At 70.8% G+C, this 57,301-nt stretch carries 48 protein-coding genes (2 of these 48 running past the window's edge); 24 read left to right on the top strand and 24 right to left on the bottom strand.

Annotated features, from left to right (window positions below; translation table 11 throughout):
* The 3 genes from CP970_RS13335 to CP970_RS13325 all read left to right on the top strand — a co-directional run.
* Nucleotides 1-506, top strand: partial view of a TetR/AcrR family transcriptional regulator gene (locus CP970_RS13335; RefSeq protein WP_055549085.1) — the 3' portion only. 148 nt of this gene lie to the left of the window's left edge; only the last 506 of its 654 coding nucleotides appear in the window; the start codon falls outside the window, past its left edge; its stop codon occupies nucleotides 504-506.
* Nucleotides 507-1,027: 521 nt separating this feature from the next.
* Nucleotides 1,028-2,872: a glycosyltransferase family 2 protein gene (locus tag CP970_RS13330; RefSeq protein ID WP_150493318.1), complete on the top strand. Its 1,845-nt coding sequence runs from the start codon at nucleotides 1,028-1,030 to the stop codon at nucleotides 2,870-2,872.
* Nucleotides 2,873-2,875: 3 nt separating this feature from the next.
* Nucleotides 2,876-4,840: a radical copper oxidase GlxA gene (locus CP970_RS13325; protein ID WP_055556489.1), complete on the top strand. Its 1,965-nt coding sequence runs from the start codon at nucleotides 2,876-2,878 to the stop codon at nucleotides 4,838-4,840.
* 52 nt (nucleotides 4,841-4,892) lie between these two features.
* On the opposite strand, the gene CP970_RS13320 is transcribed toward CP970_RS13325, so the two are convergent.
* The gene (locus CP970_RS13320) at nucleotides 4,893-5,918 is read right to left on the bottom strand and encodes a glycoside hydrolase family 6 protein (protein WP_055556491.1); all 1,026 of its coding nucleotides are present in this window, start codon (nucleotides 5,916-5,918) and stop codon (nucleotides 4,893-4,895) included.
* A gap of 90 nt (nucleotides 5,919-6,008) precedes the next feature.
* Nucleotides 6,009-7,022, bottom strand: a complete 1,014-nt coding sequence (locus CP970_RS13315) for an ArsR/SmtB family transcription factor (RefSeq protein WP_055556493.1) — start codon at nucleotides 7,020-7,022, stop codon at nucleotides 6,009-6,011.
* A 337-nt stretch (nucleotides 7,023-7,359) separates the two neighbouring features.
* Between CP970_RS13315 and CP970_RS13310 the strand changes: the two genes are divergently transcribed.
* From CP970_RS13310 to CP970_RS13290, 5 genes are all read left to right on the top strand, one after another.
* Entirely contained in the window at nucleotides 7,360-8,634 is a 1,275-nt protein-coding gene (locus CP970_RS13310; RefSeq protein ID WP_055556495.1) for an MFS transporter, read from the top strand.
* A gap of 10 nt (nucleotides 8,635-8,644) precedes the next feature.
* Nucleotides 8,645-9,154, top strand: a complete 510-nt coding sequence (locus CP970_RS13305; protein ID WP_055556497.1) for a MarR family winged helix-turn-helix transcriptional regulator — start codon at nucleotides 8,645-8,647, stop codon at nucleotides 9,152-9,154.
* Between the two features lie 69 nt (nucleotides 9,155-9,223).
* Nucleotides 9,224-9,556 (top strand): DUF3817 domain-containing protein, encoded by a 333-nt coding sequence (locus CP970_RS13300; protein WP_055556499.1) that lies wholly within the window; start codon nucleotides 9,224-9,226, stop codon nucleotides 9,554-9,556.
* A gap of 74 nt (nucleotides 9,557-9,630) precedes the next feature.
* Complete coding sequence (locus tag CP970_RS13295) at nucleotides 9,631-11,331, top strand: acyl-CoA mutase large subunit family protein (protein WP_055556501.1); 1,701 nt, start codon at nucleotides 9,631-9,633, stop codon at nucleotides 11,329-11,331.
* A 195-nt stretch (nucleotides 11,332-11,526) separates the two neighbouring features.
* Nucleotides 11,527-12,621, top strand: coding sequence for an alpha/beta fold hydrolase (locus tag CP970_RS13290; RefSeq protein ID WP_055544748.1), 1,095 nt, complete (start codon nucleotides 11,527-11,529; stop codon nucleotides 12,619-12,621).
* Nucleotides 12,622-12,651: 30 nt separating this feature from the next.
* Here the strand turns inward: CP970_RS13290 and CP970_RS13285 are convergent, their stop codons facing one another.
* The gene (locus CP970_RS13285; protein ID WP_055544749.1) at nucleotides 12,652-14,046 is read right to left on the bottom strand and encodes a sensor histidine kinase; all 1,395 of its coding nucleotides are present in this window, start codon (nucleotides 14,044-14,046) and stop codon (nucleotides 12,652-12,654) included.
* Nucleotides 14,043-14,786, bottom strand: coding sequence for a response regulator transcription factor (locus CP970_RS13280; protein ID WP_079043253.1), 744 nt, complete (start codon nucleotides 14,784-14,786; stop codon nucleotides 14,043-14,045). Before CP970_RS13280 ends, CP970_RS13285 begins: the two co-directional genes overlap by 4 nt.
* 64 nt (nucleotides 14,787-14,850) lie before the next feature.
* Here CP970_RS13280 and murG point away from each other — a divergent pair, with 64 nt between their 5' ends.
* On the top strand, nucleotides 14,851-16,032 hold the full coding sequence (gene murG, locus CP970_RS13275; RefSeq protein WP_055544750.1) for an undecaprenyldiphospho-muramoylpentapeptide beta-N-acetylglucosaminyltransferase: 1,182 nt from the start codon (nucleotides 14,851-14,853) through the stop codon (nucleotides 16,030-16,032).
* On the top strand, nucleotides 16,029-17,039 hold the full coding sequence (locus CP970_RS13270) for a GDP-mannose 4,6-dehydratase (RefSeq protein ID WP_055544751.1): 1,011 nt from the start codon (nucleotides 16,029-16,031) through the stop codon (nucleotides 17,037-17,039). Before murG ends, CP970_RS13270 begins: the two co-directional genes overlap by 4 nt.
* A gap of 264 nt (nucleotides 17,040-17,303) precedes the next feature.
* Here the strand turns inward: CP970_RS13270 and CP970_RS13265 are convergent, their stop codons facing one another.
* On the bottom strand, nucleotides 17,304-17,933 hold the full coding sequence (locus tag CP970_RS13265) for a TetR/AcrR family transcriptional regulator (RefSeq protein ID WP_079043254.1): 630 nt from the start codon (nucleotides 17,931-17,933) through the stop codon (nucleotides 17,304-17,306).
* A 312-nt stretch (nucleotides 17,934-18,245) separates the two neighbouring features.
* On the opposite strand from CP970_RS13265, the gene CP970_RS13260 reads away from it, so the two are divergent.
* The 4 genes from CP970_RS13260 (at nucleotide 18,246) to CP970_RS13240 (ending at nucleotide 22,639) form a co-directional block, all read left to right on the top strand.
* On the top strand, nucleotides 18,246-19,226 hold the full coding sequence (locus tag CP970_RS13260) for a tetratricopeptide repeat protein (protein WP_055544753.1): 981 nt from the start codon (nucleotides 18,246-18,248) through the stop codon (nucleotides 19,224-19,226).
* A 648-nt stretch (nucleotides 19,227-19,874) separates the two neighbouring features.
* On the top strand, nucleotides 19,875-20,495 hold the full coding sequence (locus tag CP970_RS13250) for a DUF6230 family protein (protein ID WP_055544754.1): 621 nt from the start codon (nucleotides 19,875-19,877) through the stop codon (nucleotides 20,493-20,495).
* Nucleotides 20,496-20,688: 193 nt separating this feature from the next.
* Nucleotides 20,689-21,255, top strand: coding sequence for a DUF6114 domain-containing protein (locus CP970_RS13245; RefSeq protein WP_055544755.1), 567 nt, complete (start codon nucleotides 20,689-20,691; stop codon nucleotides 21,253-21,255).
* Nucleotides 21,245-22,639 carry a hypothetical protein gene (locus CP970_RS13240; RefSeq protein WP_055544756.1) on the top strand — a complete coding sequence of 465 codons (1,395 nt, stop codon included), beginning with the start codon at nucleotides 21,245-21,247 and terminating at the stop codon, nucleotides 22,637-22,639. Before CP970_RS13245 ends, CP970_RS13240 begins: the two co-directional genes overlap by 11 nt.
* 122 nt (nucleotides 22,640-22,761) lie before the next feature.
* On the opposite strand, the gene pyk is transcribed toward CP970_RS13240, so the two are convergent.
* The 3 genes from pyk to pta form a co-directional block, all read right to left on the bottom strand.
* A complete protein-coding gene (pyk, locus tag CP970_RS13235) occupies nucleotides 22,762-24,192 on the bottom strand; it encodes a pyruvate kinase (RefSeq protein WP_055544757.1) in 1,431 nt (476 codons plus the stop codon).
* A gap of 74 nt (nucleotides 24,193-24,266) precedes the next feature.
* Nucleotides 24,267-25,484 carry an acetate kinase gene (locus CP970_RS13230; protein WP_055544758.1) on the bottom strand — a complete coding sequence of 406 codons (1,218 nt, stop codon included), beginning with the start codon at nucleotides 25,482-25,484 and terminating at the stop codon, nucleotides 24,267-24,269.
* 25 nt (nucleotides 25,485-25,509) lie between these two features.
* Complete coding sequence (pta, locus tag CP970_RS13225; RefSeq protein WP_055544759.1) at nucleotides 25,510-27,597, bottom strand: phosphate acetyltransferase; 2,088 nt, start codon at nucleotides 27,595-27,597, stop codon at nucleotides 25,510-25,512.
* Nucleotides 27,598-27,898: 301 nt separating this feature from the next.
* On the opposite strand from pta, the gene CP970_RS13220 reads away from it, so the two are divergent.
* On the top strand, nucleotides 27,899-28,924 hold the full coding sequence (locus tag CP970_RS13220) for a 6-phosphofructokinase (RefSeq protein ID WP_055544760.1): 1,026 nt from the start codon (nucleotides 27,899-27,901) through the stop codon (nucleotides 28,922-28,924).
* 32 nt (nucleotides 28,925-28,956) lie between these two features.
* Here the strand turns inward: CP970_RS13220 and CP970_RS13215 are convergent, their stop codons facing one another.
* From CP970_RS13215 to CP970_RS13180, 8 genes are all read right to left on the bottom strand, one after another.
* A complete protein-coding gene (locus CP970_RS13215; RefSeq protein WP_055544761.1) occupies nucleotides 28,957-29,673 on the bottom strand; it encodes a helix-turn-helix domain-containing protein in 717 nt (238 codons plus the stop codon).
* Nucleotides 29,674-29,765: 92 nt separating this feature from the next.
* Entirely contained in the window at nucleotides 29,766-30,800 is a 1,035-nt protein-coding gene (locus CP970_RS13210) for a hypothetical protein (RefSeq protein ID WP_055544762.1), read from the bottom strand.
* Nucleotides 30,788-31,438 carry a hypothetical protein gene (locus CP970_RS13205; RefSeq protein WP_055544763.1) on the bottom strand — a complete coding sequence of 217 codons (651 nt, stop codon included), beginning with the start codon at nucleotides 31,436-31,438 and terminating at the stop codon, nucleotides 30,788-30,790. Before CP970_RS13205 ends, CP970_RS13210 begins: the two co-directional genes overlap by 13 nt.
* Before the next feature lie 150 nt (nucleotides 31,439-31,588).
* The gene (locus CP970_RS13200) at nucleotides 31,589-32,440 is read right to left on the bottom strand and encodes a carbohydrate ABC transporter permease (protein ID WP_055544764.1); all 852 of its coding nucleotides are present in this window, start codon (nucleotides 32,438-32,440) and stop codon (nucleotides 31,589-31,591) included.
* Nucleotides 32,441-32,442: 2 nt separating this feature from the next.
* A complete protein-coding gene (locus tag CP970_RS13195) occupies nucleotides 32,443-33,336 on the bottom strand; it encodes a carbohydrate ABC transporter permease (RefSeq protein WP_150493316.1) in 894 nt (297 codons plus the stop codon).
* 315 nt (nucleotides 33,337-33,651) lie between these two features.
* Entirely contained in the window at nucleotides 33,652-35,019 is a 1,368-nt protein-coding gene (locus tag CP970_RS13190; protein WP_169801281.1) for an extracellular solute-binding protein, read from the bottom strand.
* A 183-nt stretch (nucleotides 35,020-35,202) separates the two neighbouring features.
* Nucleotides 35,203-35,889 carry a response regulator gene (locus CP970_RS13185; RefSeq protein ID WP_150493314.1) on the bottom strand — a complete coding sequence of 229 codons (687 nt, stop codon included), beginning with the start codon at nucleotides 35,887-35,889 and terminating at the stop codon, nucleotides 35,203-35,205.
* Entirely contained in the window at nucleotides 35,886-37,511 is a 1,626-nt protein-coding gene (locus tag CP970_RS13180) for a sensor histidine kinase (protein ID WP_224058415.1), read from the bottom strand. The genes CP970_RS13185 and CP970_RS13180 overlap by 4 nt, the downstream gene beginning before the upstream one ends.
* A gap of 256 nt (nucleotides 37,512-37,767) precedes the next feature.
* Here CP970_RS13180 and CP970_RS13175 point away from each other — a divergent pair, with 256 nt between their 5' ends.
* Nucleotides 37,768-39,177 carry a cation:dicarboxylate symporter family transporter gene (locus tag CP970_RS13175; RefSeq protein ID WP_055543996.1) on the top strand — a complete coding sequence of 470 codons (1,410 nt, stop codon included), beginning with the start codon at nucleotides 37,768-37,770 and terminating at the stop codon, nucleotides 39,175-39,177.
* A gap of 145 nt (nucleotides 39,178-39,322) precedes the next feature.
* Here CP970_RS13175 and CP970_RS13170 read toward each other — a convergent pair whose 3' ends face one another.
* Complete coding sequence (locus CP970_RS13170; protein ID WP_224058413.1) at nucleotides 39,323-39,916, bottom strand: TetR/AcrR family transcriptional regulator; 594 nt, start codon at nucleotides 39,914-39,916, stop codon at nucleotides 39,323-39,325.
* A 151-nt stretch (nucleotides 39,917-40,067) separates the two neighbouring features.
* On the opposite strand from CP970_RS13170, the gene CP970_RS13165 reads away from it, so the two are divergent.
* Nucleotides 40,068-41,750, top strand: a complete 1,683-nt coding sequence (locus CP970_RS13165; RefSeq protein WP_398656928.1) for an MFS transporter — start codon at nucleotides 40,068-40,070, stop codon at nucleotides 41,748-41,750.
* Nucleotides 41,751-41,852: 102 nt separating this feature from the next.
* On the top strand, nucleotides 41,853-44,276 hold the full coding sequence (locus tag CP970_RS13160) for an NACHT domain-containing protein (protein ID WP_157877643.1): 2,424 nt from the start codon (nucleotides 41,853-41,855) through the stop codon (nucleotides 44,274-44,276).
* A gap of 3 nt (nucleotides 44,277-44,279) precedes the next feature.
* On the opposite strand, the gene CP970_RS13155 is transcribed toward CP970_RS13160, so the two are convergent.
* Together CP970_RS13155 and CP970_RS13150 are read right to left on the bottom strand one after the other, a co-directional pair.
* The gene (locus tag CP970_RS13155) at nucleotides 44,280-44,504 is read right to left on the bottom strand and encodes a DUF397 domain-containing protein (protein WP_055543992.1); all 225 of its coding nucleotides are present in this window, start codon (nucleotides 44,502-44,504) and stop codon (nucleotides 44,280-44,282) included.
* A 4-nt stretch (nucleotides 44,505-44,508) separates the two neighbouring features.
* Nucleotides 44,509-45,390: a helix-turn-helix domain-containing protein gene (locus CP970_RS13150; RefSeq protein ID WP_055543991.1), complete on the bottom strand. Its 882-nt coding sequence runs from the start codon at nucleotides 45,388-45,390 to the stop codon at nucleotides 44,509-44,511.
* Nucleotides 45,391-45,611: 221 nt separating this feature from the next.
* Between CP970_RS13150 and CP970_RS13145 the strand changes: the two genes are divergently transcribed.
* Nucleotides 45,612-46,109 (top strand): ATP-binding protein, encoded by a 498-nt coding sequence (locus tag CP970_RS13145; RefSeq protein ID WP_079043154.1) that lies wholly within the window; start codon nucleotides 45,612-45,614, stop codon nucleotides 46,107-46,109.
* A 98-nt stretch (nucleotides 46,110-46,207) separates the two neighbouring features.
* On the top strand, nucleotides 46,208-46,813 hold the full coding sequence (locus CP970_RS13140) for a dihydrofolate reductase family protein (RefSeq protein WP_055543989.1): 606 nt from the start codon (nucleotides 46,208-46,210) through the stop codon (nucleotides 46,811-46,813).
* Here CP970_RS13140 and CP970_RS13135 read toward each other — a convergent pair.
* A complete protein-coding gene (locus CP970_RS13135; protein ID WP_055543988.1) occupies nucleotides 46,810-47,625 on the bottom strand; it encodes an alpha/beta fold hydrolase in 816 nt (271 codons plus the stop codon). The two genes, CP970_RS13140 and CP970_RS13135, sit on opposite strands and share 4 nt — an antisense overlap.
* 73 nt (nucleotides 47,626-47,698) lie before the next feature.
* On the opposite strand from CP970_RS13135, the gene CP970_RS13130 reads away from it, so the two are divergent.
* The 3 genes from CP970_RS13130 to CP970_RS13120 all read left to right on the top strand — a co-directional run bounded on the left by CP970_RS13130 (nucleotide 47,699) and on the right by CP970_RS13120 (nucleotide 50,318).
* Complete coding sequence (locus tag CP970_RS13130; protein WP_055543987.1) at nucleotides 47,699-48,643, top strand: helix-turn-helix domain-containing protein; 945 nt, start codon at nucleotides 47,699-47,701, stop codon at nucleotides 48,641-48,643.
* Between the two features lie 4 nt (nucleotides 48,644-48,647).
* The gene (locus CP970_RS13125) at nucleotides 48,648-49,271 is read left to right on the top strand and encodes a mycothiol-dependent nitroreductase Rv2466c family protein (RefSeq protein WP_055543986.1); all 624 of its coding nucleotides are present in this window, start codon (nucleotides 48,648-48,650) and stop codon (nucleotides 49,269-49,271) included.
* A 117-nt stretch (nucleotides 49,272-49,388) separates the two neighbouring features.
* Nucleotides 49,389-50,318, top strand: a complete 930-nt coding sequence (locus tag CP970_RS13120; protein WP_224058411.1) for an NAD(P)-dependent oxidoreductase — start codon at nucleotides 49,389-49,391, stop codon at nucleotides 50,316-50,318.
* 12 nt (nucleotides 50,319-50,330) lie between these two features.
* On the opposite strand, the gene narI is transcribed toward CP970_RS13120, so the two are convergent.
* Genes narI through CP970_RS13100 form a run of 4 tightly spaced genes read right to left on the bottom strand, consistent with a single transcriptional unit; the run spans nucleotide 50,331 to nucleotide 57,024 of the window.
* The gene (gene narI, locus CP970_RS13115) at nucleotides 50,331-51,041 is read right to left on the bottom strand and encodes a respiratory nitrate reductase subunit gamma (RefSeq protein WP_055555795.1); all 711 of its coding nucleotides are present in this window, start codon (nucleotides 51,039-51,041) and stop codon (nucleotides 50,331-50,333) included.
* A complete protein-coding gene (gene narJ, locus CP970_RS13110) occupies nucleotides 51,038-51,667 on the bottom strand; it encodes a nitrate reductase molybdenum cofactor assembly chaperone (RefSeq protein ID WP_055555793.1) in 630 nt (209 codons plus the stop codon). The genes narI and narJ overlap by 4 nt, the downstream gene beginning before the upstream one ends.
* A 59-nt stretch (nucleotides 51,668-51,726) precedes the next feature.
* Entirely contained in the window at nucleotides 51,727-53,334 is a 1,608-nt protein-coding gene (narH, locus tag CP970_RS13105) for a nitrate reductase subunit beta (protein ID WP_055555791.1), read from the bottom strand.
* A gap of 3 nt (nucleotides 53,335-53,337) precedes the next feature.
* On the bottom strand, nucleotides 53,338-57,024 hold the full coding sequence (locus CP970_RS13100) for a nitrate reductase subunit alpha (protein ID WP_079044016.1): 3,687 nt from the start codon (nucleotides 57,022-57,024) through the stop codon (nucleotides 53,338-53,340).
* Nucleotides 57,025-57,266: 242 nt separating this feature from the next.
* On the opposite strand from CP970_RS13100, the gene CP970_RS13095 reads away from it, so the two are divergent.
* Nucleotides 57,267-57,301, top strand: partial view of a MerR family transcriptional regulator gene (locus tag CP970_RS13095; protein WP_055555789.1) — the start only. 355 nt of this gene lie beyond the right edge of the window; 35 of the gene's 390 nt are visible here — the first part of the coding sequence; its start codon is at nucleotides 57,267-57,269; its stop codon lies beyond the right edge, outside the window.

Below are 57,301 nucleotides of genomic sequence, written 5' to 3'. Positions count from 1 at the left end.
TCTACCACTTCGGCTCCGTCGACGAGCTCCTCTCCGAAGCGTGCAGGCACGGCACGGAGCAGCGCGTGACGCGCTACCGGGAGCGGCTCTCCGCCCTCTCCTCCCTCTCCGAACTGCTCGCCTTCGGGCGGGAGATGCACGAGGAGGAGCGCGAGGCCGGTCATGTCGCCGTCCTCGGTCAGCTGCTCGCGGGCGCGCAGACGCAGCCTCGCCTCGCGGCGGCGACGGCGGCGGGGCTCGCCCTCTGGATCGAGGAGATCGAGAAGGTCCTGACCCGTGTCCTGTCCGCGTCCCCGCTCGGGGAGTTCGTGGATCCCGTCGGTCTCTCCCGGGCGGTGGCGGCGTCCTTCGTCGGTCTTGAGCTGTACGAAGGGGTCGACCCTCTCGGCACGGAGCGGGCCCTGGCGTCCCTTGAGCAACTGTCCACGCTGGTAACGGCGGTCGAGGACTTGGGCCCCATCGCCCAACGCGCGGTCCGCCACGGTCTGCGTCGCACGCGAACCTGAACCGGGGCTCGTGCCCCCGTCCCCGTCCCTCGGCGCCGGGCCTGCCCCTCCCCGCACCGTGGCTTGCGCCCCCGTCCCGCCCCTCGGCACCGGGGGCTGTGCCCACCCGTTCCGCCCTGCGGAACATCTGCCCACAGCGGTAAGCCGCCGTCCGGCCCGAGGGGACGTGGCGGTATGTCCGCCCGGAGCACTGGGGGCCTCGTTCCGAGGTGCCCAAGCCGTGGCAGTGCACCGCGACGGCGAGGACGGACATACCGCCGCGGCCCCGCCTCACAGCCGAAGCCAAGGCGGGTTGCTCCTACAGGGAGGGTCCGTCGCGGAGATTCGGGTGGGCGGGTGGGAAAGGTATCCGGCGCGAAGCGGCGGGGTCGGTGCTCCTACAAAAAGAACCCGGCGCCGAGGGAAAGGCCCAAGCGCCCCGCACGCCCCGCCCCCCACCGCAACCCCACCCAAACCGCCCACCCTAAAACCGCTCGCACGGGCGAACCCCGTTCGACACGCCGAGGAAACTCCCCTTTTGTATGGGTATCGGCTCGTTCGATCACCCGGACAAGAACCTGGAGGGCGCTGTGCGGCACCCGGAGGGCTACGACTACGAGATCCACAGCACGCTCGCCGGCCCGCTCACCGAGCCTGCCGCCGGCGAAGCCAAGGACGGCAGCGGCTATCGGGTCCAGTACAGCAAGCTCCTCTCCCGCGAGCCGCACCGAATACGCGCCGTCCTCCTGATGACGCTGGCCCCCGTGCTCACCGGCCTCCTGCTCGTCTACCTCGTCTGGCCCACCCACTGGACCGAACGCGAGGGCGGCGACCGCTGGCTGATCGGCCTGGACATCACGATGCTCGTGGCGATCGGCCTCATCGAGCTCTTCATGGTCGTCAACGTCGCATCGATCGCCCACGCGACGATGGTGGCCAGGGACCCGATCCCCGTCGTCCCCGAGGAAGGCACCCGCGTCGCCTTCCTCACCACCTACGTCCCCGGCAAGGAACCCCTCTCCATGGTCCGCGCCACCCTGGAGGGCGCCGTCCGGATACACCACACGGGCCCCCTGGACGTATGGCTCCTGGACGAGGGCGACGACCCCGAGGCCAAGGCCCTGTGCGACGAGCTCGGCGTGCACCACTTCACCCGCCACGGCGTACCGGAGTGGAACCGCAAGAAGGGCCCGCACAAGACCCGCACCAAGCACGGCAACTACAACGCGTGGCTCGCCATGCACCACGCCGACTACGAGTTCTTCGCCTCGGTCGACACGGACCACGTCCCGCTCCCCAACTTCCTGGAGCGGATGATGGGTTACTTCCGGGACCCGGACATCGCGTTCGTCGTGGGACCGCAGGTCTACGGGAACTACACGAGCCCCGTCACCAAGGCCGCCGAGTCCCAGCAGTTCCTCTTCCACGCGCTGATCCAGCGCGCGGGCAACCGCTACCGCGCCCCCATGTTCGTCGGCACGAACAACGTCGTACGCATCAGCGCGCTGACCCAGATCGGCGGCCTGTACGACTCGATCACCGAGGACATGGCGACGGGCTTCGAGCTGCACCGCCGCCGCAACCCGCTCACCAAGCGGCACTGGCGCTCGGTGTACACCCCTGACGTGCTGGCCGTAGGGGAGGGCCCGGCATCCTGGACGGACTTCTTCACGCAGCAGATGCGCTGGTCGCGCGGCACGTACGAGACGCTGTTCAAGCAGTACTGGAAGGCACCGTTCACGATGCCGCCGGGGCGGCTCTTCTCGTACACGCTGATGCTCGTGTACTACCCGATGACGGCGGTCAACTGGCTGCTCGGTGTGCTCAGTTGCGTGCTGTTCCTCTGGTTCGGCGCGAGCGGGACACAAGTCGCCGCCTCCGTCTGGCTCATGCTCTACAGCGACGCCGCGGCGCTCCAGATCGGCCTCTACCTCTGGAACCGCCGCCACAACGTGTCCCCGCACGAGCCGGAGGGTTCCGGCGGACTCGCGGGCATGGGGATGTCGGCGCTCTCCGCGCCGATCTACCTCAAGTCCCTCGGCGCGGCCTTCCTGCGCCGCCCGAGCCGCTTCGTGGTCACGCCCAAGGGCGGCGACGCGAGCCCGGACCGCCTGCTGACGTTCCGCATCCACCTGTTCTGGGCGGCGGTCCTCGTCAGTTCGCTCGTGGCCTCCTTCGTGCTCGGCCACACCCATGTGGCGATGCGTACGTGGGCGGTCCTCGCGATGGTCATCTCCCTCGCCCCGGTGACGATCTGGGGCTTCACGACGCTCAAGGAGCGCCGGGTGCGCAAGGAGGCGGTGCGGCGGGCCGCCGTACCGGGAGCGGAAGCGGACGGCGAGCCGGAGCCGGCGTTCGCCACCGGCACGACGACAGGAGGGAACTGACCCATGGCTTACCGGCCCTCGAAGCGCACCAAGAAGACGCTCATCGGAGTCGGCGCGGGCGCGCTGCTCGTCGGACTGAACGCCCCCGCCGCGCTCTCCTTCGCCGAGGAGCAGTACTACGCGTACAAGATCGCCCAGCCCGGCTACATGAAGAAGTACGGGTCGTGGAAACAGGTCGGCATTCCGGAGGAGTACCGCACCAACGCCATCCACGCGGCGCTCCTGCACACCGGCAAGGTGCTGATCGTGGCGGGCTCGGGCAACGAGCAGAAGAAATTCGACGAAGGGTCGTTCGACACGATCCTGTGGGATCCGAAGAACGACACGTTCAAGAAGATCGACACGCCGGAGGACTTCTTCTGCTCCGGGCACGCCCAACTCCCCGACGGGCGGCTCCTGGTGGCGGGCGGCACCGCGCGCTACGAGCTGCTCGACGGCGAGGTGGAGCGCGCGGGCGGCGGCATGCGGGTGAAGAACGAGAGCCCGGACAACACGGTGAGCATCAAGAAGGGCACCACGTTCCGCTCCCCGTCCGGCGTCGAGTACGTCAGCAAGTTCGACGTCGAAGTCCCCAAGGCGAAGCGGGACTTCGAGATCTCGTACTCCAAGGCCGGGGTGATGCAGCCCTGGAAGACGAAGGTCAAGGCGAGCGAGGTGCGCGTCTTCGTCGAGGCGAAGGAGCCGGGCAGGCAGTCGGTGACGGAGAAGTCGGCGCAGTACGAGATCGAGGGCCTGACGGGCGAGGACGCGGACAACGCGTACGGCATCGCCGAGAAGATCGACATGGAGAAGCAGGACTTCCAGGGGATCAAGGCGGCGTACGAGTTCGACCCGAAGGCCGAGCGGTACATCCCGGTGGACCCGATGGACAAGGCCCGCTGGTACCCGACGCTGGTCGGCCTCGAGGACGGCAAGGTGCTCGCGGTCTCCGGGCTCGACGACGTGGGCGTCATCGACCCGGGCGACAACGAGATCTACGACCCGAGGACGAAGAAGTGGTCGGACGGGCCCAAGCGGTACTTCCCGACCTACCCGGCGCTCTTCCTCACCAAGGGCGGCAAGCTCTTCTACCCGGCGTCGAACGCGGGCTACGGCCCCGCCGACAAGGGCAGGGAGCCGGGCCTGTGGGACCTGGAGACGAACAAGTTCGAGAAGGTCCCCGGCCTGGAGGACGTCGACCAGACCGAGACATCGGCGTCCGTGCTGCTGCCGCCCGCGCAGGACCAGAAGGTGATGGTCATGGGCGGCGGCGGGGTCGGCGAGTCGGAGAAGTCGACGCGCCGCACGGCGGTGATCGACCTCAAGGAGGACAACCCGTCCTTCAAGACGGGCCCCGAACTCCCGCAGGGCACACGGTACTTGAACAGCGTGCTGATGCCGGACGACTCGGTGTTCACGTCCAACGGCTCGGCGGACTACCGGGGCCGCAGCGGCAGCAACATCCTCAAGGCGCAGTTCTACGACCCCAAGACCAACGCCTTCCGCGAGGCCGCGTCACCCAAGGTGGGCCGCAACTACCACTCCGAGGCGCTGCTGCTGCCCGACGGCCGGGTCGCCACGTTCGGCTCCGACCCGCTCTACGACAACGAACAGAACACCAAGCTGGGCCACTTCGAGCAGCGCATGGAGATCTTCACGCCGCCCGCGCTGCACAAGGGCGGCAAGAACCGCCCGGTACTCGGCGAGGGCCCCGAGCAACTCCCGGCGGACGGCCGCGCGACGTTCCGCACCGACCACCCCGAGAACATCGCGTCGGCCCGGCTGATGCGCCCGAGCGCGGTGACGCACACCACGGACGTGGAACAGCGCTCGATCGCGCTGGGCGTCAGCAAGGGCAAGGGCGAAGTGACGGTGGACGTGCCGCGGGGCGACGCGGCCCTCGTGCCGCCGGGCTGGTACATGCTGTTCGTCACGGACAAGGGCGGCACGCCGTCCGAGGCGAAGTGGATCCACGTCGGCGACGAATGAAGCGGTGGACGAGTGAACCGGTAAGGCGAGTGAACCGGTGACCGGGGCCGCCTCACACCTCCTTGGCGTTCCTGGCGAGCCCCAGCGCGTAGTCCGGCCACCACTGCCCGGCCGCCGGGCCGCCCCGGCACGGCCCGTCCGAGTCACCGGGCCGCTTGATCCACAGGACGGCGTCAAGGAGCGGGTCGCCGGTGCGGTCGGTGGGCGGGGTGCCGAGGCCGCGCCCGGGCGGGTTGCACCAGGCGTCCTGGCGGTCGCCCACCAGGGGCCCCTTGCCGTTGCGGCTGGTGTCCATCACGAAGTGCTTGCCGCCGACGGTGGCCGAGAGCGTCCGGCCGTACGCCTTCACCGTCTCGTCGTCCTGGAAGTTGGAGACGTTCAGCGAGAAGCCGTCGGCCCGCTCGATGCCCGCCTTGTGCAGCGGCTCGGTGAGCTTGCGCGCGTCGGAGATCCAGCCGGGGTTGCCCGCGTCCAGATAGACCTTCGTCCTCGGCTGCCGCTTGAGCCGCTCGATGGCCTCGGAGAGCATCGAGAAGCGGTCGGCGTGGTACTCGGCGGGGGTGCAGCCGTCCACGATGTGCGGGATCGCGTCCGGTTCGAGGACGACCACGGCGGGCGCGGTGCCGATGGCGGCGGCGAAGGAGTCCACCCAGTTCCGGTAGTAGTCGGCGCTGCCCGCGCCGCCCGCCGAGTGCTGGCCGCAGTCGCGGTGCGGGATGTTGTAGGCGACGAGCACCGCCGTGCGCCCTTCGGCCGCCGCGCCCCCGGTCGCCTCCTTGATGTCGGGCGCCGGGTCGTCCCCGGCGGGCCAGATGGCCATCGGCTGCTCGGAGATCCGCTTGAGCGCCTCGGCGTCCCGGTCGCGGCCCTGCTCCTGCCACTGTCTGACCTGACGGGCGGCGGCGCTGTCCGGGTCGACCCAGAAGGCGCTGCCGGGCGGCGGGGTGCCGTCGGTGGCGGGGCCGCGCACGGCGGACGCCTCCTGCGGTCCCGACCCGGAATCCGATGAGCAGCCCGCGGTGAGCCCGAGGGCGGCCAGGGCAGCGAGTGCCGTGCATGTGCGGAGCAGCCGGTGCATCAGGACCCCTTGGGCGACGGTGACGAGGTGGCGACGGTGACGAGGTGACCGCGGAAGTGACGGTCGGTCAGCCAGCCGGCCCGGCAATCGTTACATAAGGGGCCAATCCCGCCCTTGTGCCACACCGCCTCCGGTGACGAGCGCGATGCCCAGGGGCGTGCACTCGTAGAGCACCTGGTGCCCGTACCGCCGCGACACCAGGAGCCCGGCGCCCCGCAGCGCCCCCAGGTGCGCGGAGACGGTGGACGGCGCGAGCCCGAGCCGGTGCGCGAGCCCCGACGTGGTGGCGGGCGCGTCGAGGGCGGCGAGCACCGTGGCGCGGCCCCTGCCGAGGAGTCGTACGAGCGCCGCGGGCGTACGTTCCGACGACTCGGTCCACAACCCCGCGATGCCCCGCACCGGATAGGCGAGCGTCGGCTGCCACGGCGGGTCGAACCCGCTGATCACGTCGGGCCACGAGAAGACGCTCGGGATCAGGACGAGACCCTGCCCCGCCAGATGCCGCACGTGCTCGTCGTGCCACTCCACGGTCAGCCTGCCCGCGTCCCAGGACAGGCGCCGGTCGATCTCCGGGAGCAGCCCGCCGAGCCCCACCTCCGCGAGCCGCCGCGAGTGAAAGGCGACATCGGCCTCCAGGAGCGCCCGCAGACGCGGCCAGTCCGGCTCGATCAGCGCGTGCCAGGCGGCCTCCAGGGCGTCCGCGAGCTCCCGCACCGCGCCCGCGGGATCGGCGAGCAGCGCCCTGCCCTTCGGCGAATCCGCGGCCCCCGGCGTACAGGCGAGCGCCCGCGCCAGGTCGTCCCTCGCCGCCTCGGGGTCGGACGCGCGGACACCCGCGATCTCCTCGTCGAAACGGGCGGCGGGCCCGATCGGCGGCGGTGCGAGGAAGTCGGGGGAATGCCCGCGCCGCGGCATGAGGAGCCACAGGCCGCTCAGGTCGAGCTCGCGGCTTGCCGCGCGGATGCGGCGCAGCCAGTGCGGGTGGTAGCCGTGCCGCTCGCGCCGCTTGAGCGTACGCACGGCCTCCTGCGTCTCCCACAGCGGCGACACCGCGAACCGGCAGCGCAACAGATCGTCCTGCCCGAAGTGGATGTGGAACGGCATGGACCCCCCTCGCCGGATACCGAACCCGGACGCCTTCACCGACGCGATCGGCACCGAAGCCGGATGCCGAAGCTTGGCACCGAGGCCGGATGCCGAAGCTTGGCACCGAACCCGGACGCCGAGGCCGGATGCTGAAGCTTGGCACCGAGGCCGGACGCCGAGGCCGGATGCCGAAGCTTGGCGCCGAAGCCGGACGCCGAGGCCGGATGCTGAAGCTTGGCGCCGAAGCCGGATGCCGAGGCCGGATGCCGAAGCCCGGCGCCGAAGCCCGGCGTCGAAGATTCGCCCGAGCCCGAAACTCTAGGCCGGTCACCGTCCCCCGCGTGAGGCTGCGGCCATGCCAGCAGAGCCCACCGGGTACACCCGTGTCTTCGCCGTACGCGAGTTCCGCACCGTCTTCGCCGCGCACGCCCTCTCCCTGCTCGGCGTCGTCGTCAGCGAGATCGCCCTGACCGTGCTCGTCTACCGGCTCACCGGATCACCCCTCCTGAGCGCCCTGACCTTCGCGCTCGGGATGCTGCCCTACCTCGTCGGCGGGACGCTCCTGTCCGGGATCGCCGACCGCTACCCGCCGCGCCGGGTGCTCGTCGTCTGCGACCTGCTCTGCGCGGCCTGCGCGGCACTCATGGCACTGCCCGCGACCCCCGTCGCCCTGCTCCTCGCGCTGCGCGCCGTCAACGCCCTCATCGCCCCGGTCTTCAACGGGACCCGCATGGCGACCCTCACCGACGTCCTCGGCGACGGCGACCTCTTCGTACTCGGCCGCTCCCTGCTGCGGATCGTCTCGCAGAGCTCCGTCCTCGTCGGCTTCGGCCTCGGCGGCGTACTCCTCACCTTCGTCCCGCCGCGCGGCGCGCTCGTCATCACCGTCGCCACCTTCGCCCTCTCCGCGCTCCTCCTGCGGTGCGGCACCAAGCGGCGGCCCGCGCGCGCGGGCGAGGGCGGCGGGGCACTCGTGCGGTACTCGCTCGGCGGCACGCGGCAGGTCCTCGCCGACCGCCGCGTACGCGCCCTGCTGCTGCTCTTCTGGGTGCCGCCCATGTTCATGGTCGCCCCCGAGGTGCTCGCCGCCCCCTACGCGGACGAGATCGGCATCGGCGTCGCGGGCGTCGGCCTGCTGATGTGCGCCCTGCCGGTGGGCACCATCGCCGCCGAGCTGTACGTGGGGTCCGCCCTGTCCGCCGCCGCGCGCGCCCGCGTCGTGGTGCCCCTCGCCGCGCTCACGCTGCTCCCGCTCACCGTGTACGCGGTCACCCCCGGCCTCGTCTGGTCCCTCGCCGCGCTGGTCGTCGCGGGCGCGGGATCGGCGTACACCCTGGGCCTGGACCGCTGGTTCGTGGACGCCGTGCCCGAGGAACTGCGCGGCCGCGCGATGACCGTGCACACGGCGGGCCTCATGACCGTCCAGGGCGCCGGGATGGCGCTGGCGGGCCTGGCGGCCGAGTTCTTCGCGGTGAGCACGGTGGTCGCGGCCTCGGGCGTGCTCGGTACGCTCTGCTGTCTGCTCCTGGTGGCCGAGGTGCGGCGCACCGCGCCCCGTCAGGTGCCTGCCGCGCGGGAACATGCGACCGAATTGCGAGACGGGGCTGACCACCATGTGACCGACGGGTAAGGTCGATCCCGTGCCGAAGCCGCTCAGCCTCCCCTTCGATCCCATCGCCCGCGCCGACGAGCTCTGGAAGCAGCGCTGGGGATCGGTCCCGGCCATGGGCGCGATCACCTCGATCATGCGCGCGCACCAGATCCTGCTCGCCGAGGTCGACGCGGTCGTCAAGCCGTACGGACTCACCTTCGCGCGGTACGAGGCGCTGGTCCTGCTCACGTTCTCGCAGGCCGGAGAGTTGCCGATGTCGAAGATCGGCGAGCGGCTCATGGTCCACCCGACGTCGGTCACCAACACGGTGGACCGGCTCGTGAAGTCCGGCCTCGTCGACAAGCGCCCCAACCCGAACGACGGCCGCGGCACGCTCGCCTCCATCACGGAGAAGGGCCGCGAGGTCGTCGAGTCGGCGACGCGCGAACTGATGGCGATGGACTTCGGGCTCGGCGTCTACGACGCGGAGGAGTGCGGGGAGATCTTCGCGATGCTCAGGCCCCTGCGGGTGGCGGCGGAGGACTTCGAGGAGAAGTAGGGCCCACCCGTTCCGCTCCGGGCGGGGGCGCTGAAGATCGCGCCAAAACGGGCCGTTACCCTCGATCGCATGAAGAAGAGCGTGCTGACCCGATACCGGGTGATGGCCTACGTCACCGCCGTCATGTTGCTCGTCCTGTGCGCCTGCATGGTGTTCAAGTACGGCTTCGACAAGGGTGAGGGCCTGACGCTGGTCGTCTCCCAGGTCCACGGCGTGCTCTACATCATCTACCTGATCTTCGCCTTCGACCTGGGCTCCAAGGCGAAGTGGCCGTTCGGCAAGCTGCTCTGGGTGCTGATCTCCGGCACCATCCCGACGGCCGCTTTCTTCGTCGAGCGCAAGGTCGTCCGCGAGGTCGAGCCGCTGATCACCGACGGTTCGCCGGTCATCGCCAAGGCGTAGTCTCCACCGCCGTGGGCAAGCCCACGGCGGTTTCCCATCGACATTTACTAGGACGTCCTAGTAAATTCGAAGGTATGGACGCTGACGCGATCGAGGAAGGCCGCCGCCGCTGGCAGGCCCGTTACGACAAGGCCCGCAAGCGCGACGCGGACTTCACCACGCTCTCCGGCGACCCGGTCGAGCCCGTCTACGGGCCCCGGCCCGGCGACACGTACGACGGGTTCGAGCGGATCGGCTGGCCCGGCGAGTACCCCTTCACGCGCGGGCTCTACCCCACCGGGTACCGCGGCAGGACCTGGACCATCCGCCAGTTCGCGGGCTTCGGCAACGCCGAGCAGACGAACGAGCGCTACAAGATGATCCTGGCCAACGGCGGCGGCGGGCTCTCCGTCGCCTTCGACATGCCGACCCTGATGGGCCGCGACTCCGACGACCCGCGCTCGCTCGGCGAGGTCGGGCACTGCGGCGTCGCCATCGACTCCGCCGCCGACATGGAGGTCCTCTTCAAGGACATCCCGCTCGGCGACGTGACGACGTCCATGACGATCAGCGGGCCCGCCGTGCCCGTCTTCTGCATGTACCTGGTCGCCGCCGAGCGCCAGGGCGTCGACCCGGGCGTCCTCAACGGCACGCTGCAGACCGACATCTTCAAGGAGTACATCGCGCAGAAGGAGTGGCTCTTCCAGCCCGAGCCGCACCTGCGCCTCATCGGCGACCTGATGGAGCACTGCGCGCGCGACATCCCCGCGTACAAGCCGCTCTCCGTCTCCGGCTACCACATCCGCGAGGCCGGGGCGACGGCCGCGCAGGAGCTCGCGTACACCCTCGCGGACGGCTTCGGGTACGTGGAGCTCGGCCTCTCGCGCGGGCTCGACGTCGACGTCTTCGCGCCGGGGCTCTCCTTCTTCTTCGACGCGCACCTCGACTTCTTCGAGGAGATCGCCAAGTTCCGCGCCGCGCGCCGCATCTGGGCCCGCTGGCTGCGCGACGTGTACGGCGCGCAGACCGACAAGGCGCAGTGGCTGCGCTTCCACACGCAGACCGCCGGTGTCTCGCTCACCGCGCAGCAGCCGTACAACAACGTCGTGCGTACGGCCGTGGAGGCCCTCTCCGCCGTCCTCGGCGGCACCAACTCCCTGCACACCAACGCCCTCGACGAGACCCTCGCCCTGCCGAGCGAGCAGGCCGCCGAGATCGCGCTGCGCACGCAGCAGGTGCTCATGGAGGAGACCGGCGTCGCCAACGTCGCCGACCCGCTGGGCGGTTCCTGGTACGTCGAGCAGCTCACCGACCGCATCGAGGCCGACGCGGAGAAGATCTTCGAGCAGATCAGGGAGCGGGGGCGTCGGGCTCATCCCGACGGGCAGCACCCGATCGGGCCGATCACGTCCGGGATCCTGCGGGGCATCGAGGACGGCTGGTTCACCGGCGAGATCGCCGAGTCGGCGTTCCAGTACCAGCAGTCCCTGGAGAAGGGCGACAAGCGGGTCGTGGGCGTGAACGTCCACCATGGTTCCGTCACCGGTGACCTGGAGATCCTGCGGGTCAGCCACGAGGTGGAGCGGGATCAGGTCCAGGACCTCGCGGGGCGCAAGGGGCGGCGGGACGACGCGAAGGTCCGTGCCTCGCTGGACCTGATGCTGGCCGCGGCCCGCGACGGCTCGAACATGATCGCGCCGATGCTCGACGCGGTGCGGGCCGAGGCGACCCTCGGGGAGATCTGCGGAGTTCTCCGGGACGAGTGGGGGGTCTACGTGGAGCCGCCGGGGTTCTAGGCCTCTCGGTCGACTGTGGGCCGGGGGGGCTTTTAGGGGCGCGGGGAACTGCGCGACAAGCCCCCACCGGCCCGCAGATGGTACAAAACGGGGCGAGCCCCCCACGCCCCGGTCGACGGCGTGAATTCGTAGGTTTAAGGCCCAGGGGCCAGGGCAGGCGGTGCCGGTCAGCCTGTCCTGCCCCTGGAGTCACCCTTGAGCTCGAACGGTCACGCCCGCACCGCCGCCGTCGCCATAGGCGCCGCCACCTGCACCATTCTCGGTGCGCTGCTCGTGGGCGGCTCGGGTGAGGTGAGTGCGAGTCCGCCGGCCGAGCCGAAGGTGCAGGACGAGTTCGATTCGCTGGGGCCCACGGTGCGGGCGGCGAAGCTCTCCGACGGGCGGACCGCGCACTACTCGGACACCGGTGAGAAGGACGGCAAGCCCGTGTTGTTCATCGGCGGCACCGGCACCAGCGCCCGTGCGTCGCACATGACGGACTTCTTCCGTTCGACGCGCGAGGACCTGGGCCTGCGGCTCATCTCCGTGGAGCGCAACGGCTTCGGCGACACCGACTACGACAAGGACCTGGGCAAGGCCGACTTCGCGAAGGACGCCATCGAGGTTCTCGACAAGATCGGCGTCGACGACGTCTCGGTGATCGCGATCTCCGGTGGCGGGCCCTACGCCGCCGAACTCGCGGCGCGCGCCCCCGGGCGGATCTCGCAGCTCCACCTCGCGGCCGCCCTGCCGCCCTTCGGCGCCAAGCCCGCGTACTGCGGTCTGTCCGACGAAGCGCTCGCCGCCGCCGTGCAGGACCAGATCAAGGACCCGCGCAAGTGGTGGGCCTTCCCCGACGACAGTCCCGTGAAGTCGATTCCCGGCTTCGCCGACACCGCGTACGAGGAAGGGGCGCGCACCTACAACCAGCGCGGCCAGCAGGCCGACCCGGCGCCGCAGGTGCACGAGCAGAAGCTGTACTGCCAGCGTCCTGGCCCCGACCTGTCGAAGCTGGACGCCCCCGTCTACCTCTACGGCGGCAAGAAGGACACCACCGTGCCGCCGTCGACGCTGAAGACCTGGCAGGACGCGCTGCCGGGCAAGGCGAAGGTGCGGACGTACGCCGACTCGGGCCATGACGTGCAGTACCGGCACTGGGACCAGATCCTGGTCGATCTGGCCGGGCACGGGGACCGTACCGTCGTGTGCAAGGGCGGCAAGACCCGGGTGCTCGTCGCGCGCGAGGCCGACCGGTTCGTCGCCAAGGGCAAGGCCACGCTGGGCAGCTGCGCCTGGGCCAAGAAGAAGTAGGGCCGGGGCGAGGAGTGGCAAGCAGGCACGTCAGGTCCTGCCGGGCAGGGTCAGGCGGAACTGGGCGCCGCCGCCAGGGGCCCGTTCCGCCGTCAGTTCCGCGCCGTGCGCGTGCGCGATCTGGCGTGCCATCGCCAGGCCGAGGCCCGATCCCGGCAGGGCGCGGGCCTTCTCGGCGCGGTAGAAGCGGTCGAAGACGTACGGCAGGTCCTCCTCGGCGATGCCGGGTCCGTGGTCGCGCACGGTCAGGGCCGTGCGGGTCAGCGCGACCTCGACCGGTGCGCCGGGCGGGCTGAACTTGGCGGCGTTGTCGAGGAGATTGGTCAGCAGGCGGGACAGGCGCGCCGGTACGCCGGGGACGCTGAGGTCCACCGCCTCCGGTGCCACCTGGAGGCCGAAGGGGACGGCGGGCCAGTGGCCGCGGGCGGCGTCGACGCCGTGGGCGACCAGGGGAGCGAGCCGCACTTCCTCCAGGAGGGGCTGGGGCTCCTCCTCCCTGGCCAGTTCGATCAAGTCGTTGACGAGGCCGGTGACTTCGCGCAGCTGGCGGCCGAGCGCGCCGGACGCCCGGTCGCGCTGAGCATCCGTCAGGCGCTCTGCCCTGGCGAGGAGTTCGGCGTTCGTACGGAGTGCGGTGAGCGGGGTGCGCAGCTCGTGCGAGGCGTCGGCGACCAGGCGGCGGCGGGCCGCGACGGACTCCTCCAGTTCGGCGAGCATCGTGTTGAACGTGGCTGCCAGGCGGGTGACTTCGTCCTCGCGGCCCGGCGGTCCCGGCGGCAGTTCGATGCGGTGGCGGGCGTCGCGGGTGGCCGCGATGCGCTCGGCGGTGGCGGTGAGGCGGGTGATCGGCGCGAGCCCGGTGCGCGAGACCCAGTAGCCGCCGAGCCCGGAGAGCAGCACCCCGGCGCCGCCCACCGCGGAGAGCAGGGACGCGGCCTGGCTGACGCCGCGTTCGGCGATGTCGGCGCGCAGGGCGACCTGCACGGCCTCGCCGTCCTTGCCGAAGGTGGTGGTGTACATCCGGCCCGGCTTGCCGCCGGGGAGGGTGAAGTTCGAGTAGTACGGGGTCTGTTGACCGGCGGCGACGCTGCGGGTCGGCTGCGTCACGGGCAGCAGGTACGGCTTCGACGGGTCGTTCGCGGGGTCCTCGGGGACGATCTGCGAGCAGGCGGGGGCGCCCAGGAACCGGCACTCGCCCGTCATGACGCCGGGGCCCTCGGCGCGGTGCTGCTGGGCGATGAGCCCGGCGGACTGCGCGAGGTTCTGGTCGAGCTGCTGGTACAGCTTGTAGCGGATCACGAAGAACGCGGCCGCGCACACCCCGATCGCCACCAGGGCCACGGCCGCCGCCGCGGCCATGGCGAGCCGGGTGCGCAGCGGCCTGCGGCGCAGCCAGCGCGCGCCGAGCCCGCGGCGGCCGCTCACGGGGTGCCGAGCCGGTAGCCGACGCCGTGCACGGTGTGCACCAGGCGGGGTTCGCCGCCCGACTCCAGTTTGCGGCGCAGGTAACCGACGTACACGGCGAGGGAGTTGGAGTCGGGGCCGAAGTCGCGGCCCCAGACGGTGCGCTGGATGAGGTCGCGCGGCAGGACCTGCCCCGCGTTGCGCAGGAGCAGTTCGAGGAGGGCGGCCTCGGTGCGGCTGAATTCCACGGCGCGCCCGCCGCGGCGTCCTGTGCGGGTGGCCGGGTCCAGGACGAGATCGCCGTACGAGAGGGCGTCGTCGTCGCGTTCGGGCAGCTCGGGCGTCAGACGGCGGAGCAGCGCCCGGACGCGCGCCACCAGCTCGTCCAGGGCGAACGGCTTGACCAGGTAGTCGTCGGCGCCCGCGTCGAGGCCGTCGACGCGCTCGCTCACCGAGTCCAGTGCGGTCAGCACCAGGACCGGGGTGCGGTCGCCCGCCGCGCGCAGCTGGCGGCAGACGGCGAGGCCGTCCATGACCGGCATCAGGACGTCGAGGACGAGCAGGTCGGGCTGCCAGCGGGCGACCGCGAGGAGCGCGCGGTGGCCGTCGGCCGCGCCGCGGACCCGGTGGCCCTCGATCGTCAGGGCGTCCTCCACCGCGGCGCGCACCTCGGGGTCGTCGTCCACGACGAGGATCTTGTGGGGCGCCGGTTCCGCGCCGCCCGGTGGGGCGCCCTTGCCGGTCGCGCTCGTGAAGCTCATGCCCCCACGGTGCCAAACGTGCTTCTTAAAACCCTCTTAGACCCTCTCGTAATGCTCCATTGCCATGCGAACCTCTCACTCCGATCCCTCGGATCGTCCGGGCTCCTCCCGTCTCTCCGTCGTGATCGGTGCGGGCGGCACCGGCGGGCACATCTATCCGGGCCTCGCCCTCGCCGACGCGCTGCGCCGGGCCGTGCCGGACGCGGTGATCTCCTTCGTCGGCACGGAGCGCGGCCTGGAGACCCGGCTGATACCGGACGCCGGCTACCGCCTGCACACCGTCGACATGATCCCCTTCGACCCCTCGCTCGGCGCCCGCCGCTATCTGCTGCCCGCCGCGCTGATGAAGTCCGGCGCCCAGTGCCGGGCCATCCTGCGCGAGCAGGGCGCGCAGGTGGCCGTCGGCATGGGCGGCTACCCCAGCGCCCCCGCCATCGTCGGCGCCCGCATGGCGGGCCTGCCGAGCCTCATCCACGAGTCCAACGCCGTGCCGGGCCGCGCCAACCGCTTCGCGGCCCGCCTCACCCCGAACATCGCGGTCGCCTTCGACCGCAGCCGGGCCCATCTGCCCGGCGGTGAGCGCGCGTTCACCACCGGCATGCCCATCGCGGCGCCGCTCGCCGCCCTGGACAGGACCGCGCTGCGGGCCGAGGCGCGCCGCGCGTTCGGCGTGCCCGAAGGCCGCCGCCTGGTCCTCTTCAACGGCGGCAGCCTGGGCGCCAAGCGTCTGACCCGGGCCGCGCTCGGGCTCGCCGCGCGCTGGCAGGGGCGGACCGACGTACATCTCCTGATCAAGACAGGGCCCGCGGTCCTGGAGGAGACGCGGGACCGGCTCGCGTACGAGGGCGGTAGCGCCGTCGCCGAGGCCGTGCCCTACCTCGACCGCATGGACCTCGCCTACGCGGCCGCCGACCTCGTCGTCTGCCGCGCGGGTTCGGCGACCGTCGCCGAACTCGCCGCGACCGGCGTACCCGCCGTCCTCGTGCCCTACCCGCACGCGCCGGGCGACCACCAGACCCACAACGCCCGGGTCCTGACCGACGCGGGCGCGGGGCTGCTCCTTCCCGACGAGGAGACGACCGCGGAGCGCCTCGCCGAACTCGTGGGGCCGCTGCTCGCGGACCCCGCACGGCTCGCCGCGATGAGCGGCGCCGCGGACCCCGGGCCGCACGCCCGCGCCGCCGACCTGCTCGCCGAGCGGGTCATCGCACTCACCCACCACACCGCACACCTGGAGTACGCGTGAACACCTCTTCCCCGCAGGACTTCTCCTGGCAGAACCGCACCGTCCTCGTCACCGGAGCCGAGGGTTTCATCGGCTCGACGCTCGTCGACCTGCTGCTCGAAGCGGGCGCGAAGGTCCGGGCGTTCGTCCACTACAAGCCGTACGCCGAGAAGGGGCACCTGGCGCATCTGCTCGGTGACCCGCGGGTCGAGATGATCGCGGGCGACGTGCGGGACGCGGGGCGCGTGATGGACGCGGTCGAGGGCTGCGACACGGTCTTCCACCTGGCCGCGCTGATCGGCATCCCGTACTCGTACGACTCCCCGGGCGCGTACGTCCAGACGAACGTGGTCGGCACCGAGAACATCGCGGAGGCGTGCGGGCGGCACTCCGTGCGGCGGCTCGTCCACACGTCCACCAGTGAGGTGTACGGGACCGCGCTGACCGCGCCGATCAGCGAGGCGCACCCGCTGCAGCCGCAGTCGCCCTACTCGGCCTCGAAGATCGGCGCCGACATGATGGCGCTGTCGCACTGGCACGCGTTCGAGTTGCCGGTGACGGTGGTGCGGCCCTTCAACACGTACGGGCCGCGGCAGTCGGCCCGTGCGGTCATTCCCACGATCCTGGCGCAGCTGCACTCCGGTGCGCGGGAGATCAAGCTGGGGTCGCTTACGCCCACGCGGGACTTCACGTATGTCACTGATACGGCGCGGGGGTTCATGGCGATGGCGGTGTCCGAGCGGGCGCTCGGGCACGCGGTGAATCTCGGTGTGGGGCGGGAGATCTCCATCGGTGACCTTGCGGAGGCGCTCATCGCTGCGTCCGGGCGCGAGGCGTCCGTGGTCGTCGACCCCGCTCGTCTTCGCCCTTCGGGCAGTGAGGTGGAGAGGCTGCTGTCCGACAACTCCCGGGCGCGGGAGTGGGCGGGGTGGGTCCCGGAGGTCTCCTTGGCGGAGGGCCTGAAGTTGACCTCTGCCTGGGTCGCCGAGAATCTGCACCTTTTCGCTGCGGAGCGGTACCAGGTCTGATTCCTTGGCCGCGGGCCGGTGGGGGCTGGTCGCGCAGTTCCCCGCGCCCCTGACTCAGCCGTTCCTGCGCCACCCGGTCGGTCACGGCCCCGCGCCTCTGACCTAGCCGTTCCTGCGCCACCCGGTCGGTCACGGCCCCGCGTCCCTGGCCTAGCCGTCCCTGCGTCACCCGGTCGGGTTTGTGCCGCTGGTGCGTGCTCGCGCGGCGGAGCCGCAAATGTCACCGTCCCGCGGCCCTAGCCGAATCGTCCCTGCGTCACCCGCTCAGGTTTGTGCCGCCGCTGCCAAGCCGCCCAGTAGGAGCAGGGTGAAGCGGTGGGCCCACTCCTCGTCCACCGGCTCACCGCTCACCAGCGCCCGGTGGACCACCGCGCCCGCGATCACGTCGAAGATCAGGTCGGCCGTGCGGGCGGCGGAGACCGGGTCGGACTCCGTGGGGAGTTCGCCCCGTTCCTGGGCCCGCGCCCGTCCGGCCAGGACCAGGCGTTTTTGGCGGTCGACGATGGACGTGCGGATTCGTTCCCGCAGTGGTGCGTCCGTCGTCGACTCCGCGACCACCGCCATCAGCGCCGTCTTGGTCTCGGGCCGCCCGAGCAGCAGCGCGAACTGCAGGACGACGCCCTCGATGTCCGCGGCGAGGCTGCCCCTGTCCGGCAGTTCCAGTTCGTCGAAGAGTTCCGCGACCGCGTCCACGACCAGTTCGCTCTTGCCCGCCCAGCGCCGGTACAGGGTGGTCTTGGCGACGCCCGCGCGCGTGGCGACGTCGCTCAGGGTCAGCTTGGACCAGCCGAGCTCGACCAGGCCCTGGCGGGTCGCCTCCAGGATCGCGGCGTCGGCCGCCGCGCTGCGCGGACGGCCTCCGGTGCGGGCGGGAGGTGTGATGCGGCTCTGCATGCCCGCGACCATACCGGCCAGTACGAATGGGGCCGGGGTGTCGAGTGAGGGAGATCACCGCGGCCGCCTTCCCACGTCCGGGGCCCGCCAGTTACGCTACGACGCGTAGCGAAAGCAGATGGGCACGGGGAACGGCGCGTTCCTACGCCCATGAGCGAGAGCCACGAGAGACAACCACATGTGCGGGGTGGGGACCCCGCGTCAACCACCGGTCCTCCTCGGGACCTTGAGCCGAGCCCCACGCATGCCCCGTAATCCGGCGGGGGCGGCGGACGGGCGCGGTTCCCGCACGGCTTGGGGGAGGATGTACTCATGCAGCCACGGAACATGTCCATGAGTGGAGTCGTCGACCTCGCCGCGGTGAAGGCGGCCCAGGAAGCCAAGGCGAAGGCGGAGCAGGCGCGCGCCGAAGCGGCCAGGCAGGGCGGCGGTGCCCCGGGCGCCGTCTCGCCCGCGAGCCTCGTCATCGATGTCGACGAGGCGGGTTTTGAGCACGAGGTCCTGCAGCGTTCCGCCGAGGTCCCGGTCGTCATCGACTTCTGGGCCGAGTGGTGCGAACCGTGCAAGCAGCTGAGCCCCCTTCTGGAGCGCCTCGCGCAGGAGTACGGCGGCCGCTTCCTTCTTGCCAAGATCGATGTCGACGCCAACCAGATGCTGATGCAGCAGTTCGGGGTCCAGGGGATTCCGGCCGTCTTCGCGGTGGTGGCGGGACAGGCCCTGCCCCTCTTCCAGGGCGCGGCCCCCGAGGCGCAGATCCGCCAGACCCTGGATCAGCTGATCCAGGTCGGCGAGGAGCGCTTCGGCCTGACCGGCCTGGTGGTGGACCCGGAGGCCGAGGGCCAGCAGGCCCCCGAGCCGGCCGAGGTGCCCGCCGGTCCTTACGACGCCCTGCTCGAAGCGGCCGTGCGGGCGCTGGACGCGGGCGATCTGGCCGGTGCCGTCCAGGCGTACAAGAACGTACTCAGTGACGACCCGGGCAACACGGAGGCCAAGCTCGGTCTCGCCCAGGCCGAACTGCTCCAGCGCGTCCAGGGTCTCGACCCGCAGCAGGTCCGCAAGGACGCGGCCGACCGCCCCGCGGACGTCGAGGCGCAGATCGCCGCGGCCGACCTGGATCTGGTCGGCGGCCATGTCGAGGACGCCTTCGGGCGCCTCATCGACGCGGTCAAGCGCACGGCGGGCGACGACAGGGACGCCGCGCGGGTGCGCCTGCTCGAACTCTTCGAAGTGGTGGGCTCGGACGACCCCCGGGTGACGACGGCGCGTACGGCGCTCGCGCGCGTGCTCTTCTGACCCACGCACCCACCCGTCGGCTGACCAGTCCCTAAACGCGGGGGCTTGTGATGCCCGAGTGAAAACCTTGTTCCCGGGCGCCACAGCGGCCGCGCTTTACCAAAACTTGGTAAACGCGGCCGCTGTTACTTGGAGTAAGACCGCAGCGTCTTTCTGATCGCGTTTGGCCGTGGATGCCCCGTTCTGCTCCGGCCGATTAAGCCACCGTCCGTGCCCGACCGATACCGTGCGGTCGCGCTTCGGTTATCCCCCCGTTACTAGCGAGTAACGAACCCCCTTGTGCGGGGGCCGAGAATGCACCACGATCGGCGACGCTCGGTCCAATAACCCGCTGTCCGACAGCCAATCGGGTAGCGGTGTTTCTGGGTCCCCACCGAGCAGGCCGGTGACGCCGTCGCCGGTCTTGGACAGGGGGGTCTCTGCCGCTTTTCCGGCAGGGCCTGTCCGTGAGGTTGTGCGTGATGCGTCAGGCGCGACCAGTGGTTGTCGCTCGGGGGTGATCGCCGGTGATGTGTGGTGCGGTTGTGCGCCTCCGAAACGGGCGCTCTCCTTCCCGAGGACGTAGCACTTCTCCCATCCCTGCCCGGCTGAACCGTCCGAACGGGAGCAGTCAGGGCCGGAGATGTACGTCCGAGAAGGAGGAAAGTCATGGAATCCGTGGCTCGTGGCGGAACCAGATGGAAGCGGTTCGCCGTAGTCATGGTGCCGAGCGTCGCGGCGACTGCCGCGATAGGCGTGGCCCTGTCCCAGGGTGCGCTCGCGGCATCGTTCAGTGTGTCCGGTCAGCAGTTCAAGGTGACGGCTGACACGCTCGACGGCGAGGGGTTCGTCCAGTACGGCGCCCTCGACAGCGGGAAGTCGGGCAACCACCCGGTGTCCGTCGTCGGCATCGAAGAAGCCAAGATCACCAACCTCTGCCAGTCCGTGGTCGTGCCGGTGCCGGTCTTCGGCGACGTGTCGATGACGCTCAGGGCCGGTGGCAAGGGCAACGACCGCGTCGAGGCCAAGAAGCTCTACATCGACGCCGACAGCATGAAGGTCGCCAAGCCGACCTTCAACAACGTCGACATCGGTGTCTCGGTCGACCGGACGACCAAGGGGCCGGGTCCGGCCAAGGGCGACAAGTACGCCCCGGACTCGTTCGCGCAGCAGGCCGAGTCGGTGCACTTCGAGGGTGTCAAGCAGCGCGCGTGGGCGACCACCGCGGGCACCTTCAAGCTCTCCGGCCTCGGCATGTCGGTCAAGAAGGGCAAGCACGAGTGCTACTAGGGCAGTTGATGCCCTGGTGCCGCGTACGCGGATGAGTACGCGGGCCGGTACGCGCTTGATGCGATGACCGGTACGCACTCGATGCGATGAACGGCCGGGCGCGGGGGCGCGACGGCACATTGACGGAGCCGTCCCCGTGCCCGACACCGTACGACACACAGAACCAAACGCCATTCCCGAGGAGCTGTACGACATGAGCGCCGAAGCGCAAGTGGGACTGGGCGACAAGCTCGGCCGGATGCGCCGATCGTTCCGAGGGTGGCGCGGTCAGCGCCCGTTCTGGGGTGGTCTGCTGACACTTCTCGGCGGCATCCCGATCATGTACTTCCCGTACGCGAACCTCACGCTCGGCACGATGACGATCCGGATGGCGACCACCGCCGGTGCCGGATCGCTGATCATCGGCGTGCTGTTGGTCGTGCTCGGCCTGACCATGTGGTTCCAGCCGCTCTCCCGGGTCTTCGCGGGTGTCGCGGCGATCCTGCTCGCCCTGGTCTCCCTCGTCGTCTCCAACTTCGGCGGCTTCGTCGTCGGCTTCCTGCTCGCCATGATCGGCGGCGCCCTCGGCGTCTCCTGGGCGGACGCGCGGCCTGCCGGTGAGCCCGCGAAGCGAGCGGCCGCGGGGTCCGGCGACCCCGCGGACGACGGGGCTCCCGAGCCCGCCGTCTCGGCGGCCGCGGGCGGGGCGAGCGGTGAACTGGACGATCTGTCAGGAACGAGCCCGACAAACGGGACGAACGGGAGGCGCCGTGCCGGCTGACGAGGTCCACCACGAGAGCTCCGCGGGGGAGCCTCGTGCGAGAACCGGGCCGCGCCACGCGGCACCCAGGAAGCCGCTCTTCACCCGGCTGCAGGTGCCCGCGGGCAAGGCCATAGCCATCGCCGCGATGCCCACCGCGGTCCTCATGGGCATGGGCCTGACTCCGACGCTGGCGCAGGCCAAGCCCGGTGTCCCGGACAACCCCTTCCAGGACGGCCCGTGTGTCACGGCGCCGGACAAGGAGGCCGGGGACGCGGACAAGGACGCCGCGGACAAGGCGAAGGAGGAGCAGGCCAAGAAGGACGCCGAGGAAGCGGCCGAGAAGGACGCCGCGGACAAGGCGAAGAAGGACGACGCCAAGAAGGACGACGGCGCCGAGAAGGACGAGGCGAAGAAGGACGACGCCAAGGAGCCGAATCCGTCCACCTCGCCCTCCTCGGGCGACAAGGCGGACTCCGGCGACGAGGCCGAGCCCACGCCGAAGCCTTCCGGCGGCGCGGACGACAAGAAGTCCGAGCCGGACCCCGAGCCCACCGAGACCAAGAACCCCTGGGACCCGCTGGGTGTCGGCGAGGCCATCAAGGACGCCTTCACGCCCGACGAGAAGAAGTCCGAGACTCCGAAGCCCGACCCGTCGGACGCCAAGGAGAGCGAGTCCCCCGAGTCCTCCAAGGACCCGGTCAAGGACACCACGGACAAGGTCACCAAGCCGGTCGAGGACACCCTCGGCAAGGCGAAGGACGGCATCGAGGACGGGGCCGACAAGGCGAAGGACGGCGTCGACAAGGCGAAGGACGGGGCCGGCGAGGTCGCGGACGACGTCGAGAAGGCGGCGAAGGACGCCGCGGACAAGGCCGAGCGGGACAAGGCCGAGGATGCGATGGCGCCGGACGAGAACGGCAAGAAGCCGTTCCCGTGCGTGGTCGAGAAGAAGGACGCCGGAGAGGGCGAGACGCCCCCCGCGCCGATCCCGAACCAGCCGTGGAACCTGGAAGCCAGCTCCCTGACGCTCAAGGGCGCCGACTACCAGGGCGTCGTGAACCTGACGATGCCCAACGGCAAGACCAAGCAGGCCCTGAAGTACGTCGTCCAGAACACCGACATCGGCGACCTGCACCAGATCGTCGAAGGACCGGGCGGCAGGAAGTACCACGTCGAGGCCGCCAAGGGCACCACGTCCACGATCCGTGGCGGGGAGACGACGATGTACACCGAGCGGATCTCGGGCAAGCTGTTCGGGCTCATCCCGATCACCTTCGACCCCGAGCACCCGCCGCCGCTGAACATCCCGCTGATCTACTTCACGGACGTGAAGGTGCTGCAGGCGGGCCAGTTCGGTGGCAACCTCACGGTCCCCGGACTGCAGCAGTCGATCACCGACTGAGCCGACTGGCCGACTGGCCGACCGAACCGGCCGAGCCGCGCACGGACCTTTCCGGGAGCCGCACAAGCACCGAGGGCGCCCCCTTCCACAGGGGGCGCCCTCGGTGTCGTACGAGGCGGGGATCAGTCGCGGTCGCCGCCGCCCAGGTGGTGCACCCGGACCATGTTGGTGGTGCCGGGGACGCCAGGGGGCGACCCCGCGGTGATGACGACGGTGTCACCGTCGTTGAAGCGGTTGAGCTTGATCAGCTCGGCGTCGACGAGCTCGACCATCGCGTCGGTGTTGTCGACGTGCGGCACGACGTAGGTGTCCACGCCCCAGCTCAGCGTGAGCTGGTTGCGGGTCGACTCGTCGGTGGTGAAGGCCAGGATCGGCTGGGCCGCGCGGTAGCGGGACAGGCGGCGGGCCGTGTCACCGGACTGCGTGAAGGCGACCAGCGCCTTGCCGTCGAGGAAGTCCGCGATCTCGCACGCGGCACGGGCCACCGAACCACCCTGCGTACGCGGCTTCTTGCCGGGCACGAGCGGCTGCAGGCCCTTGGCGAGCAGCTCCTCCTCGGCCGCCTTGACGATCTTCGACATCGTCTTGACGGTCTCGATCGGGTACGCCCCGACGCTCGACTCGGCCGACAGCATGACCGCGTCCGCGCCGTCCAGGATCGCGTTGGCGACGTCGGACGCCTCGGCGCGCGTGGGGCGCGAGTTGGTGATCATCGACTCCATCATCTGGGTCGCGACGATCACCGGCTTGGCGTTGCGGCGGCACATCTCCACGAGGCGCTTCTGCACCATCGGGACCTTCTCGAGCGGGTACTCGACGGCCAGGTCGCCACGGGCCACCATGACCGCGTCGAACGCCGCGACGACGCCCTCCATGTTGGCGACGGCCTGCGGCTTCTCCACCTTGGCGATGACGGGGACCCGGCGGCCCTCCTCGTCCATCACCTTGTGGACGTCCTTGACGTCGTCGGCGTCGCGCACGAAGGACAGGGCGACCATGTCGCAGCCCATCTTCAGGGCGAAGCGCAGGTCTTCGATGTCCTTCTCGGACAGGGCGGGCACGTTCACGGCCGCGCCGGGCAGGTTGATGCCCTTGTGGTCGGAGATGACACCGCCCTCGACGACGATCGTCTTCACGCGCGGTCCGTCCACCTCGACCACGCGCAGCTCGACGTTGCCGTCGTTGATCAGGACCTGGTCGCCCTTGGAGACGTCGCCCGGCAGGCCCTTGTAGGTGGTGCCGCAGATCGACTTGTCACCGGGGACGTCCTCGGTGGTGATGGTGAACTCGTCACCGCGCACCAGCTCGACGGGTCCCTCGGCGAAGGTCTCCAGACGGATCTTCGGCCCCTGGAGGTCGGCGAGGACGCCGACGGCACGGCCGGTCTTCGTGGCGGCCGAGCGGACGCGGTCGTACCGCCCCTGGTGCTCGGCGTGGGTGCCGTGGCTGAAGTTGAAGCGGGCCACATTCATACCGGCTTCGATCAGCGAGACGAGCTGCTCTTCGGAGTCGACGGCGGGGCCCAGCGTGCAGACGATTTTGGAACGGCGCATGGGGGCGATCCTATCGGTTTGTTTCGCTACGGAATATTCCGTCTGGTGGAATCTACAAATGGGCGGAAGTGCGCTCAGGCGTTGCGGTCGCGGACCAAGGCGAAAGTCTGCGTCGCGATCTCCAGTTCTTCGTCGGTCGGCACCACGGCGACGGCCACGCGCGCGTACTCCGGCGAAATGAGCCGTGCTTCGTCGGAACGTACGGAATTGAGTTCGCCGTCGACCGCGAGCCCCAGCTCCTCCAGGCCCGCCACCGCCGCCTCGCGCACCGGCGCGGCGTTCTCGCCGACGCCCGCCGTGAACGCGATGGCGTCGACCCGGCCGAGCACGGCGTAATAGGCGCCGATGTATTTCTTCAGGCGGTGTACATAGATGTCGAAGGCGAGCGCGGCCTCCTTGTCGCCCTCGTCGATACGGCGCCTGATCTCCCGCATGTCGTTGTCGCCGCAGAGCCCGATCAGACCGCTCTTCTTGTTGAGCAGGACGTCGATCTCGTCGATGGACATTCCGCCGACCCGGGCCAGATGGAAGATGACCGCCGGGTCCATGTCGCCGGAACGGGTACCCATCACGAGCCCCTCAAGCGGCGTGAGCCCCATCGAGGTGTCGACGCACTGCCCGCCCCGCACGGCCGACGCGGAGGCGCCGTTGCCCAGGTGCAGGACGATCACGTTGACGTCTTCGGGGGCCTTGTCGAGCAGCTTCGCCATCTCGCGCGAGACGTACGCGTGCGAGGTGCCGTGGAAGCCGTAGCGCCGCACGCGGTGCTCGTCGGCCGTCTTCACGTCCATCGCGTAACGCGCCGCGGACTCCGGCATCGTCGTGTGGAACGCGGTGTCGAAGACGGCGACCTGGGGGAGGTCGGGACGGAGCACCTGGGCGGTGCGGATGCCGGTGATGTTGGCCGGGTTGTGCAGCGGGGCCACCGGCACCAGGCGCTGGATCTCGGCGAGCACCTCGTCGGTGATCACGGTCGGCTCGGTGAACTTCAGGCCGCCGTGCACCACCCGGTGGCCGATCGCGGCCAGCTCGGGGGAGTCGAGGCCGAGGCCGTCGGTGGCCAGCTCCTCGGCGACGGCCTTCAGCGCCGCCTCGTGGTCGGCGATCGGCTCCTCGCGCTCGCGAGACGTGGCGCCACCGCCGGTCAGCGGGGTGTGCTTGAGCCGTGAGGTCTCCTCGCCGATCCGCTCGACCAGGCCGACGGCCAGGCGTGAGCTGTCGCGCATGTCGAGCAGCTGGTACTTCACCGACGAGGAGCCGGAGTTGAGGACGAGTACGCGAGTGGCGGTCACTGAGGGAGACGCTTTCTGTGGGGGGTCAGGCGGAGGGCGTGGGCGTCTGGGCCTGGGCCTGGATCGCCGTGATGGCGACGGTGTTGACGATGTCCTGGACGAGCGCGCCGCGGGACAGGTCGTTGACCGGCTTGCGCAGACCCTGGAGGACCGGGCCGACGGCGATCGCGCCCGCCGAGCGCTGCACGGCCTTATAGGTGTTGTTGCCGGTGTTGAGGTCCGGGAAGATCAGCACGCTGGCCTGGCCCGCGACGTCGGACTCCGGCAGCTTGGTCGCGGCGACGGAGGGCTCCACGGCCGCGTCGTACTGGATCGGGCCCTCGATCTTCAGGTCGGAGCGGGTCGCCCGCACCAGCTCGGTGGCCGCGCGGACCTTGTCGACGTCGGCGCCGGAGCCCGACGTGCCCGTCGAGTACGAGAGCATCGCGATCCGCGGCTCCACGCCGAACTGCTCGGCGGTGGCGGCCGCCTGGACGGCGATGTCCGCGAGCTGCTCCGCGTTCGGGTCCGGGTTCACCGCGCAGTCGCCGTACACGAGGACCTTGTCGGCCAGGCACATGAAGAAGACCGAGGAGACGATGCTCGCCTCCGGCTTGGTCTTGATGATCTCGAAGGCGGGCCGGATGGTGGCGGCCGTGGAGTGCACCGAGCCGGAGACCATGCCGTCGGCGAGGCCCTCCTGGACCATCAGCGTGCCGAAGTAGTTCACATCGGCCACCACGTCGTACGCGAGCTCGACGCTGACGCCCTTGTGGGCGCGCAGCTCGGCGTACTTGGTGGCGAAACGCTCCCGCAGCTCGGAGGTGCCCGGGTCGATGAGCTCGGAGTCGGCGAGGTCCACGCCGAGGTCCGCGGCCTTCTTGCGGATCTGCTCGACCGGGCCGAGCAGGGTCAGGTCGCAGACTCCGCGGCGGAGCAGGACGTCCGCGGCGCGCAGGACGCGCTCCTCGGTGCCCTCGGGAAGGACGACGCGGCGCTTGTCGGAGCGGGCCTGCTCAAGCAGCTTGTGCTCGAACATCATCGGCGTGACGCGGTCGCTGCTGGGCGCCGAGACGCGGTTGAGCAGGTCGGCGGTGTCGATGTGCCGCTCGAACAGACCGAGCGCGGTCTCCGCCTTGCGGGGCGTCGCCGCGTTCAGCTTGCCTTCGAGCGCGAAGAGCTCGGCGGCCGTCGGGAAGGAGCCGCCGGAGACGGCGACCACCGGGGTCCCGGGGGCGAGTCGGTCGGCGAGGGTGAGGATCTCCTGGCCCGGCTGTTCGTTCAGGGTCAGCAGGACGCCCGCAATGGGCGGCGTGCCCGCGCTGTGCGCGGCGAGCGAGCCCACCACCAGGTCGGCGCGGTCGCCGGGGGTGACCACCAGGCAGCCGGGGGTCAGGGCGTTCAGGAAGTTCGGCAGCATGGCGCCGCCGAAGACGAAGTCCAGGGCGTCGCGCGCGAGCCCCGCGTCGTCGCCCAGGAGCACCCGGCCTCCGAGGGCGTGGGTGATCTGCGCGACCGTGGGCGCGGAGAGCGCGGGCTCGTCGGGCAGCACGTAGCAGGGCACGGGCAGTCTGGCTTCGAGCCGCTCGTGTATCTCGTCGCGGTCGGCGGGCGCCACCCGGTTGGTGATCATCGCGAGTACGTCGCAGCCCAGGCTGTCGTACGCCCGGTAGGCGTTGCGGGTCTCGGCGCGCACCGACTCGGCGGTCTGGTTCTTGCCGCCGACGACGGGGAGCACGGAGGCGCCGAACTCGTTCGCGAGGCGGGCGTTGAGCGCCAGCTCGTCGGGGAGCTGGGTGGCGGCGAAGTCGGTGCCGAGCACCAGGACGACCTCGTAGTCGCGCGCCACCCGGTGGAAGCGGTCCACGAGCTGCGAGACCAGCTCGTCGGTGCCCTGCTCGGCCTGGAGCGCGGACGCCTCGTGGTAGTCCATGCCGTACACCGTCGAGGCGTCCTGCGAGAGGCGGTAGCGGGACCGCAGCAGGTCGAAGAGGCGGTCGGGCCCGTCGTGGACGAGCGGGCGGAAGACGCCGACCCGGTCGACCCGGCGGGTCAGGAGTTCCATCACTCCCAGCTCGACCACCTGGCGGCCGTCGCCGCGGTCGATCCCGGTCACGTACACGCTGCGCGTCACGCGTGCTCTCCCCTTCTTCGCTACTGCTCCGCTGCCCGCCGATGGCCGTCCTTCGGCCACTGATGGCTGCCTGCCGGTGAATGGACAAATGACCCGATATCGCGGCTGTGTCCCCTTGACGATACCTCTGCGGCTGGCTGGGTCGCCCGCCGGACGAAAGGCCCCGGGTCAAGGGCCATAAGGCCCCTGCCCCCGGATCGCACGCGCATCCGTCGGACATCCGTGAGCGGCGACCCCCCTCCGGCCGTGGAACAATCGGATCGGCTCACAAGTACCAACAGCGAGCAGGAGACACAGCGCGATGCGTATCGGAATTCTCACCGCGGGCGGCGACTGCCCGGGCCTCAACGCAGTGATCCGGTCGGTCGTGCACCGCGCCGTCACGCACTACGGCGACGAGGTCATCGGCTTCGAGGACGGCTACGCGGGCCTGCTCGACGGGCGCTACCGCCCCCTCGACCTGAACGCGGTCAGCGGCATCCTGGCCCGCGGCGGCACGATCCTCGGCTCGTCCCGCCTGGAGCGCGACCGGTTCCGCGCCGCCTGCGAGAACGCCCCCGCGCTCGCCAAGGAGATCGGCTTCGACGTGCTGATCCCGATCGGCGGCGAGGGCACCCTGACGGCCGCCAAGATGCTGTCGGACGCGGGCCTGCCCGTCGTCGGCGTCCCGAAGACCATCGACAACGACATCTCCTCCACGGACCGCACCTTCGGCTTCGACACGGCCGTCGGCGTGGCGACCGAGGCCATGGACCGCCTCAAGACCACCGCCGAATCGCACCAGCGCGTGATGGTCGTCGAGGTCATGGGCCGCCACGCGGGCTGGATCGCCCTGGAGTCCGGCATGGCGGGCGGCGCCCACGGCATCTGCCTGCCCGAGCGGCCCTTCGACCCCGCCGACCTGGTCGCGCTGGTCGAGGAGCGGTTCTCGCGCGGCAAGAAGTTCGCGGTGATCTGCGTCGCCGAGGGCGCGCACCCGCAGGACGGCACGATGAACTACGGCAAGGGCGCGATCGACCAGTTCGGCCACGAGCGCTTCCAGGGCATCGGCACGGCCCTCGCGTACGAACTGGAGTCCCGCCTCGGCAAGGAGGCCAAGCCGGTCATCCTCGGCCACGTCCAGCGCGGCGGCACCCCCACGGCCTACGACCGCGTCCTCGCGACCCGCTTCGGCTGGCACGCGGTGGAGGCGGCGCACCGCGAGGAGTACGGCAGGATGACGGCGCTGCGCGGCACGGACATCACGATGGTGCCGCTCGCGGAGGCGGTCACGGAGCTGAAGACCGTGCCGAAGGACCGGATGGACGAGGCGGAGTCGGTCTTCTAGACGTCCGCGCTTCGCTCTACGGGGCCGGGGCTTTAGTCCCGGCCGCCCCCGACCAAAGGCCAGAAATGTTCGAGGATTCGGTCCAGGAAGTCACGGCCCGCCTCCCCGGAGGCGTCGGAACCCGCCCCGCCGCCCCAGCTCAGGGTCCGCGCCATCCGTGACTGGTAGTCCTCGTGCATCTGCCGCAGCACGCCCTCGACCTGCCGCCGTTCCAGAGGCAGCAGCTTGGTGACCGGTCGTACGTACCCCTGCCAGCGGGTGGTGACGGCGCTGCGCAGCAGCTCGGCGAGCGGCTCGGCGCGGCCGGTCACGTGCACGAAGTCGGCCAGCGCGAGATCGAGGACCCGGGCGAGCGCCGCGGACTGCCGCTCGTTCCCGCGCCAGGTGCCGGTCTCCTCCATGAGCAGGTACGACTGGATCTCCACGCCCGCCGCGCGCGCGACGTCCTCGGGCGCGAGGCCGCGCGCCAGCCGGTGCTCGCGCAACGTCCGCGCCGCGCCCATGAGTTCACCGGGCGAGCACCACAGCGTCGCGGCCAGGGCGGTCAGCTCGGCGGAGGTGGGCGAGGCGAGCCCGCGTTCCCACGCCATAATCGTGTCGGGCGTGATGTGGGCGAGCCCGTAGCTCGCGCGCATGCCGTACGCGACGTGACCCGGCGCCATGCCGAGGGCCTCGCGCAGCCGGCGGGCGGCGGGGAAGTTGAAGGGCGGCGTGGGCTGGTGCGGCGGTTGGCTCGGTTGCACGGGCACACCGTAGGCGCCAGCGGGGGTGGCGACTACGGTGTGTTCCTACGAGGTTGCGGATTGGTGCGAAAGTCCTAGGGTGACCCGCCGGACAGGCCCTAGCGGTTGATGGCCTGGATCTCCTCCACCACCACGTCCTGATCGGCCCCGAACTCGCCGTTGGGCAGGGCCTGTTCGCCGTTCACGCCGGTGCCCACCCAGTGGATCTTCCAGGTGACCGTCGCCTTCAGCGGGAACGAGCCCTTGCCGGACGAGCGCAGGTACTTCACGCCGCAGGGCGGGGTCTCCTTCGACTTGCCCTTGGCGTACGGCTCGCCGATCCCGTTCTTCGTGAGGTCGCAGACGCCGGAGGCGGGGTACGTCTCGGCGTCCGGCGTGCCCGGGTCGATCCTGAGCGAGACCGGCTCGGCGGTCGTCGTCGCCTCGATGCCGAGGACCGGCACCGACGCCGTCACCGACACCGGCTTGAACTCCGCGCCGTCCAGCCACGCCCACGTCGGCAGGTTCACCTTCGTCGTGGCCTTCGGGGCGAGCGACACCTTCGTGCCGGGCACGCGGATCTCGGCGAGCGCGAGCTTCGCGAGGATCTCCGGGTCGATCGCCTCGGGCGCGTCGGCCGGGGGCGGATCACCCTTGTCGACCCAGAAGGTCTCCTTCTTGCACGAGTCCCAGCCGGGCGGATACGACTTGTTGGGGAACGACGTCCACCAATAGCCCTTCCCGGCCTTGTCCATGTTGAAGTCCTTGTACGGCTCGCCCTCGACGTACTTCTTGCGCTGCGCCGCGTCCCACTCGTAGCCCGTGGAGTCCACCGACCAGACCGCCTCGCGCTCCTTCTTGAACTCGGCGGGCGTGTAGGTGGGGCCGTACCAGCACGGCGGCGGCTTGTAGGTGCCCGTGGGGGCGATCGCGCCGGTCCTGGGGCCCGCGCCGTTCTTGGAGCGGTCGTAGACGATGCCGCCCGCCGAGGCGAGCAGGGATCCGCCCTTCTGGTCGCCGCCGACCTCCGGCGTCGCCGCCGGGGTGCCGCCGCCGACGCCCTTCTCGGCCGCGGCGGGTCCCGCGGTCAGCAGTACGCAGCTCACGGCCGCCGTGGCCGCGAGCCACACGGTCCTGCGCTTCATGGTTGGCATGTGTCGCTCCCCCGAGTCGCGTTCAGTTTCGTGGTGACCCAGACGCCCGCGTCGTTCTTGCGCAGCTCCGCCGCGTACAGCACGTAACTGTTCTTCGTGGCGGGCGACTTGTCGATCGAGTTCTTCTTCAGGTACTTGTCGTAGACCTTGCTCTGGTCCTCGCAGTACGTGAGGGCCGCGCTGCCTCCGTCGGCCGTGACGGTCGCGGCGTAGTAGCGGTAGGCGCCGGTGGTGCGCGCCTTCGCCTTCACGTAGGCCTCGACGTACTTCTGGGCCTGGGCCGCCGCCTCTTCCTGGTGGTAGAAGCGCATCGCCTTCTCGGCCGGATCCTTGTCGGCGATGGCCATGTCGACCGTCTGGATGGCCTGTTCCCGGTCCGCGAGCACCGCGTCCTTCGCCTTGTCGCCCGTCTTCTTCCACTCGAACGCGTACGTGAGGTCCGAGGGCAGCTCGATCTTCGGCCGGTCCGCCTGCCGCGCGGGCTCGCTCGGCGCCTTCGACTTCTGCCGCTCCCCGCCCTGCTCCGCACCGGCGATCTTGTCGGAGTCCTTGGCGTCGTCGCCGCTGCCGCACGACGACAGGAGCAGGGCTGCGGACGCGGTGAGCGCGGCCGTCGCTAGGCGGAGAGGGCGGTTCACTGTCGGCTCCTGGCGGGATGGGAGGTGGCGCGAGTTCAGCACGCTAGTCCGAGCCGATGGCTGATACCAGATGGTTGAGTGGTGACGAATGGGGTGCGGGGGACGTATGCCTGCGAAGTCATGTCACAGTTCTGTGCCGGGCGGCTCAGATCAGCCTTTTACCGCTCCGCCCAGTGCGAAGCCGCCGCCCAGGCGGCGGGAGACCAGGACGTACAAGAGGATCACCGGGGTCGAGTAGATGATCGAGAACGCGGCCAGCTGGCCGTAGACCACGGTGCCCTTGTTTCCGAAGAAGTCGTTGATGCTGACCGACGCGGGCATCTGTTCCGGGGTGAGCAGGAGCATGAAGGGGACGAAGAAGTTGCCCCACATCATGACGAACGAGAAGACGGTCACCACCGCCACGCCCGGGCCCATGAGGGGCAGCACGATCCGGAGCAGGGACTGGAACGACGACGCGCCGTCCGTCCACGCCGCCTCCTCCAGCTCCTTGGGCACGCCGTCCATGAAGTTCTTCATCAGCCAGATGGCGAACGGGAGTTGGGAGGCGGCGAAGAAGAAGATCGTGCCCTGCATCGTGTCGATCAGGTCGACCTGCACGAACAGCGCGTACACCGGGACCATGATCGCGGTGATCGGCAGGCTCGTCGCGAACAGGATCGTCAGCATGAAGGGGCGGTTCAGGCGCGACTTGTAGCGCGAGAGCGGGTAGGCGGCCAGTGCCGCGCAGACCACCGTGAGCAGGGTGCCGCCGCCGCACAGCAGCAGGCTGTTGAGGAGCGGGGTGAAGGTGATCTCGGGGGTCAGGACCTTGTCGTAGTTGTCCAGGGTGAGGCTGCTGGGGACGCGTACCTTGAGGTCCGCCTTCGGGTCGAAGGAGGACAGGACCACCCAGGCCAGCGGGAGTACGAACGCGGCGGCCACGGCGAGCAGGCCCGCGTCGGCCGCCAGGCGGTGGGTGGTGCGGCGGGAGAGTCTGTTGCTGCTCCGCTTCGGCTTCACTTTCAGACCTCCGTGCGCAGCAGGCGCATGTAGACCAGGGAGAACAGCGAGCCGACCAGGAGGAGCAGCAGGGCCACCGCCGTGCCGTAGCCGATCATGCTTTTCTGGAAGGCCTGTTCGTACATGAACAGGGGGAGCGTCTGGCTGCGGTTGCCCGGGCCGCCGCGGGTCATCACCCAGATCAGGCCGAAGACGGAGAGCGTCTGCAGGGTGTTGAGCATGAGGTTCGTGCCGATGGAGCGGCGGATCATCGGCAGCGTGATGTGCCACATGCGGCGCCAGCCGCTCGCGCCGTCCATCTCGGCGGCCTCCGTGATCTCTTTGGGGATCTCGTTGAGCGCGGCGGAGTAGACCAGCATCGAGAAGGCCGTTCCGCGCCAGACGTTCGCGAACGAGACCGCCAGGATCGGGAGCGTGAACATCCAGTTCTGGGAGGGGAGATGGAGGAAGTCGAGGACGGCGTTGAGGGTGCCCTCGCGGCGGAAGAAGGCGTAGAGGAGGAAGCCCGCGACCACCTCCGGGAGGACCCAGGCGGTGACGACGATCGCGCCGGTGAAGGTGCGGACCGGCTTCGACGCGCGCTGCATGAAGGAGGCGAGGGCGAGGCCCAGGGTGTTCTGGCCGATCAGGGAGGAGAGGACGGTGAAGACGAGGGTCAGCCAGACGGCGTTGAGGAAGCGTTCGTCGCCGAAGGCTTCGCGGAAGTTCGCGAAGCCCACGAAGCTGGATTCGGCCTGGCCGGTGAGTTGGAGGTCGGTGAAGGCGATGTAGGCGCAGTAGCCGATGGGTCCTGCGAGGAAGAGGAGCAGGAGGATGGTGGCGGGGGAGACGGGGAGGGCTCGGAGTAGGGCTCGGCGGGTGCGGTGTGCGCGGTGCGTGTGGGGTGCGGTGGTCACTTTGCGGCACTCACTCTCTGCGGGTGGTGCGGGGGTTCGCCTCGGGGCCGTCGTGGGGGCGGGGCCGCGGCGGTATGTCCGTCCTCGCCGTCCCAGAGCCTTGCCACACCACGGGCACCTCGGCTCGTGGCCCCCAGTGCTCCGGGCGGACATACCGCCACGTCCCCTCAGACCGGTTCAGCGGCTGCGGGTCCGCTCCGCTGTGGGCAATCGTGCCGCTGGGCGAGTGGGGTCTCCCCTGCTCGAGCGAAGCCGAGAGCTTGGGGAAGGGTGGGCACAGCCCCCGGTGCCGAGGGGCGATAACCGGGGCTTCGGCTACTTCTGGGTTACTGCGCCGTCCGTCGCCGAGGACACCTCTTCGTCGTACGAGGACGCCGCCTTGTCGACCGACGCGTCGCCCGTCGTCACCGACTCCATCGCCTCCTGGATCGCCGTGGAGACCTTGGGGTACGCCGGGTACGCCGGGCGGTAGTTCGTCGTGGCCACCAGGTCCGTGAAGAACTTGATGCCGGGCTGGGCCTTCACGTAGGCGGGGTCGGCCGCTACGTCCTTGCGGACGGAGATGCCGGAGTTGGCGATGTACCACTTCTGCGCGTTCGCCTTCGTCTGCATCGTCTCGATGAACTTGAAGGCGAGATCGGGGTTGTCCGCCTTGGAGGGGATCGCCCAGGTCCAGCCGCCGGACATGCTCACCTTGCCGGGCGCCTGGCCGTGCTGCGTCGGCATGGGGGCGAGGCTCAGCTTCTTCGACCACTCGGGCCATTCGTGGCCCGCGCCCTTGCCCCAGTCCTGGGGGAGCCAGGAGCCGTCCAGGTTGATGCCCAGCTTGTCCTCGGGCAGGAGTTCACCGCGTACGCGGGTCGCGAAGTTGGGGTCGAGCGCGTCCGAGACGTCCGGGCCGAGCTTCTCCTTGTAGACCGTCTCCACGAAGCTCAGGGAGTCCTTGAAGCCCTTGCTGCCGGTGACCCATTTCTTGGACTTCGGGTCGTACAGGGGGTTCTTGCCCGTGCCGTACGCCAGCATCTCGAAGCCCTGCATCGAGGCCGCCTCACCCGCGGGCTTGCCCGTGTAGACGTTCAGGGGGGTGACGTCTGGGACCTTCTTCTTGATGGTGCGGGCCGCGTCCAGGACCTCGTCCCAGGTCTTCGGCTGCCAATTGGCCGGTAGGCCCGCCTTCTTGAAGATGGCGTTGCTGTACCAGAGGCCCCTGGTGTCGGTGCCGTCGGGGACGCCGTACGTCTTGCCGTCGGCCGCCTTCGCCGCCGACTTGGACGTGTCGATGAACTGATCCCAGTCCTGCCACTTGTCCAGGTAGGAGTCGAGCGGCTTCAAGTACCCGCTGGTGATGTCCGAGTTGATGAGGAACGTGTCCTCGTAGACCAGGTCGGGAGCGGTCTTGGGGGAGCGGAGCATCTGCTGGAGCTTGGTGTAGTACTCCGAGTCCGGCGCCTTGATGGGCACCAGCTTGACCTTCTTGCCGGGGTTCGCCTTCTCGAACTGCTTCTTGACGTCCGCCAGATAGGTGTCCATGACCCTGATCTGGTTGTCCGTGGACTGTTTGAAGGAGACCTTCACGGTGTCCGGGTCGTCGCCGGAGCCCGAGCCGCACGCGGTGAGGGTGCCTGCGGCGAGCAGGGTGGCGGCGGCGAGGAGCAGCGGGGTGGTGGTAGGGCGCACGGGCACGACCTCCTACTGGCCGACGCGGCCGGGTTGCCACGTGGGGGCCGCAACGCGGGGTTGCCCGGTGAACGTAAGGGCGGGCTCGGAGCAAGGTCAATGCCCGTGCGGTGGCTCGGCGTTGATGCTTGTCAATGTCGTGACAACGTTGTTATGGGGGGTGGGGTGAGGGGGCAGCGGGGGTGCGGGTCACTCCGGGGCGGGGAGTCTGCGGTAGACCAGTTCCGGGCGGCCCACTTGGCCGTACTGGGGGCTGCGCGCCGCGTGTCCCGTCTCCACCAGGTGTTCCAGATAGCGCCGCGCGGTGATCCGGGACAGGCCCGCCGACCGGGCGGCCGCGGCGGCGGTCAGGCCGTCGGGGGCCGCGCGCAGGGTGCGTACGACGCGTTCCAGGGTGGGGCCGCTGAGGCCCTTGGGGAGGGCGGCGGGGCCCGGTGCGCGCAGCGTGGCGAGCGCGCGGTCCACCTCGTCCTGGCCGGTGGCCTCGCCGTCGGCGGCGGCCGTGCGGAACTCCGCGTAGCGGGTCAGGCGGTCGCGCAGGGTGGCGAAGGTGAAGGGCTTGAGGACGTACTGCACCACGCCGAGCGAGACGCCCTCGCGGACCACCGCCAGGTCACGGGCCGACGTCACCGCGATGACATCTGTCGGGTGGCCCGCGGCGCGCAGGGAGCGGGCCAGCTGGAGGCCGTGCCCGTCGGGCAGGTGCAGGTCGAGGAGGATCAGGTCGATGGGGGCGCGGTCCAGGACGCGGCGCGCCTCGGCGGCGGAGTGCGCGGGCTTCTCGGTGGACTCGAAGCCGGGGACGCGGTTCACGTAGAGGACGTGGGCGTCGGCCGCGACGGGGTCGTCCTCGACTACGAGTACGCGGATGGTCACCTGCTGCCTCCCGTGGTGTGGACGAGGGTGACCTCGAACTGGGCGCCGCCGTCCGGGGATTCCTCGATCGTCAGGGTGCCGCCGTTGCGCGTCACCGTCTGGTGGACCAGGGCCAGGCCGAGGCCCCTGCCGGTGGCCGCCTTGGTCGACCAGCCCCGTTCGAGGACCGCTTCGCGCTGGGCCGGGTCGACTCCGGGGCCGGTGTCCGCGACGCGCAGGAGCAGGCCCGCCGTGTCCGCGCGGGCCGTCACGGTGACCCGGGCCGCGGGGGAGCCCTGGGCCGCGTCGACCGCGTTGTCGATGAGGTTGCCGAGGACCGTGACGAGGTCGCGGGGCGGCAGGGAGGCCGGGAGCATGCCGTCGTCGATGCTGCTGTCGGGGGAGACGACGAGTTCGACGCCGTGTTCGTTGGCCTGTGCGGCCTTGCCGAGGAGGAGGGCCGCGAGGACGGGTTCGCTGACCGCCGCGACCACCTGGTCGGTCAGGGCCTGCGCCAGTTCCAGTTCCGCGGTGGCGAAGTCGACGGCCTCCTCGGCGCGGTCGAGTTCGATGAGGGAGACCACGGTGTGCAGCCGGTTGGCGGCCTCGTGGGCCTGCGAGCGCAGGGCGCGGGTGAAGCCGCGCTCGGAGTCCAGCTCGCCGGTGAGCGCCTGGAGCTCGGTGTGGTCGCGCAGCGTCACGACCGTGCCGCGCCGTTCCCCGCCGGTCACCGGTGAGGTGTTGACGACGACCACGCGGTCGGCGGTCAGATGCACCTCGTCGACGCGCGGCTCGGCGGCCAGGAGCGCGCCGGTGAGCGGGGCGGGCAGGCCGAGGTCCGCGACGTTGCGGCCCACGGTGTCGCCGGTGACGCCGAGCAGCTCGCGGCCGCCGTCGTTGATCAGCGCGATGCGGCGCTGTCCGTCGAGCATGAGCAGTCCCTCGCGCACCGCGTGCAGGGCCGCCTCGTGGTAGTCGTGCATGCGGCTGAGTTCGGCGGCGTTCATGCCGTGGGTGCTGCGGCGCAGGCGGGCGTTGATGACGTACGTCCCGATGCCGCCGAGGACGAGTGCGGCGGCCGCGACGCCGAGCAGCGCGAGCAGCTGGCCGCGCGCCTTCGCGGTGATCTCCTGGATGGTGATCCCCGCGCTGACCAGGCCGACGATCGGCCCGTCCGCGTCGTCGCCCGCCCGGATCGGCGTGACCACGCGTACGGAGGCGCCGAGGGTCCCTGTGTACGTCTCGGAGAAGGTCCTGCCGCGCAGCGCCTCGGCCCGGTGGCCGAGGAAGCGCTCGCCGATGCGGTGCTTGTCGGGGTGGGTCCAGCGGATGCCGCGCGGGTCCATGATCGTCACGAAGTCGACGCCCGTGTGCCGCTGCACCCGGCTCGCGTACGGCTGGAGCTCTCGCGTCGGGTCGTCGCCCGCGATCGCCTCGCGCACGGAGGGCGAGTCCGCGACCGCCCGGGCCGCCGCGGTCGCCTGGCGCCGCGCGCCTTCCTCCGCCTGGTGCTTGTCGCTCACGTACGTGAAGAGCGCGCACCCGGCGACCACCACCGTGACCAGCACGATCTGCATCGCGAAGAGCTGGCCCGCCAGGCTGCGCGGCAGGCGGCGCGGGCGGCGTGGACGGGTGCGGGGCATGTGGCAAGTCTGCCTGGTCGGTTAAGTGCGAACTAAATGAACGCAAGGGTGACCGCCCTCACAGGGCGAGAGATAGTCACCGGGATCGCCCAGGACGTGAGCCGCACGCACTGCGGGCAGCCGCGCACTCGCCGGGCACGTGATCCACGTCCACCGCGAGCGCGCCACCGATGTGCGTATCTCGCGAGCGCGTCACCACCGACACGCTCCGGGGATACGTCACCCAACGCCGACGACGTCGTTCAAGGAGGGCCCCGTGACCAGCACGGCCGACCCACACGCGGCACCCGCAGCCAAGCGGGACCGCACGCACTACCTCTACATCGCCGTCATCGGCGCCGCGCTGCTCGGTATCGCCGTCGGCTTCATCTGGCCGGACTTCGCCAAGGAGCTCAAGCCGGTCGGCGCTGGCTTCGTGAGCCTGATCAAGATGATGATCTCGCCCATCATCTTCTGCACGATCGTGCTCGGCGTCGGCTCGGTGCGCAAGGCCGCGAAGGTCGGCAAGGTGGGCGGGCTCGCGCTCGCCTACTTCATGGCGATGTCGGTCATCGCGCTCGCCATCGGCCTGCTGGTCGGCAACATCCTGCACCCGGGCTCGGGCATGGACATCAGCCAGTCCGAGAAGGACGCGGGCCACACCGCGGCCGACGAGGCGGACAAGGGCCTCGTCGACTTCGCGCTCGGCATCATCCCCAAGACGATGGTCTCCGCGTTCACCCAGGGCGAGGTGCTCCAGACGCTGCTCGTCGCGCTGCTCGTGGGCTTCGCGCTGCAGGCGATGGGCCGCTCCGGCGAGCCGGTGCTCCGCGGCATCGAGCACATCCAGAAGCTGGTCTTCCGGGTGCTCGGGATGATCATGTGGGCCGCTCCGGTGGGCGCGTTCGGCGCGATGGCCGCCGTCATCGGCGAGACCGGCGTGGCCGCGCTCAAGGCGCTCGCCACGATCATGATCGGGTTCTACGTCACCTGCGCCCTGTTCGTCGTCGTCGTGCTCGGCACGCTGGTGCGCATGGTGACCGGGGTCAACCTCTTCAAGCTCCTGAAGTACCTGGGCAGGGAGTTCCTGCTGATCCTCTCCACCTCCTCGTCCGAGTCCGCGCTGCCGCGGCTCATCGCGAAGATGGAGCACCTGGGCGTCAGCCGTCCCGTCGTCGGCATCACCGTCCCGACGGGCTACTCCTTCAACCTCGACGGCACCATGATCTACCTGACCATGGCCTCGCTGTTCATCGCCGAATCCATGCACCAGCCGCTCGGCGTCGGCGAGCAGATCTCGCTGCTGCTCTTCATGATGATCGCGTCCAAGGGCGCGGCGGGCGTCTCGGGTTCGGGCATCGCGGTCCTCGCGAGCGGACTCCAGTCGCACAAGCCCGCCCTCGTCGACGGCGTCGGCCTGATCATCGGTGTCGACCGCTTCATGAGCGAGGCCCGCGCCCTCACCAACTTCGCGGGCAACGCGGTCGCCACCTTGCTGATCGGCACCTGGACCAAGGAAGTCGACAAGGAACGGGTCACCGCGGTGCTCGCGGGCCAACTGCCCTTCGACGAGAAGACGTTGGTCGACGACGAGCACGGGGCGCGGGACGCGGCGGACGCGAGCACGGAGGCGGACGCCGTGCCGGAGCCGCGGAGTGGCGGCAAGGAGCCCGCGAAGGTGCTGTAACGACGGGCCGCAAGGCCCCCCTGGTACCGGCCCCACCGGAACGGGGCCCGACCCGCGCCGCCCGCGACGTACGAGACTCCCCCCTCGTGCGTCGTGGGCGGCGCTTTCGCGTACGTCGAGGTGGTCGAGCTCTGGGGGCGCGCCGTCAGGCCGCGAGGTTCTCGATGATCTCCCGCACGCGGTCCGCGGGGACGCCCGCCGAGAGCAGGGCCGTCGACGCGGCGGCCAGGCCCGCGTCCTTCGGGTCGAGCAGGCCGTCGTTGACGGCCTCCATCAGGCCGAAGAGCTGCTGTTCGTGGACGTACGCGAGGGCGGCGGGCGGCAGGGTCGAGGTGAAGTCGCCCGACCGCAGGCCCTGTTGGAGTACGTTCACGCACTGCTCGCGGACCGGTGCGAGGCGTTGTCTGATGCCCTCCATCGCGACGCTGCGCTGGGCGAGGGCGACGAGCAGGCGGTAGCCGTCGGCGATCTCCCAGATGGCGATCATCGAGTGGGCGATCGACTCGGCGGGGTCGTCCGACTGGGCGCGTCCCGAGGCGTGGGCCGCGGCGACCGCCTCGACCGCGCCGTCGATGAGCGCGCCGATCAGCGCGTCCCTGCTGGGGAAGTGGCCGTACACCGTCCTGCGGACGACGCCGGCGGCGCGCGCGATCTGGTCCATGGACGCTTCCGGGTCGCGCAGCAGCTCGGCGAGTGCCACCTCCAGGATGCGGCGGCGGTTGGCGTCGGCTCGGCTCATGGGCTCCATTGTGCACGCGCCCGTTTTGCACGGCACTGTGCAATGGCGTAAGTTGCACAGTCGTGTGTAATTGCACAGTGCTGTGCAAGGTCACCGGGCAAGCAGGAACGCACGTGAACCATGGAAGGGTGAGGCTTCGGTGGCTCTGCTCATGAAGCAACCGGTCGAGGAGATGAAGCAGCCGTACGCACGGCGCTGGTGGGCACTTGGCGTGCTCTGCCTGAGCCTGCTGATCATCGTGATGGCGAACACGGCGCTGACCGTCGCCGCCCCCGACATGACCAAGGACCTCGGGCTCTCCAGCTCGGACCTGCAGTGGGTCATCGACGGCTACACCGTGCCGTACGCGGCCCTGATGCTGCTGCTCGGCGCGATCGGCGACAAGTACAGCAGGCGCGGCGCGCTGGTGCTCGGTCTCGTCGTCTTCGGCGCGGGATCGGTCGCGGGCTCGCTGGTGGACAGCTCCGGCGGGGTCATCGCGGCCCGCGCGGTGATGGGCTTCGGCGCGGCGATGATCATGCCCGCCACGCTCTCGCTGCTCGCCGCGACCTTCCCGCGCGCCGAGCGGGCCAAGGCGATCGTGCTGTGGACCGCCACGGCCGGTCTCGCGATCGCGGCGGGGCCGCTGGTCGCGGGCGCGCTCCTGGAGAACCACGGCTGGTCGTCGACCTTCCTGATCAACGTGCCGATCGCCGCCCTCGCCATCGTCGGCGCGCTCGTCCTCGTGCCGCCGTCCAAGGCCGGACACAGCAACCGGATCGACTACGTCGGCGGCGCGCTCTCCGTCATCTGGACCGGCGCGCTCGTCTACATGATCATCCAGGGTCCGCACTTCGGCTGGGACGCGAAGGCGATCTCGGCGGCGGTCGTCGCGGGCGTGGCCCTGCTGGCCTTCATCGCCTGGGAGTTGCGTTACCCGCACCCGATCCTGGACGTCCGCCGCTTCCTGGACCGCCGCTTCGCGGGCTCGAACCTCGCGGTCGCGCTGTTCTTCCTCGCGGTCTTCGGCGCGTTCTACTACCTCACCCAGCACCTCCAGTTCGTGCTCGGCTACAACCCGCTGGAGACGGGCGTGCGCATGCTGCCGCTCGCGGGCGCGGTCTTCGTCGGCTCGGCGCTCACGGGCTATCTGACCCCGCGCATCGGCATGAAGATCACGGTCTCGGCGGGCATGGTCGCGGGCACGGTGGCGCTTGCGCTGCTGACCCGGGTGGACTCCGGTTCCACGTACGGGGACTTCGTCGCCCCGCTGATCATCCTGGGCCTGGCCATCGGTCTGGCGCTCTCGCCCTGCACCGACGCGATCATGGGCGCGTTCCCCGAGTCCGAACTGGGCGTCGGCGGCGCGGTCAACGACACGTCCCTGGAGCTCGGCGGCTCGCTCGGCATCGCCATCCTCGGCTCGGTGCTCGCCAGTTCGTACTCCTCGAAGCTGTCCGACGCGGCCGCGGCCTCCGGCACGAAGCTGCCCGACGGCACGCTGGACACCGCGCAGGACTCCGTCGGCGCCGGATACGCGGTGGCGCAGGGCATCGGCGACCAGGCGCGCGAGGTCGCGGAGAAGGCGGCCCACGCGGGCTCCCCGCAGCAGGCCGCCCAGCTCAAGGGCCAGGCCGAACAACTCGCCCAGGGCGCGGGCAAGATGGCCGACGCGGTCGGCTCCGCCTTCTCGGACGCGGTGTCCCACACCAGCCTGATCGGCGCGGTGATCCTCGGCGCGGGCACAGTGCTCGTCGCGGCGCTGCTGCCGCGCAAGGGGCGGGGCGGGTCCGCGGCCTCCGACGAGGCGCAGCCGTCCGAGGACCGGTCGCCGGAGCCGCAGCTCCAGCGCTGAGCCGTACGTCTCCGTGTGCCGGGTCGTCCTCTTTCTTCCGGGGGCGGCCCGGCTTGCTGTTCGGGGTGGTCCGACCGGCCGGGCTCGGGCATGCTGCCGTCCATGGGGGCGCGGCAGGGCCGGTGGGGCATGCGGTGGCTGCTCGTCGGCGGGGTGGCGACCCTGTCGGCCGGTGGGGTCTGGGCGGTTCTGTCGATGCGGCGCGGGGGGCTTCAGCCGCAGGACGTGGCAGGGGTCCTCGGTCTCCCGCTGGGTGTGCTCGGGCTCCTGATCGGCTCGGCCCTCAGCCTGAGCGCCCTGCGCCTGCAGCGGGCGAGCGACGGTCTCGTGGTCGCCCTCGACCGGCTCGCGCGATCCGTCGAGGATGTCGAGGTCGCCGAGCGCACCCACATGCTCGGCACCGGAGCGCACCTCATCGACCTGCACGTCGACGTGGTACCCAGGCCCGGCGGCGCGGAGCCGCCGGGGCGCCAGCGTCTTTCCGACGTCGCGCGGTGGTACTGCGCCGCGCCGGGACGTCTGGTCGTCACCGGACCCCCGGGCGCGGGCAAGACCGTCCTCGCGGTCCATCTCGTGGTGCGTCTCCTCGCGGTGCGCGCGCCCGGTGCCCCCGTGCCGGTCCGTCTCTCGATCCGCGATCTGCCGCCGCCGCGCGCTCGTCGGTGGTGGGGGCTGCGCAGGGCCGTGGGCGGCTTCGAGCGCTGGCTGGTGGCCAGCCTCGTCAAGTCGTACGAGGTGGACGGCGCGACGGCGGTCGAGCTTGTCGCGCGGCGCCTGGTCGTGCCGGTGCTCGACGGCCTGGACGAGATGGACACCGAGGTCGCGGAGGACGGCTCGGACCGGGCCCGCGAGGCCCTGCGGGAGCTCAACGACTACCAGTGCGTGGACGGCAGCGCCCCGCTCGTGCTGACCTGCCGCGAGCGGCGCTACACCGAACTCGCCGAGCGTCACGAGTGGTTGCGCGAGGCGACGCTGCTGCGCATCGCCGGGGTGGACGCGGACCAGGCCCGTGCGTACGTCGAGTTGCGCTCCGACGGGCGGGTGTCGCCGATGGACGCGGTGGCCGACGCCATGCGCGCGGGGGCGGCGGGTCCCGCGGCGGCGGTCCTCGGCTCGCCCTTCTACCTGGGGCTCGCCTTCGCCGTGTACGGCGGCGACGCGACCCGCGCGCTGCACCCGGTGACGGATTTCCGCACCGAGGACGAGCTGCGCGAGTACCTCCTCGCGCGCTGCGTCCCCACCGCGACGGCCGCGGCGAACGCCGCCGCGCGGCAGGCCAGGACGAGCCTTGCGGGCGCGCGTTCGGCGCGGATCCGGCAGCGGGAGTACGACCCGGTGGCGGTCCATCGGTGGCTGCGGCACATGGCGGATCCGGAGGGCGGGATCGCGACGCTGGGGCGGGTCGTCGGGAAGTGGACCACGACGGCCCTGGTGGTGGGGGCCGCTCTGTCGCTGGTGTTGTCGGTCCTGCTCGTCGTTCCGGACGTGGTGGCGCGTTGGTTCCCCGAGGAGTGGTGGGAGCACCGTGCGGGTGCCAGGGAGTCCTGGACCTTCTCGGGGCTGCTCGCGGTCGCCTTCGGGGTCGGGTGGGCGGGCGTCGTGGGCGGGCGCGAGCCGTCACGTCCTTCGGAGCGGGTGCGGCAGCGACCCGCGCGGGCGGGCGAGCGGATGCTCGGCGCCGCCCGGTGGGCGTGCTGGACCGGCTTCCGGGCGCTGGTGCCCGCGGGCGCGCTGGTCCTTGGCGCGGCGTTCGCGTTCGAAAGTTGGTACGCGGACGTCCCGGACCTTGGGTGGTACGCGCTCGGAGTCGCGGCCGTTCCCGTGGTCGCGGGCGCCATGGCGGTCGACGAGGACTTCGTGGCCCACAGCGACCGGCGGGGGCTGATCGGCTGTGCGCTGCTGCCGGTGCTCGGCTGGCCCGCGGGGCTCGCGCTCCAGGGGATCGGCCCCGCGGCGTGGTTCCTCCTCTGCGTGTCCGCGCTGGTCGTCGCCCTCGCTCTGCTGGCGCGTCTCGGTATCGCGCGGCTCTACTCGACGGGAGGGGGAGCACTGGTGTGCGCCTATGTCTGGGACCCCGGCACTCTGGGCCCGGACGGCCGTTTCCTCGCGGGCGTCTCGGTGGGGGCGGCCCTCTCGTACGTCCTTGGATGCTGCCTGCTCGGCTCGCGCTCGGCGGAGCGCACGCGGGACGTGGCGCGGCGTGTGGGGCGAGGTCTCCGGTGGCTGCTTCCGCTCGCCATGGTCCTCGGGCCGCTCCTCGTCGGCATAGGAGCGGTGACCCAGCTCGGATTCGCCGGTGTCGTCTTCCTCGCCCTCACGTGGGCGACGCTGAACCTGATCGGCCAACTCATCTACGCCCTGCTCCTGTTGACGGCCCGCCTCCAGGGCCGGATGCCGCTGACCCCGGACGCCTTCCTCGCCTGGGCCTACCACGCGGGGCTGCTCCGCATCGTGGGCGGTGCCTACCAGTTCCGGCACAGCGAGCTCCAGGAGTGGCTGGCCAGGAACCCGGCCGTGCGCGGCTAGCCGTCAGGCGCCGGCGTTTCGGCTCACGTGCGTGATGAACGCGGACCAGGACGACGGGTGGAGGAGCAGGGCGGGGCCGTGGGGGTTCTTGGAGTCTCGTACGCCTATGCCGGTGCGGGGGGCCGTTAGGTCGGCGACCTCGACGCAGTTCTGGCCCGGGTCACTGTAAGTGGACTTGAACCAGACGTCCTCGCTGGCGAGTTCGGATGCGGTGAGGTGAGTGTTCATGGATTTACAGCTCTCGTTCTAGTCGGTGCAGGAACTCCGGCGTGTCCTCAGGAGGCAACGCTGATGCTGTCATGGCGTCGAACCGGCGGCTGAACCGATCAACTTCGCGTGGCTTGTCCGAGGTGGAGACGGAGCCCCAAGCGCTGTCGGTCTGGACCCGTGGCGGCAGTGCGTTGCCGAAGTCGAGAAGCGCGAAGTCATTTGTGGAACGGTAGCTCCGGCGGAACGGCAGCACCTGGATGGTGATGTGGTCCCAGCCCGACAACTGGCCGAGCCTTTCGTACTGTTCGCGCATCACGTCGGCGTCACCCACCAGGTATCGCAGCGCGGCCTCGCCGAGGATGACGTGCAGCTTGACCGGGTACTCCTGGGTGAGCACTTCCTGGCGCTTCATCCGCAACTCCACGCTACTTCGGATGAACTCGGTCGTGTACTCCTCGATCGGCTTGTGCATCTCGTGCGTCGCGCGTGCGTAACGCTCGGTCTGCAGCAGGCCGTACACCACTGTCGGGTGGTATGCCTTCATGGCGCGGGCCTCTGGTTCCAGCCCGACGAATCCAGGCATGCCCGCGGGCATGAGGCCTCGATACTGCGTCAGCCAATCCTGGTTGCTGGATTCCCGGTTGAGGCTGATCAGAGACTCGATGACGGTCTCGTCGGTGACTCCGTACCTGTCAAGGAGCTTCCGTAGATCTCCTACGTTCCGGAAGTTCAGAGCGCCCGCTTCGATGCGCTGGAGCGAGGCCTCGGAGATGCGCAAGCCCTGCGCCGCCTGGCGACGTGTGAGTCCGCCGCTCCGGTCGCCGAGTCCGCAGTTCTCACGCAACTGCCTGAGTTGCAGACCGAGTTCGAGTCGTTGTGCCGTTCGTCCACGCTTGGCCGCCATGTGCACCGCCTATGGGTTGTCGTGCGAGTCGCTAGGTGGCATGCGCCGAGTCTGGCATCAACTGCACTGTTCGCGCGCCCCTTTGTGCAGATCTGCGCATAGTCCAATCCTGAGCCGACTGATTAATCAGCTGGGTTTCGATTGAAGTCGAACGACGAGCTCAGTCACGGTAGTTGGGTAATGCTCGTACCGGCCCCGTGCCGCCGAACAAGGGTTCCGCCATGCCCGATCCCAAGGCTCCCCCTGCCCCCACCCAACTCCCCACCCACGAATGGCTCATGGGCTACCCCATGACCACCGCCACCGTGCGCCTCGCCCGTCGTCACGTTCGCCGTCGGCTCACGACGTGGCAGTGGGGCGGGGACATCGACGACACCGTCCTCGTCGTCTCCGAGCTGCTCGCCAACGCCGTGCGCCACGGCAGGGTCGCCGGTCACCACGTGTGGCTGCGTCTCGCCGTGGGGGAGGGGCTTGTCGTCGATGTCTCGGATCCGGTGTCCGCTTTCCCGGGGTTCGAGCGGCGGGCCGACGCGGCCGACGCGGGTGACGAGAGCGGGCGCGGCCTGGTCGTGGTGCGGCGGCTCGTCGAGGAGTTCGAGTGGTTTCCGCATGCGGATGTCGGGAAAACCGTGCGCGTCCGGCTCGGGGGAGGCGTGCTGCGCCCAGGTGCGGGGGCTGCTTCGCCAGGCCACCGGGAAGAGCTCCGGGTAAACCGTTGACACCACTCCAGGTGAAGTACTACGTTCTGACCACTTCACTCGAAGTACAACATTCGACGTGGCTCAGTCACCGGACTCGGTCACACCCAAGGAGCCGCATGCGAAAGCTCGTCTACTTCATCGCCGTCAGCATCGACGGATTCATCGCGGGGCCCGACGGCGCCGACCCCACCGGGCCCGACGGGTTCTGGCCCGTCGCGCAGGACTACGTGGAGCACCTCGGCGCCACCTACCCCGAGACGCTGCCCGCGCCCGCCAGGGCCGCCCTCGGCATCACCGCCGAGGGGACCCACTTCGACACGATCCTCGAAGGGCGCAAGACGTACGAGATCGGTCTCGACGCCGGAATCCCCAACGCCTACCCGCACTTGAGGCACCTGGTGTTCTCGCGGAGCCGCACCGAGCTCCCCGACCCGGCGATCGAGCTCGTCACCACCGACCCCGTCGAGCGGGTGCGGGAGCTGAAGAAGGAGGAGGGCAAGGACATCTGGCTGTGCGGGGGCGGCGTGCTCGCCGGGGTGCTGCGCGGTGAGATCGACCGCCTCGTCGTCAAGCTGAGCCCGATGGTGCTGGGTTCGGGCATCTCGCTGTTCGGCGACGACAGCGCCTTCGAGCCGACGCTGTACGCGCGTACGGACGCCAAACTGCTCGACAGCGGCACCGTCTTCCTCACCTACGACAAGGCCACGGGCAGTGCCGACTAGCGGGTGCCGGACGTGGCGGGGGCGGTGAGCCGGTGGCCCTCGCCCGCGGCGGACCTGAGCAGGACGTCCGTCAGTTCGTCGGGGGTGGAGATCATCGGCCAGTGCCCGGTGGCGATATCGAAGAACCCGTTGGCGGGGGCGGCGAGGCGCTGCACGAGCGGCATGCCGGACGCCACCAGGGCCTCCAGGGTCGCGATGTCCATCGAGCCGCCCTCGGTGCAGAAGACGCCCGTGACCGGCAGGTCCGCCGCCGCCCCGGTGAGCCGCAGCTTCTGGTCGAGCGGGCCCAGCGGCTGCGGTGACGCGAGGCGCACGATCCGGTCGAGCGCCTGCGGGGTGACGCCCGCGAGGTTGCCCCACTCCCGCCACTCCTCCCGCGTCGGCGCCGGGATCCGCCAGCCGTCCTCGGCATGCCGCGCCTGCGTAAGGACCCGCTCGCGTGTCGCCCCTTCCGGCATCCGCTCGCGCACCTGGTCGAGCATGGAGTAGCCGTCCTGCGGCATCGGGGAGTCCAGATACACCAGGCGCGCGACCCGGCCCGGGCGCCGGTCGGCGGCGCCGACGGCCGGATAGATGCCGTAGCAGTAGCCGACGAGCACCACGTCGGGCGCGTCTAGGTGGTCCAGCACCTGCGTCAGATCCTCGATGTGCGTCTCCAGGTCCGTCCCCGGCCCGCCCAGATGGCGGCGCTCGCCCGTGCCGGTCAGCGTCACCGGATGCGCCTCCGCGCCCGCGGCCCGCAGCCCGGCCGCCACGTCCCGCCAGATCCAGCCGCCCGTGTACCCGCCCGACACCAGCACGAACGTCGTCATGAGTCCTCCTCGTACGTCTTGTATGCCTCGTGCGCCGGTACCGTAAGAACTCCCCCTGAGGGAGGTTCAAGCCTTGTCGACCGACGGATTGTGGAGCATCGGCCTGCTCGCCGAACACGCGGGCGTCACGGTCAAGACCGTCCGCTTCTACTCCGACCGCGGCCTGTTGCCCGAAGCCGCCCGCAGCGGCGGAGGCCACCGCCGCTACGGCCCCGAGGCGCTCGACCGGCTGCGTCTGATCCGCTCCCTGCGCGCCCTCGACCTGCCGGTCCCCGAGGTGGACCGCGTCCTCGAACACGAGGACGCCCTTGAGGACGCACTGGAGGACGCCATCGCGGGTCAGCTGCGCGAACTGGGCTCGCGCCTGACCGCCCTGCGCTGGCGCGAGGCCGCCCTGCGCCTGGTCGCCGAGTGCACTCCGGCGGAGCGCCCGGGGCGACTGCGCCTGATCGGCGCCATGACCACGCCGCCGAGCACTGCCCCGCTCGCCCGCTTCTGGCGCGGCTGGCTGCCCCCGCGGCTGCCCGCCCGGGTCCTCGCCGCGACCGTCGAGCAGGCCGTGCCCGCGGTGCCCGACGACCCGACGCCCGCCCAAGTCCTCGCCTTCGCCCGGCTGCAGGCGTTCGTCTCCGCGCCCTGCGACGGCGGCGCGCGCTTCCAGCCCGAGGCGCACAGGGGCGGGCGCGGCTACCGCCCCGAGCTGCTCTACGACGGCCTCACCGAGGCGTACGCCCTCGCGGCGGCCGATGTGCGCGAGGGCAGGTCGCCGCACGGGGGCGAGGCGCTCGACTGCTTCGTCGCCGCCCACGCGGGCGCGCTCGGCAGCCGCGACACCCCCGGCTTCCGGCGCGGGCTCGGCTCCCAACTCGCCGCGGAGCAGCGCCTCGACGGCTACTGGAACCTCGTCGCGGAAGTCACCGCCCCGCCCTCGGGGCGCCCGGAGCCGACGCCGGGCGCGGCGGACGACTGGCTCAGGGAGGCCCTACGTAAGCCTCAACTTACGGAAGGCGTACGGTGACTGAGTGAACGTCAGGGATTCCGAGCGGCACCGCGTGAACGTCGACTTCTGGTTCGACCCCGTATGCCCGTACACCTGGGTCACCTCCCGCTGGCTGCGCGAGGTGGAGAGCGTGCGGGGCATCGCCGTGCGCTGGCGGGTGATGAGCCTTGCCGCGCTCAACGAAGCGCGGGACGTCGACCCGGAGGACCCCGAGGGGCTGTACGGGGAGTACATGAAGGCGCACGGCAGAGTCTGCGCCGCGGTGCGCGAACAGCACGGCAACGAAGCGCTCGGGCGGTACTTCGACGCCCTCGGCGTGCACATCCACGCACGTCAGGACTGGTCGGGCATGGGGGCCGCGCTCGCCGACGCGGGACTGCCCGCGGCCCTGGAGTCCGTGGCGATGACCGCGGAGTACGACGCCGTGGTGCGCGCGTCGCACGAGGCGGGCGTCGCCCTGGTCGGCGACGACGTCGGCACGCCGGTGCTGTCCGTCGAGGGCGTGGGCGCGCTCTTCGGGCCCGTCGTCTCCCCGGCGCCGAGGGGCGAGGCGGCCGGGCGGCTGTGGGACGGCGTGGTCCTGATGGCCGGGGTGGCGGAATTCCACGAGTTCCGACGGTCCTATGGGGAGCTGGACTTCGGCTGAGCGGGGCGGGTCGGGGCGGGGCGGGCAGGGCCGGGGCGCCATGCTTACTTCGTGGTGCGTAGCTGACTAAATAGTCGGTACTTGTGGGGAGTTGGGGCTCCGCCAACGATGGTGGTCATGACGAACCAGCACTCCCCGGCAACTTCCCCGACCTCTCCCGAGACCCTCCCCACGACCCTTCCGCCCGTCACCGTCCTCGGCCTCGGATCCATGGGCCAGGCCCTCGCGGGCGCCTTCTTGAAGGCAGGGCACCCCACCACCGTCTGGAACCGTTCGCCGGGCAAGGGCGAGGACCTCGTCGCCCGGGGCGCCGTCCGCGCCGCCACCCCCGCCGAAGCGGTCCGCGCGGGCGAGGTGGTCGTCGTCTGCGTCGTGGACTACGCCGCCTCGCAGGCCATCCTCGACCAGGTGGCCCCGGCCGACTTCGCCGGGCGCCTCCTGGTGAACCTCACCTCCGACACCCCCGAGCGCGCCCGCGAGGCCGCCGCCTGGGCTGCCGGTCTTGACGTCGCGTACCTGGACGGCTCGGTCATGGTGCCGATCCAGCTGATCGGGACGCCGGACGCGCTGATCTTCCACAGCGGCACCAGGTCCGCGTACGAGAAGTACGAGGCGACGCTCAAGGTGCTCGGCGGGCAGAGCGCCTACGTCGGCGAGGACCACGGGCTCGCCGCGGTGTACGACCTCGCCCTGCTCGACTTCTTCTGGACGGCGATGCACGGCCTGGTGCACGGCTTCGCCCTCGCGGCGAAGGACGGTGTGCCCGCGGCCGCGCTCGTCCCCTACCTGAAGGCCAACATCTCCCTCCTGGAGAACTCGGTCGAGGGCACCGCCAAGGACCTGGACTCCGGCACGTATCCCGCCGAGGCCAGCAACCTCGTCGTGGAGGCCGCGAACGTCGAGCACCTGGTGCACGCCGCCGAGCACCGCGGCCTGGACGCGTCCGCCCTGCGCGGGGTGCTCACCGCGGCCCGCAGGGCGATCGACCTCGGGCACGGCGCCGACGAGTGGGCCGCCTCGGTCGTGGGCATCCGCGACCCCGCCTGAGCGGAGCCCGGGTCACCGGCGGGACGCCGTGGGGGCCCGGGTGCTCGCGCCGCGGGAGCGGTAGACGACGTAGGGGCGCGCGACGTATCCGACGGGGGCGGTGAAGGCGTGCACCAGGCGGCTGAAGGGCCACAGGGCGAACAGCGCCATCCCGAGCAGGGCGTGCGCCTGGTAGGCGAGCGGCGCGTGGGCCATGGCGGGCACGTCGGGGTCGAGGGTGAACAGGGAGCGGAACCAGATCGCCACGCCGCGGCGGTAGTCGTAGGGGTCGGGGACGAGGGTGGTGGCCGTGGCGAACAGGCCGCTGAGCAGGACGGTGGCCAGGATCGGGTAGACGGCGCGGTCGCTGCGGCTCGTGGCGGCGCGCACGGCGGGCACGCGCAGCCGCCGGAAGAGCAGGATGCCGAGGCCTGTGAGCGTGGCGAGGCCCGCCGTGCCGCCGACGGCGAGCGCGTTGACGTGGTAGAGCCACTCGTGCACGCCGAGCCGTTCGGTGAGCGACTCGGGGACGAGCAGGCCCATGGCGTGGCCCGCGACGACGAACAGCAGGCCGTAGTGGAAGAGCGGCCCGCCGACGGACAGCAGGCGGTGCTCGTGCAGCTGGCTGGAGCGGGTGGTGAAGCCGAAGCGGTCGTAGCGGTAGCGCCAGGCGGTGCCCATCACGAGCAGGGCGACGACGAGATAGGGCAGCACGCCCCACAGGGCGGTGTGCAGATGGTTCATCGGCGGGCCTCCTGCGGCCGGGTCGTCCCGGTGGGCAGATCGGCGAAGGGCAGCAGGCCGACCGTCTCGACCGGCGGTCCCGTGCGGGCCATGCGCAGGGCGGCGGCGCGGTCGGCGGGGGCCGCGCCCGGCAGGGTGCCGCAGACCGCGCCGAGCACGTCGGCGTAGGGGCTGCGGTGGTCGGTCAGGGCCATGCGGAGCAGTTCGAGCGCGGCGCGGTGCTCGGTGAGCGCGCGGATGCCGGGGACGGGGCAGCGGGCGGCGAACTCCAGGGCGAGGGGTAGGAAGTCGGGCAGTTCGTCGGCGGGCGGGTACCAGCCGTGCTCGCGGTACAGGTGCTGCCAGCGCAGCAGGGACTCGCCGCGGCGGCGGGTGTCGCCGTCGGTGTAGTAGGTCAGGTGCAGGGTGCGCCTGCGGCTGCGGTCGAAGGTGACGATGTAGCGGGCGGAAAGATCCAGTTGAGGAGTGTCGGCGACCGAGTCGCAGAACCGGCGCAGTATGTCGGCCTCGTCGCCGGGCAGTCCGGTGAGCGAGGCGCGGATCAGGGGCAGGCGCTCGGCCCAGCGGGCGCCGGGGTGTTGCAGCAGTAGGGAAGCGGCCTGGTGCAGGACCGCGGTGTACGTCATGGCTGTTCTGCTTTCCGGTGGGGGATTCCGGCGGGGGGTTCCGGTGCGGGGCGGTGGCGTCAGCGGTGGCGTGGGAAGAGGCCTTCGGGGCGGCCCGAGCCGTTCCAGCCGAAGAGGTTGAAGCGGCCCCGGCCCGCGCCGCCGGAACCCGCGCCCGCCGCCGCGGGCTCCGGCTCGGGCGGCGCGTGGAAGGTGTCGGCCGTGTACATGCCCGGGCCGTCCGCGCCGTCGAGGCTGCACCCGGCGGCCAGGTCCTCGGCGCTGCGTCCGGTGGTGGCCGTGTAGCTGGTGGGGATGACGTAGCGGTCCTCGTACTTGGCGAGGGCGAGCAGCCGGTACATCGCCTCGATGCCCGCGGGGTCCATGCCGACCGCGCGGGAGATGTTCTCGTCGCGCTCCTCGCCGAGGTTGACGCGCCGCATGTGGGAGCGCATCGCGGCGAGGCGGCACAGGGCGGCCTCCACCGGGGCCGGGTCGCCCGCCGTGAAGAGTCCGGCGAGGTATTCGACGGGGATGCGCAGCGAGTCGATGGCGGCGAACAGCTTGGCCGGGTCCTCGCCGTCGTGGCCGGTGGCGGTCAGCGACTCCACGACCGGTGAGAGCGGCGGGATGTACCAGACCATGGGCATGGTGCGGTACTCCGGATGCAGCGGAAGGGCCACCTTGTAGGTGTTGATCAGGGCGTGCACCGGGGAGCGGCGGGCCGCGGTGATCCAGTCGTGCGGGATGCCCGACTCCTCGGCGGCGCGGGCCACCGCCGGATCGCGCGGGTCGAGGAAGCACTCCAACTGCGCTTCGTACAGCTTCTGTTCGTCCTCGACGGAGGCGGCCTCACCGACCTTGTCGGCGTCGTAGAGGATGACGCCGAGGTAGCGCAGGCGCCCCACGCAGGTCTCGGAGCAGACGGTGGGCTGACCGGCCTCGATGCGCGGGTAGCACAGCGTGCACTTCTCGGCCTTGCCGGTGCGGTGGTTGAAGTACACCTTCTTGTACGGGCAGCCGGTGACGCACATCCGCCAGCCGCGGCAGCGGTCCTGGTCCACCAGGACGATGCCGTCCTCGATCCGCTTGTACATCGCGCCCGAGGGGCACACCGCCACGCAGGACGGGTTCAGGCAGTGCTCGCAGATCCGCGGCAGATAGAACATGAACGCCTGCTCGTACTCGTGGCGCACCTGCTCGTTCATCTTGCGCAGGACCGGGTCGCCCGCCAGGTGCTCGGGTCCGCCGCCCAGGTCGTCGTCCCAGTTGGGGCCCCAGGTCACCTCGGTGGGGCGGCCGTCGATCAGGGAGCGGGGCGGCGCGGTGGGCACGTCGTCGCCGAGCGGGGCGGTGGTGAGGTTCTCGTAGTCGTACGTCCAGGGCTCGTAGTAGTCGGACAGGGAGGGGAGTCGGGGGTTGGCGAAGAGGCGGGCCAGGCGGCGGGCGCGGCCGCCGCTGCGCGGCACGAGGCGGCCGTGCTTGAGGTGCCAGCCGCCCTGCCACTTCTCCTGGTCCTCGTGGCCGCGCGGGTAGCCCTGTCCGGGGCGGGTCTCGACGTTGTTGAACCAGACGTACTCGGTGCCGTCGCGGTTGGTCCAGGTCTGCTTGCAGGTGACCGAGCAGGTGTGGCATCCGATGCACTTGTCGAGGTTCATCACCATCGCCACTTGTGCCATGACCTTCATCAGTCAGTACTCCACGTTCTGCGCGCGGCGCCGGATGGTGGTCAGGGCGTCGCGCTGGTTGCCGGTGGGGCCGTAGTAGTTGGGGGCGAAGCAGAGCTGTGCGTGGCCGCCGATCAGATGGGTCGGCTTGATGAGCAGCCTGGTCAGGGAGTTGTGGACGCCGCCGCGCCGCCCGGTGGCCTCGGACTTGGGCACGTTCACCAGGCGTTCCTGGACGTGGTACATGAACACGGTGCCGGCCGGCATGCGGTGCGAGACGATCGCGCGGGCCACCACGACGCCGTTGGCGTTGACCGCCTCGATCCAGTCGTTGTCGGCGACGCCGATGGCGGCCGCGTCGTCGGGGCTGATCCAGATGACGGGCCCGCCCCTGGCCAGGGTCTGCATCAGCAGGTTCTCCTGGTACTCGGAGTGGATGGACCACTTCGAGTGCGGGGTGAGGTAGCGCACGGTCACCGACCGCTCGTCCCCGTCCTCGTACGCCCGGGTCTGCTCGGACAGGTCCAACGGGGGCCGGTAGGCGGGCAGTTGCTCACCGAATTCGGCGATCCACTCGTGGTCGAGGTAGAAGTGCTGGCGTCCGGTGAGGGTGTGCCAGGGCTTGCGGTGCTCGGTGTTGATGGTGAACGGGGCGTAGCGCCGGTCGTGGCCCTCCTTGCCCGACCACTCGAAGCTGGCGCCGACCTGCACGGGGCGGGCCTGGGTGTCGGAGAAGACGATGCGCCGCTCGGCGACGGAGGCGGCGAGCTCGCTCAAGTCGCTGCCGGGGCCGCACCGTTCGGCGAGCCGGTCGAAGCCCTCGGCGGCGACGCGCCCGTTGGTGGTGCCCGAGAGGGCGAGGATCGCCTCGCAGAACTTGACGTCGGTGTCCAGGAGCGGCCTGCCGCGCGCCGCGCCCTCTGCGGCGGTGCCGCAGCGTTCGGCGAGCCACCGGGACTCCGCGCCGGTGTGCACGGTCAGGCCGCGCACCTGCATGCCCGCGGCGTCCGGCAGCGGCCCGAACGCGGCCAACTGCTCGGCCAGCACGGTGTAGTCGCGCTCCACCACCGTGTAGCGCGGCTCGGTCGGGCCCTCCGGCGGGGCCTCGTCCGGGGTGTCGTGCTGGAGGGCGGTGGCGACCAGGTCGTGGCGGACGTCCAGACGGCCCCGGGCGAGCCTGCTCACCTCCTCGGCCAGGCCGTGGAAGATCTCGAAGTCGGTGCGGGCCTGCCAGGGCGGGTCGATGGCGGGGGAGAAGGCGTGCACGTAGGGGTGCATGTCCGTGCTGGACAGGTCGTGCTTCTCGTACCAGGTGGCGGCGGGCAGGACGAGGTCGGCGAAGAGCGTGGTCGACGTCATCCGGAAGTCGAGGGCGAGCAGCAGGTCCAGCTTTCCCCGGGGCGCCTCGTCCCGCCAGGTGACCTCGCGCGGGCGCTCGTCCGGTGGCGCCTCTTTCGCGGCCGCGTTGTCGGCGGCGCCGAGCAGGTGCCGCAGGAAGTACTCGTTGCCCTTGGCGGACGAGCCGATCAGGTTGGCCCGCCACACGGTGAGGACCCGCGGCCAGTTCGCCGGGTCGTCCGGGTCCTCGCAGGCGAAGGAGAGCCGCCCCTCGTCGCGTTCCCTGCGCACCCACTCCTGCGGCTCCGCGCCCGCCTCGCGCACCCGGTCGCCCAGGTCGAGGGGGTTGGCGGCGAAGGTGGGGGCGGACGGCATCCAGCCCTTGCGCACCGAGCGGGCGACCAGGTCGGCCGTGTGCAGCCCGGCGAACGCGCCCCGGCCCGTCGTCGCCGTGAGCCGGTTGGCGCCCGAACCCTCGTAGCGCCATTGGTCGGTGTGCAGGTACCAGTACGGCGTGCCCGCCATCTGGCGCGAGGGCCGCACCCAGTCGGCGCCGGTGGCCAGCTGCTGCCAGCCCGCGTAGGGGCGGACCTTCTCCTGCCCCACGTAGTGCGCCCAGCCGCCCCCGTTCACGCCCTGACAGCCCGTCAGGAGCAGCAGGGAGAGGAAGGACCGGTAGATCGTGTCGGAGTGGAACCAGTGGTTGGTGCCCGCGCCCATCACGATCATGCAGCGGCCGCGGGTCTGCTCGGCGGTCCGCGCGAACTCCCGCGCCGCGCGCACCACGGCACTGGCCGACACCGAGGTGAGCGCCTCCTGCCAGGCGGGCGTGCAGGGGACCGAGTCATCCTCGTACGAAGTGGGCCACTCGCCTTCGAGGCCGGGCCTCGCCACCCCGTACTGGGCGAGCATCAGGTCGAACACGGTGGTCACCAGGCGCCCGCCGACGCGCCGCACCGGCACGGAGCGCGCCACGGTCTCGCCGTCCGTCTCGAAGCGCGGGAGCAGCACCCGCGCGTGGGCGCCGCTCCCGTCGCCGTACAGGCTCAACTCCGGCTCGATCGCGCCGAGATCGAGGTTCCAGCGGCCCTCGCCGCCCTTGGCCCAGCGGTCGCCGAGCGTGCCGTTCGGTACGACGGCCTCGCCGCTCGGCGCGTCGATCAGGACCGGCATCCAGCGCCGCGCCGCGGTCTCCGCCTCCTGCGCGAGGTCCAGGTCGGCTGCGGTGACGAAGCGGCCGGGCACATGGCTCGCCCCGCGCTCCTCCAGCTCCACCAGGAACGGCAGGTCCGTGAACCTGCGGACGTAGTCGGCGAAGTAGGGGACCTGGCGGTCGACGAAGCACTCCTTGAGGATCACGTGCCCCATCGCCATGGCGAGCGCCCCGTCGGTGCCCGGGTGCGGATGCAGCCACTCGTCGGCGAACTTCGTGGCGTCCGCGTAGTCCGGGGACACCACCACGACCTTCTGGCCCCGGTAGCGCGCCTCGGCCATCCAGTGCGCGTCAGGGGTGCGCGTGACGGGGACGTTGGAGCCCCACAGCATCAGATACGCGGCGTCCCACCAGTCGCCCGACTCCGGCACGTCGGTCTGGTCGCCGAACACCTGCGGCGAGGCCACCGGCAGATCCGCGTACCAGTCGTAGAACGACAGCATCGGCGCGCCGAGCAGCGCGTGGAAGCGGGCCCCGACCGCGTGGGAGGCCATCGACATCGCGGGGATCGGCGAGAACCCCGCGATGCGGTCCGGACCATGCACCTGCAACGTGTGAACGTGGGCCGCGGCCGCGATCTCCAGGGCCTCTTCCCAACTGATCCTGACGAGGCCGCCCTTGCCGCGCGCCGCCTGGTAGCGGCGCCGCTTGTCCGGGTCGCCCGTCACCTCGGCCCAGGCCGCCACCGGGTCCCCGCCCAGATTCCGCTTCGCTTCGCGGAACATCTCCACCAGGACGCCGCGCGCATGCGGATAGCGCACCCGGGTCGGCGAGTACGTGTACCAGGAGAAGGAGGCGCCGCGCGGGCATCCCCGGGGCTCGTACTCGGGTCGGTCGGGCCCCGTGGTCGGGTAGTCCGTCGCCTGCGTTTCCCAGGTGATGAGCCCGTCCTTGACGTACACCTGCCAGGAGCAGGAGCCCGTGCAGTTCACGCCGTGGGTGGAGCGGACCACCTTGTCGTGGGCCCAACGGTCCCGGTAGGGGGCGTCGTTGACGCTCTGGTCGGTACGGAAGGCGGCCCGCTGGTCGGGGGTGCGCGGCGCCTTGCTGAGCAGCCCTCCCAGCCGCAGGAGCCGCTCGGCCGCCTCGGCGGCGGCCCGTTCCGCCTTCTGCCCGGTCCTGCCAAGCGCCACGCTGTGCCCCTTTTCGGAAATGGGCATGCCGAACCTGCGGAACAGGCCGGCCTGCCGCGCCGCCAATCACGTGTGGATGCCAGCCTGCTCCCGCTTCCGGTTGTGAACAGAAACGCTTTCTCGCCACTTGGATGGATCGGGAATGCATCTTTACTTCGCGTTGGCGAAGGAACGTTGTTCGTATAGCGGAGGCCAAGCCATCGTTCAGCGGACGGCGGTGGACCGGAGCGCTGGCCTTGACGCCCACGTCAACGCTTACGGTCGAGGACATGCGAATCGGCGAGCTCGCGGCGCGTGCGGGGAC

Source organism: Streptomyces kanamyceticus (assembly GCF_008704495.1).
Lineage (GTDB): Bacteria > Actinomycetota > Actinomycetes > Streptomycetales > Streptomycetaceae > Streptomyces > Streptomyces kanamyceticus.
The sequence above is the reverse complement of the archived record's forward strand: the minus strand, read 5'-3'. Positions and strand labels throughout refer to the sequence as shown.

Bases quoted from the DNA above. Each gene is read 5' to 3' on its own strand.
- CP970_RS13330 (WP_150493318.1), top strand. From the start codon at position 1,028: ATGGGTATCGGCTCGTTCGATCACCCGGACAAGAACCTGGAGGGCGCT.
- CP970_RS13325 (WP_055556489.1), top strand. From the start codon at position 2,876: ATGGCTTACCGGCCCTCGAAGCGCACCAAGAAGACGCTCATCGGAGTC.
- CP970_RS13320 (WP_055556491.1), bottom strand. From the start codon at position 5,918: ATGCACCGGCTGCTCCGCACATGCACGGCACTCGCTGCCCTGGCCGCC.
- CP970_RS13315 (WP_055556493.1), bottom strand. From the start codon at position 7,022: ATGCCGTTCCACATCCACTTCGGGCAGGACGATCTGTTGCGCTGCCGG.
- CP970_RS13310 (WP_055556495.1), top strand. From the start codon at position 7,360: ATGCCAGCAGAGCCCACCGGGTACACCCGTGTCTTCGCCGTACGCGAG.
- CP970_RS13300 (WP_055556499.1), top strand. From the start codon at position 9,224: ATGAAGAAGAGCGTGCTGACCCGATACCGGGTGATGGCCTACGTCACC.
- CP970_RS13295 (WP_055556501.1), top strand. From the start codon at position 9,631: ATGGACGCTGACGCGATCGAGGAAGGCCGCCGCCGCTGGCAGGCCCGT.
- CP970_RS13280 (WP_079043253.1), bottom strand. From the start codon at position 14,786: ATGAGCTTCACGAGCGCGACCGGCAAGGGCGCCCCACCGGGCGGCGCG.
- murG (WP_055544750.1), top strand. From the start codon at position 14,851: ATGCGAACCTCTCACTCCGATCCCTCGGATCGTCCGGGCTCCTCCCGT.
- CP970_RS13265 (WP_079043254.1), bottom strand. From the start codon at position 17,933: ATGCAGAGCCGCATCACACCTCCCGCCCGCACCGGAGGCCGTCCGCGC.
- CP970_RS13260 (WP_055544753.1), top strand. From the start codon at position 18,246: ATGCAGCCACGGAACATGTCCATGAGTGGAGTCGTCGACCTCGCCGCG.
- CP970_RS13250 (WP_055544754.1), top strand. From the start codon at position 19,875: ATGGAATCCGTGGCTCGTGGCGGAACCAGATGGAAGCGGTTCGCCGTA.
- CP970_RS13245 (WP_055544755.1), top strand. From the start codon at position 20,689: ATGAGCGCCGAAGCGCAAGTGGGACTGGGCGACAAGCTCGGCCGGATG.
- pyk (WP_055544757.1), bottom strand. From the start codon at position 24,192: ATGCGCCGTTCCAAAATCGTCTGCACGCTGGGCCCCGCCGTCGACTCC.
- CP970_RS13220 (WP_055544760.1), top strand. From the start codon at position 27,899: ATGCGTATCGGAATTCTCACCGCGGGCGGCGACTGCCCGGGCCTCAAC.
- CP970_RS13210 (WP_055544762.1), bottom strand. From the start codon at position 30,800: ATGCCAACCATGAAGCGCAGGACCGTGTGGCTCGCGGCCACGGCGGCC.
- CP970_RS13180 (WP_224058415.1), bottom strand. From the start codon at position 37,511: ATGCCCCGCACCCGTCCACGCCGCCCGCGCCGCCTGCCGCGCAGCCTG.
- CP970_RS13170 (WP_224058413.1), bottom strand. From the start codon at position 39,916: ATGAGCCGAGCCGACGCCAACCGCCGCCGCATCCTGGAGGTGGCACTC.
- CP970_RS13165 (WP_398656928.1), top strand. From the start codon at position 40,068: ATGAAGCAACCGGTCGAGGAGATGAAGCAGCCGTACGCACGGCGCTGG.
- CP970_RS13160 (WP_157877643.1), top strand. From the start codon at position 41,853: ATGGGGGCGCGGCAGGGCCGGTGGGGCATGCGGTGGCTGCTCGTCGGC.
- CP970_RS13155 (WP_055543992.1), bottom strand. From the start codon at position 44,504: ATGAACACTCACCTCACCGCATCCGAACTCGCCAGCGAGGACGTCTGG.
- CP970_RS13150 (WP_055543991.1), bottom strand. From the start codon at position 45,390: ATGGCGGCCAAGCGTGGACGAACGGCACAACGACTCGAACTCGGTCTG.
- CP970_RS13145 (WP_079043154.1), top strand. From the start codon at position 45,612: ATGCCCGATCCCAAGGCTCCCCCTGCCCCCACCCAACTCCCCACCCAC.
- CP970_RS13140 (WP_055543989.1), top strand. From the start codon at position 46,208: ATGCGAAAGCTCGTCTACTTCATCGCCGTCAGCATCGACGGATTCATC.
- CP970_RS13135 (WP_055543988.1), bottom strand. From the start codon at position 47,625: ATGACGACGTTCGTGCTGGTGTCGGGCGGGTACACGGGCGGCTGGATC.
- CP970_RS13120 (WP_224058411.1), top strand. From the start codon at position 49,389: ATGACGAACCAGCACTCCCCGGCAACTTCCCCGACCTCTCCCGAGACC.
- narI (WP_055555795.1), bottom strand. From the start codon at position 51,041: ATGAACCATCTGCACACCGCCCTGTGGGGCGTGCTGCCCTATCTCGTC.
- narJ (WP_055555793.1), bottom strand. From the start codon at position 51,667: ATGACGTACACCGCGGTCCTGCACCAGGCCGCTTCCCTACTGCTGCAA.
- narH (WP_055555791.1), bottom strand. From the start codon at position 53,334: ATGAAGGTCATGGCACAAGTGGCGATGGTGATGAACCTCGACAAGTGC.
- CP970_RS13100 (WP_079044016.1), bottom strand. From the start codon at position 57,024: ATGCCCATTTCCGAAAAGGGGCACAGCGTGGCGCTTGGCAGGACCGGG.